Raw genomic sequence first — 53,186 nt, 5'->3', positions numbered from 1 at the left:
CTCCCTTGCCCTGGCGGCGCTTCCTGATGGCGACCTTGCCGTAGGTCAGCTGGTGCCCAGCGTCGGCCTTCTCCGCGGCAGCCTCGAGGTCGCGGTGCGCCGTCAGGATCAGGTCTGCGGGCCTGCTGATGCCTTTCGAGTCGCTGATCTGGAGCAGGGTCGGCGGCTCTTCGCTCTCGGTCACCGTGGTCTGCAGCAGGGTCATGATGGTCACACCAGTGCTGTGGGCAATCTCGGCGAGGCGCTCGCTGATGGTGTTTTTGACGTCCCAGGCGGCCTGCTGCTTGCCTGCGCTGGGCAGCGTCACGTGATTGAAGTTGTCGATCACCATCAGCGTCGCCCCCTCGCGCTTCATGCGGCGGGCAATGACTGCGATGGTGTCCACGCTCATGTCCCCGTCGTGAATCTCGAGCCCGCTCTCGTCCATCAGCCAGTCCTCGGCCTGCTCGATCTTCGCCTGGGTGGCGTCGCTGATCCGGACCCCCTCGCCGACGTTGCCGGGCGGGATGTTCGCATGCATCAGCGTCAGCGCCAGCAGGAGACGGTTGGTCCTCTCGTCGTCGTCTCCGGCGGTGTCTTTCATCTCGCCGGTCAGGTAGACCACCCCTTCCCCCCGCAGCAGCATGTTCAGCGTTATCCGCAGCGCGAGCCGGGTCTTCCCAATGTTGGTCTGCATGCCGACCAGGACGTAGCTGCCCAGCTCCATGCCGCCGCCGAGCCTGTCGTCCAGCTGGCGGAAGCCGAGCTGCAGCATCTTGATCCGGCCCTCGCTCAGTGCCTTCAGGTACCTGCTGGGCCTGTTGAACTGCTTGGCCTTCTTGGGGGTCGTGAGGCTGGTGCCGCTCTTCGCATCGGCCGCCAGCACCGCAGTGAAGACCGACTCCGGCTGCATGCCCTGCTCGAGCTGCTCGAGGCCGTGCACCAGCGCCGCGCGGGCCTCGCGGGCCGCCGCCATCCCCTGCAGGGTCTTGATGTTGCCGTACAGACTTGCGCCTTCGTCTGCGCCGTCGATCGCCTTCCAGATGGCCTTCGGCATGTCTGGCAGCGCCTTTTGGATCTCCAGCGGCGTGGGCGGCGTCCCGGTCTCGATCAGATGCACCGCCGTCGCGAAGATGCGCTGGTAGGTGGGCTCGGACATGATCGGCCTGGTGACGCTGCGAACATCCTCGAGCAGCCTCGGCAGCGCGTCCTCGCCGTAGTCGCGGGCGGCGTAGCTGAGGATCTTGAGGGTGCTGAGCTCAACTTCGGTGTTGCTGAACTTGTCGGTCATGATCAGATCTCCTCGGGGCGCTCGAAGACGATCTCCTCGCGCTGGGTAGTGATGGCGGTGCGCTCTGCAATCGCGCGGCCAGCTTCTGCGTGCTTGTCGATGTTGGGGATCAGATTGGACATCGCAGGAGCGCGATCCTTCCCGATCTCGCCCCAGTGGCCGACCCTGGGATTGTTCCCGAGTCGCGCCACCTGCTGCACCGCATAGATCCAGTCCTCCAGCAGGGCCGCAAAGTCGTGCTGCCGTGCCGCGAAGGCTGCCTGCAGTCCCTTGAGATCGGCTCCCGTCGGCAGTGCCCTCTTCGTCGCAAAGCGCTCATGCTTGTTGGCGTTCCAGATGTCCCGCAGGTTCTCCAGCTGCTCACGCGTCAGCGTCTTGCTTTCCTTCTTGTGGTTCGGCTGGGACGGGACGGTGGGGTTGCCGAAGAGGTCGGTCTCGGGCAACGGGCCCATCAAGCTGTTGTGGTTCTCTCCGACTTTCGGAACGCTAGCGATCTCCTCCGTCACCTCAGCTGCGGCACTCACGGCATCAGCATCAGTTGGAATCAGCTTCCTGGTGATCGGCGCAACTTCGGTCGCCTCAGCGGTGACTGTCACTCGTCTGCCGCCGCACTCCACCACCATCGCCCTCGGAGCCCGGCGTTCGCGCTGGGCAGCCTTAGCCTCGCGCTCCGCCGCATAGCGCGCATGCATCAGCAAAAACTCAAGCCTATCGATGACGATCGCGTCAGCTTGGTTGCGGCCTGCGTCACCGGGGATCTTGACGAAGACGGTCGGAAGGGCGGCGCAGAGGGCATTCTTCATGCCGATCACCTTGCTCTGGCCGTAGCCGGTACGCTCACGCAGGTAGCGCGTGCTCACGTGCACTTCGTCGGTCTGCCGTTCCCTGCTGATGCGCAGCACCTCGCTGCCGAGCCAGTAGACATCAGGGGCCAGGATCGCACTCATGAAATCGGGCATCTGGGTGAAGTTCCGGCCCAGACGGTCGCGGCTGATGACGATCGCTTCGCTGGCGTCGCCGGTCACAGCAGCACCACCGGGCGATCCAGCGCAACGTCATGCAACTCGAAGCCGTTGTCCGTGCGGGTGAAGTACTTGTTGCGCTGAAGCTCGCGCATCACCTTCTTGGTCTTGGCGGCCCCGAACTCATCGACCACCTCGGCGAGCGTGATACTCCCGCGAGCCCCACAGCGGGCCAGCATCCACACCATGACGCGGTGTGCTGCGTCGCTGAGGCGGTCGTCGAGGATCAGCGAGTAGCTGACCGGCGTGGCACCGAACTCGATCGGGCCGACACCCGACACCACGAATCCATCACTTTCACTCATTCCTACCCTGCTTTGACTCTTCAGCGCGTTGAGGTAGACTGCAGTTGCTACGCTGCATCTCAACTTGCTGCCCCCGTGGTCACATGGGGGTGGTCTTGCGTTGCGCGACCCTGAAGGATCGCCGCCCGGGTAGGTCTGGTGTCATTTGTCTGACCAGCACATCTGGGTCTGTGACTTGTATCTAGATGGTACGCGAACGCTACAGGCCTGTCAATACTTTTTGTCGTGCAGGATGGTGTTTTCGTGATATCAAAAGTGCTGCCGGGTATGCCTGGAGGCCGTCGTGGAGCGGAATGATTTCAAAGCGGCCGCGCAACCATGGCGCGACACCTGATCTGGTGCGAGTACAGGGTGATCTGTGGTGAGTACAGGCCTGTACTCACGGTAGACCGCCCCCTGATCTGTGGTGAATACAATAAGAAAAGTACCTTTGAAGAGAAGAAGAAGAACTATTGTCGATCTCGCTGCGCTCGATCGGTCAGAAGGCTGAGACAGGAGAGTTCTGAGGTGATCATCTCGCCATGACCGCCTCACCCGTCAAAGCCTCACTCATGCCTGGAGCTCCGAACCTCTCGCCAAGCACAGCCCCATCATGCGCCCGCGCCGGCCCGCAAGACCCGCAGGCCGTACGCCACTGGTCACCCCAGGCGCAACCCCGGCCCCCGCGCCCGGGCAACCTGCGGCTCGCCTGACCCAGCGTGCACCTTTCGGTCTTTTGGTGATGCGTCAGCGGATACAGTGAAGGCACATGGAAAACAAGCGCTACCAGGTCTTCATCAGCTCGACGTTCAAAGACCTCGCTCTAGAGCGCGAACAGGTCATCAAGCAAATCTTGACCATGGGCCACATCCCCGTCGGAATGGAAATGTTCAGTGCTGACGACGAGGAGCAATGGGGCATCATCCAACGCGAGATCGACCGAAGCGACTACTACGTCGTCATCGTGAAGCAGAGGTACGGCAGCATCATCAAGAAGGAGAACAACATCGGGTTCACGGAGAAGGAGTACGACTACGCGGGAACAGCAGGTGTGCCTCGCCTGGGATTTGTCGTTGCAGATGGTGTTGCCGTGCTGCCTGAGCACATGGAGGAAAGCCCAAGTCTCAAGCGCAAGCTCGATGCCTTCAAGAAGAAGATCATGGACAAGCCCGTGTCCTTTTTTCATAGCCCTGAGGAACTCGGCATCCAGGTACTCCAAGCCCTGACGAAGCAGATCGCTAGGGGCGGCCGACTGGGCTGGGAGCGAGCGACAGAGGACAGCCGCGAGACACTCAACAGCTTCCGGCGTCTCAGCGATGAGAATGCGGCGCTGAGGGCGGAGAACGACAGGCTACGCGCACTCGCGGCGGAGGATATCCCGGGGTTGGACTGCCAATTCGTGAATGATGATGACGAGCCCATTGGACGCTCACTTGTGTTCTCACCACCCGCCGAGATCACTCTCAAGACGGCAGCCGAGTTTAGCCTTGCCACTATCAACTCTCTTGTGGATGGGCTTGATGAAGTCCAGCGCAAGGTCGGCTACATAGGTCGATCGAAGGGGCCGTTCGGCTTGTCTTCGCTAGACGAGAAGGACTACAACTTCAGCTACAGTCGCGTTCATAGAGTCAAGCAGCTTCTGCATGCTGCTGGAGCTACGGCACCCAAGGAAGACTGGACTTTCGATGACCTCGGGGTGTCATACATAGCTTCATCAGCGGCGTTGGTGCCGGGCAACCATCATGCTCCAGACCCTGATCGTGGTGGTGATCTGGAGAAGTACAACATCTTCAGGCGGCTAGCAAATCTGCTCTGGCGTGCGGATGAGGCAGTGAAGCAGCACCACTACGCTCACAGGCATTGCGCTGTCAGGCTCCAACTCCTGAACACTAGCCGCGTCTCGGCAGAGAATCTCACGGTGAGGTTCGAGTTCGGCGAGGAGACAGAAGCTGGGCACTTCCCGCTTGATCTCGAAGAGCGCCCTAAGCCAGAACGCTACGCCAAGATCGTGCAGGAGATCGAACTCTTGCCAGCCAACGATGCCGCTGAACTTGATGAGGTGGTGGTGGGTGTTCCAGAAGGTGTGGACGGCATCACCTTCAACGTGCGCATCACCGGCCGCAACCTCCCGGAAGCGCAGATCATCCCCCTGAGCATCGTACGTGGCGAGGTGGAGCTGACCTAGGAAGGTTGTCAGTCAGCCTCATCAAGGCGCTTCCATGGCCACCCGGCAATCTTGGAATGAGCTGACCCACAACCGTGATCCACAGCTCGCCCGCGCGTCAGTCGCGGGCGCTTCCCTTGCTCGCCTCACCGCCCACCCGTCAAAGCCCTCATGCATGCTTTGGGCTCCGCACCTATCGCCACGCACAGCCCCCTTCCATGCGCCCGCCCCGGCTCAGCAAGGCGCGCTGTGGGGCCTCGAGCTAGCTTGGGGTCCTGGTGCCCTCGGGTGAGATTCGAGGTGGCTTGTCAGGCTTCCTGTGGCCCCGCGACTTGGCTGGGCTTCCGACTTCTGGAACGCCGAGCTAGAAGAGCGTCTTCATCGTCGAAGATTCCTGCTGCTTGCTGCGGCTGGTCACCTTCTTGTTGACGTGCGTGACGTTGATGCTTCCCTCGGGAACCTGGGGCTGCTTGCCCGCCAGGATGTCCTCGACCGTCATGATCTGCACCTTCGGGTATGTCTTGCCGCCATATTCGTAGACCCCGGCGAGCGTCGCTTCCTTCAGCACGCCCGCGGTGGGCTTGGCCAGGCATATGAAGATGCCCATCGCTGCTGAATGCTTCGTCATGGTGCCAACCAGGTCGCGCACCATGCCAGCCGTCAAGTTCTTGCCGCCCTTCACGCTGACGATTGCTCTCTCGACATCCTGGCCATCGGGACGCATGAAGAAGAGCTCCCCGTCAATGCCGCCGTCTCCACCCTTCTTGCCCTTCTTGCTACCGCTTGATGCCCCGTATGGTCGCGCTCCGATCTCGCCCAGAGTCCAGTACTGGAAGTCGTAGGGGTCAAGGTCGAACAAGTATTGGGCGGCCTCGATCGTGGTAGGCACGCCATCTTCGAGGAAGTCACCCTTGCCCAGCGCGAAGTCCCGCTTGAGCCGGGACTTGATCAGGCCGACCGCGAGGTGAGTGATGTCCATCCCGATCCAGTGTCGGCTGAGCGCTTCCGCCGCCACTACGGCAGTTCCACAGCCGCAGAACGGATCCATCACGATGCCGCTTTCTGGACACGAGGCCTTGATGATGCGCTCCAGCAGGGCGACTGGCTTTTGAGTTGGGTACCCCAGGCGCTCGATGTCGTGCCCGCGCAGCTGGCTGATGTCCGTCCATGTATCCGACATCACTGGGCCTTTGGACTCGTCAAGGTACTTCTTGCGCATGATGCGACCGTCCTTCGACCTCGGAAAGAGCAGCAGCCCAGCTTCATCCAGCTCTTTCATGCGCTCCATGCTGACCGCCCAGCCGTTGGGGTGCGGCTTGTAGCCCTTGTAGTCGTACGTCAAGTTGGGCCTGGGTGAAGGGCTGCGCAGGTTGTCGGTATTGAAGCGCCTCGCACCGTCCGGGATCTCCTGGGAATCTATCTCCGCCCTGGTCATGCGGCGCGTAGTGCCGTCCGGCAGCTCCAGGTAGAGGTACCACTCGCGCAGGGTCTTGACCGGGAATTCGGTGTGCTGAGGCTCGAAGTAGTATCCTTCGCGCTTCTTCGCGTAGAAGAGGATGCGATCGTTCACCGCCGCGTACCGGTATCTCGCGTCGTTGTGCGCATCGGCACCCTTCCACACGATCTCATTCATGAAGTTCGCATCGCCGAAGATGATGTCGCACATGGCCTTCAAGTAGTGGCTTGCGGTGACGTCGCAATGCAGATACATCGATCCGCTCGGCTTCAAGCTGCGGTGGATCTCAAGCAGTCGCACCGCCATCATCGTCAAGTAGGCACTCATGTCGTTTTTGCCCAGCAACTCAACTGTGAGCTTCAGCCACCGGCCGAGCTCGGGGTGCTGCGCAGGCAAGGTGGCTAGGATGCCCTCGTCATCGTCGCCCCAGTGCCAGGTGTCCTCGAATGCCTTTATCTGTGCGGCATCCTTCTCTCCCTTCTGATCTTTGAATGGGATGTTGTAGTCCTGTCCGCTGTTGAATGGCGGGTCTAGATACACGAGATCGACGCTCTCATCCTTGATCTGCTCACGCATCAGCCCGAGGTTGTCGCCGTGATATAAGCGCCTGTCATTCTTATTTTTTGGGGTAGTCACGTCAGAATTATGTACCGAATTGATATCACTGCACACGCGCTACCATCCCTGCATTGCGGGCCTTCCTTCTACTGACTGATATCAAAAACACCGTCCTGGCGCTTGAATTCAGGCTTTCCGGATGGTACAATCTAGGGCATGGAGAGGACACCTGAAAGCCGCCAGAGACGGCAAAAGCTCACAGGAGTGCCCTCATGCCGAAAGACGCAACCCTACTTGATGCCCAGACCCTGATCGGGATCGGGAGCAACCTGATCAACCTCGCCCTGGGTGAAGCTCCCTCGCTGCCTGACCTGCTCGAAGCCGAGGAGGAGCTTGAGGCCGTGCTGGACAACATCCGCGCCATGATTGAGGACGTCGCCGGTCAGCTGGACGTCAGCGAGACCGACTACCCGGGAGACCTGGAATGACCCTGCACCTGGTCAACCCCGACAGCCTGCGTGACCCCGGGGAAGTGGCTGAGCTCGCCGTGCCGCTGTCTCTGCCTGCGCCTGCCAACCGCGCACTGTACGTGCCGCCCGCCGAGGCCTTCCAGGTCGCGGCGCTGGTTGAAGCCGCGCGGAATGAGCTTGAGTGCGCGGGAGTCGCGTTGGATGAGCAAGAGTTCCGGGCCCGCCTGATCACGGGTTGGGCGCTGCTGAAGACTGCGTTGGGCGCCGCCGAGAACATGCTGCGTGAGACGGGAGATCTGCAATGATCGCGGTGATCAGGGAGCTGTTGCAACGTCTGCTGCTCATCTACGGCGTTGGCGGGGAGCAACCCACAGGCTGGTGGTTCAGTGGGGACATGGTGGTTCCCTACTGGGGGCCCCGCAGGAAGGGCGACGGGATGATGCCGGAGGTGACTGAATGACGGCTGGGACGGCAATCTACGCCCCCGCCCCGGCCCGCGATGACGTCATCGGGCAGCTTCGGGAGTTCCTGGGGGCGGCTAGCGCGGCGGAGCGGGGTGAGACGGAAGCAAAGATCCAGCGCGCCCTGGGGCTGTCTGAGTTGCGCCGGCAGCTGATCGTGCGCGGGCAGTGTGGTGATCTTGCGGCGGACTTCATCAGGATCTGCCTGGACTTGCAACCCACCGGCATCTCCAGGACGACCTACTACAAGCTCCTCGATGTCGCCCTGGCCGTCGAGTCGGGGATCGTGGTGCCGGACGATGACGATGCCAGGTGGGAGACTCTGCGCGCGGCTGGCCAGCGGCTGCGGGATCAGCAATCTGTTTTGCCAAAACAAGTGGAGCGGGCGGCGGCGGTGCAGAAAGAGGTGGATGACGGCGTGGCGCGGATTCGTGCTGCGAAGCCTCGGGAGCAGCCTGAGGGCACGGTTGCGGTGCTGCTGCCGGATGTGACCAGGGGCGTGGAGGAGGAGCTGCACCGCCGAGTCCGCACCGTCGCAGCTGCGCACCGCCTTGATGTGCCCGGCGGCGCTCCGGAGCTGCGGGCGATGCTGCTGGAGAGTCTGGCGGCGCTGCCCGACGACGTGCTGCCCGCCGCGCTGGACGGGTGGAAGGGGTGGACGGTGTTGCGCGACGATGCGTTGCAGGCGCTGCTGAAGCGCGCTGGGATGGCCTGACCATGGCGTCGGCCACTCTCCACGCGGCACTCCCCACCGAGCCACGCCTGCGCGTCCTCGCCGCCGTCAAAGCCTCCACATCACCAAGAACTGACGTGCAGCTCGCCAGCGTGACCGGGCTGCACGTCCCGGTGGTCAGGCGCGCCCTGGGGCAGCTGCGGGTGGGCTACATCAGCACGTCAGACTCGGTGCGAGAGCTGCTGCGCCCCAGGTACATTCCCCGCGCCCGTGGCTCCCGCGTGATTCCGCTGCTCAGGCACCACTGCCGGGGTGGGGAGTGGATGACCACGGCGGGGCTGGTCGAGGAGGGCGCGGGTGAGCCCGAGGCAGTGGTGCGCGAGCTGGAGGAGCTTGAGCGCGCTGGCAAAGTGCGGGTGAAGCGCGTTGGCCACCTAGCGCTCTGGAGGCCCGCATGAGCCCGGCGAAGCGCAGGAAGCCGAAGGTGACGGTGCTGTTGGAGAAGCCGGAGGGGTGGCTGACCCTTGAGGAGCTGGCTGTCAAGTTGAGAGAGAGCGAGGAGGCGGTGAAGGCCGCGGCCGCGCGCTGCAAGTTTCAGATCACCCTCTGGCGCGCGAGGGGCACCCGTAGCCGTATCCGCATCTTCCCACCAGAGGCCGCGGATGTGCTCAGGCGCGATGACCCGGTGCTGTCTCTGCCGTTTGTCGGGCCGGAGATGATCTCGCAGGCCGACCTGGCGCGGGAGCTGGGGGTTGACCCCACCACCCTCAAGAAGCGCATGAAGAAGGTGGGCATCGCGGGGCAGCGTTGCCGTGTGGTGGGCGACCCCCCGGGAATGTACTTCCCGCGCGACGTGGTGGATCTGATCACCGCAGGCGCGGATGAGTGGGTGAGGGCTGTAGATGTCGTCAGTGACACCCACTTCACTTCATGCGCCCCTTGCAGCTGGGCAAAGAGCAGAGGCCTGGAGGTGAGGCACAGGGAGATCGGGTTCGGGTTCACGAAGACGGAGAGGCTCATCACGCGGTCGGTGGGCAACGGCTGGCGCAGGAGTGTTGGTCTGGAACCACTTCAGGCTGGCGACGCAGACGATGACGAGATGCTGCCAGCGGACGATGTGGCTGAGGGGAGCGGACTGCCGCCCTACCTCGTTGCGCGATGGTGCAGGAACCATGGCTATGCGTCCGAGAGGCGCGGCAACAAAGTCTACGTGACCGCCGCCGGAGCGAGGGCGTGGCAGGATCGCGTGATTCCTGGAGTAGCCATGGTTGCCAGTAGGCCCGTGGGATGGCTGGATCGCTCCCGCGCTCAAGAGAGGCTCAGGGTCGCGCCGAATACGCTGATGTCGATGGTCAGAGGAGGAAAGATTGGCGCAGTGCTGGTCCGGGGACTACTGTATGTGAATCCAGCCGATGTGGAGGCCGTGGCGGCTGAGCGTGGCAGGCGTGCTCCGGCGGGCTACGTGGTGATCCCCAACGACACGGCGAAGGTCTGGTTCAGGCGGCGGGGAATTGAGCCGGTCGCGTTCAATGTTGAGGGCAGGAAGGGTATCAAGCGTCGCCTGCACGTCACCGAGGCTCAGTTGGCAATGTACGAGCGACGCGAGCGCGCCGCCAGGAGCCGCCCGTGATCCTCCTCCCCGCGCCCCACGGCAGCAGCGCGTACATGACCTGGCTCGCGTCGCAGCCATGCGCGGCCTGCCAGCGGCTCTACGGCGTCACCAACCACGGCGTTCAGCTGCACCACCTGCGCGTGTGGGGGTTGCCGCGCCGGACGAACAATCCGCTGCGCAACTACAGCGTGATCCCGCTTTGCCCAGCCCACCACACAGACGGCCCGGAGGCGGTGCACCGGATGGGAGAGCAGCAGTTCCTCGAGCGGCTGGGCACCAACGCCGACGACTTGCTGCTTCACTACTACGCCGCGTACGTCCCAACCCGCTACCTCCCCACCCCGCCAGCGGGAGCCGGAGCGCGGCAGATGGCGCAGTGGCTGCTGGAGCGGGAATCAGGCGTTCGACTGAATGATTAAGACTGGATTAAGACCACTTGCGTACACATCTATTGACATGTGTACGCAAGTGGATCATCATGAGGCAGAAGAAGGGAACGGAACAGAGAGCTCGCCGTGGGCACCGTGAACTTCAAGGAAGAGAAGATGGCCACCAACGCCGAGCCAATCGTGTACACCAGCCTCTACCCCGCCTACGAAAGCCTCAGGATCGGTCAGACCGTCGACGTCAACGGTCGGCTGCTTGCTGTCGCCAGCATCATCAACATTGGGCGGATCGACCAGGACCGCATCGACGACGAAGACATGTTCGAGTTCGAGGGCTGCGACGCCATCGAGGTCGGCTTCCGCGCTGCCACCGAAAGCGAGGCGAGCGCCATTGAGGACGCCAAGGCGGAAGAGCAGCGGGCCGCCGATCAAGCCGCAGCCGATCTCGCGCGCCGCCAAGCTGAGTTCGACGCCTTCAGGGCCGGGCTCGGGAACGGCGTGATGTTTGAGCATGGTCGCAAAGCTACTGTCGGTGGCACCATCTTCGTCGCTGATGGAGACCTCGATGGTGCCTGGAACACCACTGGCGACGTCTACCGCTCGGGCGTGACGATCAGCGGGAGGCCGATTGTGGTGCGCTACTACGGCAACGCTGCCATGGCCTACGGCGACGAGGAGGCCATGCGCGAGATCGTGACCAGCAATCTTCCCGCCCTGGATGATATGCCGCAGGAGCTGGCAGTAGAGCTGCTGGCTGACCTCGCTCACTTTCGCGGCGGTTCAGACAACACTGACAACTGTGATGCCGAGCTGGTCGTGTCGTCCCTTGGCGGCGAGCGGGCCCTGGCAGACCACATCAGGAAAGCTGGGGTGGTGATGGTCACTGGCCTCTGGGCCTACGGCAATAGCGTGTACTACCTTGAAAAGCGCTCGGCGCAGTTGAAGATGCTTGATGAGCTGGAAGTGCCGTACGTTGAGATGGCCAATGCTGGCGAGGCCGACTGGGATCAGTACGTGAAGCTGGCCGAGGCTGGCGTGGTGAGTGACTACTACGTGAAGAAAGGTAAGAGCGTCTATGACTGGGAATACGCAAGTCGCGAGACCCTCTACCGTGCACCCAACGGCGACATCTATATCTATGTTCATGAATTGACCGGAAGTGGCAGAAGGTACTGGCGCTGGCACAAGATTTGAACTAGAAGTCGGCAGGCCCTGGATTCATCTCTGGGGCCACTTGCAACAACAGGAGAAGACCATGACCCCAAAAGAGAAGAAAGAGAAGCAGGCTGCGGCCCCGCGCGGCGACTACCCACCCGAGCGCATGCGCGGGCTTGAGAAGGCCAGAGCGGAGGGACGTACGGCCGCAGGGCCCAACCTGAAGCCCGGCGAGGCCACTACAGTTGCCAGGGTGCGCGGAAGGAGTGAAGCCATCGAGTGGTGGAATACCCTGAGCCCACTGCAGCGCGGCGATGTGGTCAACGCTGCCCATGAGCAATCAGAGCCAGTACAAGCAGAGCGGGGCGAGCGCATCAGCAGGGCCTGAACGCGGTACTAGCCGCATAGCGCCAGGATCACGCCCTGGCGCTTCTTCTTTGCTTGAATCATGAAGATTGGACAAAGATCGATATGCGTACGCATCTATTGACATGTGTACGCATGTATACTACCCTAGAAGCACAAGGGAAGCAGCGAAGAACCACTAGACGCCGCGACACGAGAACAGCCGCTCCCCTTCAGGCCCACCAGAGGCCGAAGGAGAAGATCATGACCACCACCACCACCAAACCGAAGAGCAATCGCCCCCGCTGCATCATCGCCCGCGACGGAGTTGGGTACTACCGCCGCCGCGAGCTCGACACCCACGGCCTGGTCGGGTACCGCGCGATGAACGGCACCCGCGCGCTCCTGGAGATGGGTCAGTACCGCGCTACCCTGCGTAGCGAGCACGGTGAGCTCCTCGGCAGCTTCACTATCAACGGCACCACCTGCACCGTTGACTGCCGCCCCACCGCTGAGCCCACCGGCGCTAAGGAGCTGGAGGACGTGCGCCCCTGGTGCGACTGGGAGCCCACGGCCGAGCAGATGAGGCTGAGCGCCGATGCCGCCTCGACGGCGAGCGTGGCCGATGCAGTCGAGTTCCGGTATGGGTTTTGCGACGGGGACGTGATGGCCGAGATCTACGAAATGATCGACTGGTTTCGCAAACAGCCCGTGACCCAGGGCGAGATCGCGCGCTTCGCCTAGACACCACGTACCCGCGCCCCGGGGGTCAATCCGGGGCAAGGAGGAACATCATGACCACCAGGAAGACCGTCAAGACCACCACCACGCCTGGGCAGTTTGGGCGCTTCAACCCGGATACCAGCGGCTACATCGGCATTGACGTCAAGAAGAAGACCGTCGACGCGTACGAGTTCAGGACCACCACCACCGCCACTCCCGAGCGCCTGGACCGCGTGCTGGACATGCCGCGCTGGAAGTGGGACCAGATTGCCGCAGTCATCTCCTCCGAATTGAACTGGCAGATTGTTGACGGCGGCGGCACCACCGTGGGCCGCGTGATCAGCGGGGAGAACAAACTCTGCCTTGACAACCTCGGCAAGGAGGCCCTGGTGCTCATCTGGGCCGTTGAGGCTGCTGAGACTACTCAGGAGATCGACCACATCGCCGCCGCCTGGCGCAACCTGCACCCCGTTGAGCGCTGGTGGCTGTTCAACCAGACCGTGACCCGGTGCGGCAAGCCTCAGGACGCCGGGCACGGCTGGAGGCTGGCGCTGCGCAACGCCCTGTCGACCGGCTTCGGGCCGCAGGGGGAGGACGCATGAACACCCCACCCGTTCCCCCGAGGCCACCCAGGCCGCCCCTGCCGCCCGGCAGCCGCTACCCCTCGCCCCCGCGTCAACCTGACCGCACGGAACGCCTCGCGGCCCTCATCAAGACTCTCCGCAGCTGATCTACTCACCACACCCAGCCCCGGGGGACATGCCGGGGCAAGGAGGCCACTATGACCTACACAGACGACGAGAACGCACGCCTCGCCATCATTGCGTCCCAACCGCCAAGGAGTGAGCGCGAGGCCGCGCAGGCGCTGGCCGCGCTTACGAACGCCGACCAGGGCGAAGCTGATGTGTTCACTGCGGACATGCTGCGACGCATCGCCGCTGGCCCCTACGCCAGCAAGCTGCACGCCCAGGCGCTTGACGGCACCTGCGAGGAGTTCCTGCGCAGCCCGAGCCTGCGCAAAGCGGTTGATGCTGCCCTGCTTGAGAAGTACCGTGAGCTCGAAGTGGCGCGTGAAGGGCTGGAGAACATCAAGCGGCAGCTTGAAGTGGATCCGGAACTCAGGGGCGAGGTAGCCGATCTACTGCTGGATGCGCAGGTCAAGATCTGGAACCTGCAGGCGAACCGGATCAGGAAGTCCATCCGCAGCTGATCCCCGCACCGCCCCCGCCCGATCAATCGTGATCGGGCTTTTTCGTCGTCCAGCACAGTGATATCATTGATTTTTGTACTCCAGTCGGCTACAATATCTGACATGGATACGGAGAACACCTTCGAGATGCAGAAGCATCAGGAGTTCTCCAATGCCAAACAAGAAAGAGCCTGACGAGACGCAGGCAACCCATGAGGCCGCAGCTGACGCCGTGAAAAGCGCCGGGCGGCCTGCGCGCTATTCAAACGCGCACCTTGAGCAGATCGCGCGGGACAACCCGGACGCCAGTCTGTCTGAACTGTGCAGGATCGCGGGCGGCAGCCCCGGCGGGTCGCTCAGCGGGCGATTCAGGGAAGCAAGGGCAAGGCTGGCGTCCGGAATGGGGGCCGCGCGGGCAATTGAGCAACTGATGGGCGCGATGGGCGCGATGGGCCGGGCGGCGGGAGGCGATCCCGAGATCACGGTCACGGAGTCCGGTGTGGACTGGGGGCAGGACGAGACCGCGCGCTGGGAGAAGACTGACGGGAGGTCGAGCCTGTTCATGCGGCCCCGCAGCGAGCCCCAGGGCCCCAGCGCCGAGGATCGGATGGTGGCAGCCCTGGATGGCTTCTACGCCACCCGCCGACCGGCTCCACTTCCGCATGTCCCAGCAAAGAACGGCTACACCCTGGTGCTGATCAGCGCAGACCTGCACCTGGGCGCTCGCGCCGTCGATGGCAGCTGGGGCCCGAAGATCGCCGTTGACGCCTGGGCTCGCCACCGTGACCAGATCCTCGCCCGTGCCGCCTCCCTGACCGGTGGACGCTTCAACACTCTGTACGTGCAGGGCAACGACGGCAACCATACCGACACCGGCTACGCCACCACCAAGGGCACTCCGCAGCTCGCCACCGCCCTTCCCAGCGAAGAGGCAGATGAGGCCTGGCGCATGTTCGCCGAGACCGCCGAAGCCTGTACCACCTACGGCAGCGTGCACGTGGTGGGCGTGACCGGCAACCACGGTAGGAATGTAGAAGAGGTGTTCCTCCGCACCGTCTGCAACAGCATCCGCGCTGGGCACTGGGGTGCAGGCGTCACCGCTGAGCCTGTGGCCCCAATGGGTGCGCCGACGTTCGTGCTGGTCGGAGACGTGCTGCACATGTTCCGGCATTTTGATGGCCGGATGAGTCCAGCAAGGGCAACCGAGCTCGCCAACGAGGTGCTTCGCCACCCGCTCGCTCGGCAGGCCCGGCGCTTTGCAGTGCATGGCGGGCACTTCCATAGCTTCCAGCGCGTCGACGTTGCCGGCGTCGGCATCAACACCTACCCCACGATCAAACCACAGGACCACTACCACGCTGCCGAGGGCTACGGCGGGGTGCGCAGGATGATGGGCATCCTGTACGGGCCCGCCGGCTTTGAGATGGTCATCCTCAGTGACCCGGAGGAGGGCGCGCAATGAGTGGTGAGATTCTGAATGCTATCCGCCTGGCTGCGCGTGATCAGCTGAGCGTACCCGCCGCGCGCGCGCAGTTGAGGGCGCGCCAGGACCTGATACCCGCAGGGCCGGGGGCGGACACCTACCGGCACGCGGCCAGTGTGCGCTACCGCAGCGCGCTGCTGAAGAGCAAGCTGACCGGTGAGGACCTTACCGCGGCGCTGGACCGCGTGATCCTGGCGCTGCTGGAAGAACATCAGCGCAGCGGCGTGGTCGAGGTGGTGAGAGGGGTAGACGGCAGAGTCCGCACCGTACCCCTGAGCGCTGAGACTATCTCGCTCCGCGCACGTTTCAGTGTGCCTGAGACTCAGGAGATTCTGCGGCGACTGAGGCGGGATGGCCGGGCTGAGTGGTGCAGCGTGCGCGGCTGGAGGCTGAAGGATCAGCCCCTGACCGTGACTGTGGCGGAAGCGCTGGGGGTGGCTGAATGACCATCTACGCAATGGTTGGAGCCGCGGGCGCGGGCAAAGATGAGCTTTTCCGCCAGGCTGAGCTGCTCGCGCCGGATCGGGTGGCGCGGGTCGCCCTGGGTGATGAGATCAAGTACCAGAGCAACGGGGCCTGTCTCAGTCGCTACCAGATCAGCGCGTGGACTGAAGATCCGGACGCGAAGGCGCGCATCCGGCCCTTCCTTGAGGAGTTCGGGCGCAACCATGGCCCGCAACTCTTGCCTATGGTGATTGCGCGCGCCCTGAGGTATGAGTCCGAGGGAAAGGTAGTGTTTGTGCCCCGCGTGCAGAACGCGCGCGAGATGCGCGACTGGCTGATCATTGGGGCGCTGCCGGTGATGGTGATCCGCCCCGGCGTTGCCCCGGCTACCACTCAGGAGGCGCTGGACATCGACAGCATCGTGCGCATGCAGGTACCTATGTGCACGCTGGTAGCTGCTGACCTTGACCAGGTGCAGCGCAACGCCCGGGCGCTGCTTGGGCTTGCGGGGGTGCAACCGTGAGCCGGTCATTCGCTAGCGGGGTGAGCCGCGAAGCCCTCCGGCGCGCGGGGGTTGTTGTGGAGCAGGGTAGCGAGCTTGAACTGGCCTTCCTCGCGGCGCTGCGAGATGCCGCCATACCTGAGCCTGAGCGCGAATTGATGCTGGTCCCGGGCCGCAAGTGGCGCTCTGATTTCGCCTGGCCTGAGGCGCGCCTGATCGTCGAGGCCGAGGGGGGAACGTGGGGGCAGGGACGGCACACCCGCGGACGGGGTTTTGAGGAAGACTGCCGCAAGTACGCCCTGTTGACCCTCGCGGGGTGGCGCGTGATCCGCATCACGGGGGCGCACGTGAAGAGCGGTGAAGCGGTGCAGTGGGTCAAGCGTGCGTTGGGGTTGGAGCAGTGAGGGGTCAACGGCAGGCCGGGCCCCCGAGGCGCAGCTACCATCAGCGGCGCAAGGAAGAGCAGGCGGCGCAACTGCAACGCGAACTTGAGCGCGCGTGGCTTGAACCGCAGGTAGAGACAACCCAGCGTGAGCCCGCGCAAGAGGCCAGGCCGGCGAGGTACGCGGAGATCACCACCGAGACCGAATTGATCGCGGCGGTGGGCATGGACGGGATGAAGTTCACGCAGACGCTCAGGGAGATGATGAAATGACTGAGATAAAGGTGGGATGGCAGAAAACCGCGCACGACCAGGTCAAGCTGCACGTCATTGAGGCGGTGGCACGTGCGGTGCTTGGGGGTACGCGTGAGTACAAGCAGCGCATGAGCGTACCGCAGTTCATCCCCGCCGGACTGGGCAGCACTCAGTCGCTCAGGCAGCGCGGGGACACCGCCGGTCCAGAGATGGTTGCCCGGCTTGATGCAGCCATCGCGGCGGCCGCCGTGACCGGGAACGCGCGGGATCAGGCGCGCGCGGAGGCCTGGCGGAGACGGCTGGAGGGGCTTGACCTGTACGCCCCGCCCCGGCCCGGTGATAGGGCTGAGCGCGAACGCGTCGCCGAGGAGCTGCGCCGTCTCAGCCTTCAGGAGGCAACGGCACGCCTGCAAGAGCTGCTGCGCTATCACCGCTGGCTTGACGCCCACATGCTGACTATCCCGCCAGGTGAACAGCAACGCCTGGACGCCCGCGTGGCCGGAGCGCGGATGGCCCTGGAACTCGCGAAGGCAACGGGCCAGGGGGCGCGGATTCGCGGCGCTCGCGTGTTGCTGAAGCTGCGCGTTCAGGCTGCGGATCACCTGCGGGAGCTCACCCGACAGCACCGCAACAAAGAGGCCCGGATCGCCGACGCGAAGGCCCGCGTGACCACCGCCAAGCGCCGCCAGCCGCGCCACACCCCGCCACAGCGTAGCTTGCCCTCCCCCGTGTACGTTGTGGAGATCGCGCCCCTCATCGTGACTGGCCCGGGAATCACGCTCAGCGTCCCCGCCCAGCGCCTGCGCCTTGACGTGACCCGGGAGGTCCGGACGCCTGAGCAGGAAGAGGCTCTGCGCACCGTGTTGCAAGAGAGCGTCAACCCCGTAGCCCCTGGCCGTGAAGACCAGCTGCGCCGCGCCCCCCGGGTGAAAGACGCAACGTGGGAAGCCTGGCTCACCCTGGCCGGGATGCTGGACGTTGCCGTGAATGAGGAATTAGCGCAACGGAATTGCCGGGTTGCTTGACTTCTGTGTGCAATACCTGTATCATATCTCTACGCTGCGCAACTTGTGCATAGCGCTCGCAGGGGCCTCGGTCAAACCAGATCGGGGCCTTTGCCCTTGTTCTTGAAATCTGAATAGAGCGCATCAGGCAAAGACGCAAGCAGAGCACCCCCGGGCGATTCGCGGCCCGGGGGACTTGCTATCCAACCGCGAGCCGCCCCTCGCACCTGAGAGGCACATCATGACCACCACGCCCGACACCACGCCCGACTATGTCCGCACCACGCAGCCCAGTCTGCCTCAGCTGCTGACCATTGCAGAATTGCTCAGCAAGCGCGGCCTGAGCAACGCAGAGGCCCATGCCTTGCTGAATGACGCAATTGAGAACGGGCGCACGCCGTGGGGAAATCTCGCGGGCTTGCGCATGCACCGCCACGGGCAGCTGATTGCGCTACTCAGACGGCAGGAACGCAAGCAGAGCACGCGCCGGGGACCTCGCTGATGATCGTGGATTTCGAAATCCAGAACAAACAACCCGAGGTGAAAGCATGACCCTGTACAACAACAACCCGACCCCCGCCTCTGGTGAGCCCGAGTGGCCCACGCAGCCCGTCCAAACCCAGGAGCGCAAGCAGATCCCGACTGTGGGCCGCATCGTGCACTACGTGAGCTACGGAACGCCGGGGGGCGAGTACGCGCCGCAGCACCGGGCGGCGATCGTGACCGGGGTGCATACGGGTTCACGGGACATCATCGTGTCCCTCTGTGTGCTGAACCCGACCGGGGTGTTTTTCCCGCCGACCGTGGCGCAGGATGAGAAAGAGAAGCGACCCGGCACCTGGCACTGGCCCGAGCGGGTCTGAACAGAGCGTAGGAGGTGACCGCAATGGCACCTAGGAAAACCAAAGCGCCAGCTGCGGCCATCCCCATGACAGATGCACATCTGAGGCGCACGCCGGGCAAGCAGGGGACCACCAGGGTGAGCCGTGAGAAGCTCTCGACCTGCGGCGCGAAGAACAGGTCAGGCAAGCCATGTGCAAGGCCAGCAGGGTGGGGAACCGACCATCCAGGTGAGGGCCGCTGCAAGCTGCATGGCGGGGTTGGCCAGAAGACGAGCCTGCGCTATGCCGAAATCAACGCATCCCCGCGTCTCCGCCAACTCATTGATGACGCCATCATCGACGACGACCCCATGAACCTGCTGCCCGAGCTCGCCCTGTTGCGCGCGCTGGTGCAGGACTACGTCGAGCGCTACGACGCGATGACCGCTGCGCTGCTGGCCTGGCACGAGAGCTACCAGATCGGCGGGAGCGCAGCCAAGCCCAAGCAGATCGTGGACATCCTCCAGGCGGGCAACTTCCTGGACAAGATCGGCTCGCTAGCCAAGACGATCCAGAGCCAGCGCAAGGAAGGCATGATCCCACTCGCAGCGTTCGCCAGGATGCTGCCGAAGGTGGGGCTGGCCCTGATCGAGGCGACCAGGGAGGTGGGCATCGATGAAGCTGAGCGAGATGCTCTTCTCCGCGCCTTCGAGCGAAGGGTCGACGGAATCGAACCCGAGCCAGAGATCGCTGCTGTCGCAGGGGCTCTCGCAGGGCATACAGCAGGGGCTGGCCGGACGATCAACTAAGGTCGACCTCGGTGACGGGCCGCCTGCGCCGACCGATCCAGAGGAGTGGCTGCGCGCCCTGTGGCCTGGCACCTTCACTGCCCCGCTGGCACCGTTCCAGCTCGACTACTGGAATTGGATCTTCAAGCGTGACCCCAGCAAGGCAAGCGCTGGCGCGTTCATATGGCCGCGCGGGTACTCAAAGACGACCAACGCCAGGCGCGCCCCCGTGGCGCTTGCGACCCTGGGCTACCGCTACGTGCTGTACGTGCAAGCCAATCAGGACATGGCCGACAGCAGCGTGCAAGGGATCGGGCAGATCCTGGCCTCCACGGGCGTGCGCAGGCACTACCCCAAGCTTGCGCGTGCGAAGAAGGGTGTCCACGGCAACTCCATGGGCTGGCGTCGAAGCCGAGTGTGGACCGACTCTGGGCTGATCATCGACGCTGCGGGGCTGGACTCTGCGATTCGAGGCTTGAACCTCGACGACGCCCGCCCTGACCTGATCGTGTTCGACGACATCGACTCGCGCAAAGACAGCCTCCTGATGACAGAGAAGAAGCTCGAGACGATCCGCGCTTCGATCATCCCGGCCGGGGCTCCTGGCGCTGCGGTGATGGTCATGCAGAACCTGATCACGCCGCACGGGGTGGTGACGCGCCTGGCGGACGTGAACCCGGAGTTCCCGCGCGACTTCCTGATGAGCGCCTACGTCTCCGGACCGCATAAGGCCATCGATGGCTTCACGTACGACATGAGCGGCAGGGATCCGGAGACGCACCGACCTATCTATCGGATCACGGGCGGAATCCCGACGTGGCCAGAGGCTCGCCCCATCCCGGTGCTCGAGGATCTGCTGAACCAGATCGGCCCGGACGAGTTCATCGCAGAAGTGCAGAACGAGATCAAGGACGAGCGCGGCAGCCTGTATGCGGGCTACCAGTTCCATCCCGTGGACCGCGACGCCTTCGACTTCGAGGACGTGCAGGTGTGGTGCGACATCGCCGTGACCGCAACAGACGCGAGCGACAATCAGGCCATCGCTGCGGCAGGCAGAGCAACGACCGGGCAGGTGGTGACGCTGCATTCATGGGAAGGCAGAGAAGGCACCGCGCCGCTGATGCGCCGGGCCATCCAGGTGGCGGTGGATCTCGAGGCCAGCACGCTGGGCATCGAGACGAACCAGGGCGGGGACCTGTGGCGCGACAGCTTCAGACGCACGTGGGCCGAGATGGTGAATGACGGGACCCTGAGCCCGGACACGCCGATCCCTCGCTACGCAGAGGTGAAGGCCACGACGGCGACCGGCGGGAAGCGCGAGCGCTGGCAGTACGCCAAAGGCATGCGTGAGCGCGGCGAGCTGCTGGACGCCATCGGTACGCATGAGTCCCTCTTCCGCGCCCTGAAGCGGCTGCCTGAGAACAAGCCGTACGACCTCGCGGACGCTGACGCGTGGGCGGCGCAGATGTTGCACAGACCGAAGACGCAACGCTCGGTGGTTGTGGTCAAGAAGCCACGGAGCTACGTATGAGTCTTCTCCAACTGTGCAGGCGGATGGAGCGCGAGCTCAGGCCGCTGCTGGGGATCGGCAAGGAGTGGAGCATCCGCTGGAGCGTCCGGGACGACGACGAAGAGGACGGCAACATGGGCACCTGCGTGACCCGCGTGGACTACCGCATCGCCACCATCAACCTCTGGCCGGACCGCATCGATGACCACGCTGAGCTGGTGGACACCATCGCCCACGAGCTGTGCCACATCAGCCACTGGCCCTTCACCGCATTCGCTGAGGTGCTTGAGCAGGGCGTGGATGGGCCCGTCGCCGCGATGATCGACCGCGCGTGGACGCGAGCACAGGAAGAGTACATCAGTGCCGTGATGATGCAGAGGCCGGACATCAGGGAGGTGATCAGGAAGCATGCTGGTTCTCCACTGTGAACTGCCCTACGACCTGGACGATCCGCGCGAGCAGGGCGGCCTGATCTTCGGCACGCCTGGGCACGTCATGTCCTGCACTGGACCGCTGCCCGGCGATGACCGGGGCACGCACCACCTGACCCTGTGTGATCCAGGGCATCAGCTCGCGGCTGATCTCGCCGCCGCTTCTGGCCTGCGCTACCTGGGCTACTGGCACTCGCATCCAGCGGGGACGCCGCAGGGGCCTAGCGAGGTGGACATCGCGGACTTCCGTGAGGCGGCTGATCTACTCTTCCCGTCCCTGCCCTTCCTCGACTTTCCCATCATCACCGGCGGCGTGCTTCGCGTGTTCCGCATGAACCATCAGCTGGAGCTGGAGGAGGTGCCACATGAGCTTCGACCCTGAGAATCCAAAACCGACCGACCTCGAAGCCATCGTGGCGACCTTCAGCGACGGCAACACCCGGCGCATCGTCGACTACATGAACGGCTACCAACTGTCGCCTCAGCGCCCGCTGACCATCCTGGGCGCGGACGGCAAGGTGATCGGCGGGACGGGCGAGACCGACATCAGCTACTGGACCGGCGACCTGCTGCCGAAGACCGCGCCCGGATACCCCGCGCAGGTGCAGGCCATCCGGCGCAGCTTCACCTTCAGGAACGTGCTGCGCGAGGGCATCGAGCTGCTCGCTGACGGGATCGGTGCGGACGAGGCGGACTGGAGCTTCGTAGTCGAGCGTCCACTCGCGGACGGCGAGAGGCCCAACGAGCAGGAGCAGGCGCTGATCGACGAGATCGAGTCCGTGGCCACGGCCTGGTGGGATGAGCGCGACCTGCCGAGCTTCATCCAGACGGCGGTCATCGGAGCATTGGCTCACGGGAATCAGCCGGTGCGCCCGCGTATCCCGGCGCGCTACATCGATAGGATGGGCCGGCTGAGCAAGCGCGAGGCCGCGAAGAGCCTGGACCCGCTGCACCTTGTGATGCCTGAGCCCGGGGATGCGGGGATCTATCAAGACCCCGACACCATGGAGCGCTACGGCGTGACCCGCGTGTGGACGGGAGGCCAGGCGACGCTGAAGACCGAGTGGGAAGTGAGCAGCCTCGACGATCAGGAGCGCACCGTGGTGAGGGTGGTGGACAGCGCCGGTGGAGTGACGACCGGACAGCCGCTTGACCTTGGCGGGCTTCTCTACCTGCTGAACTTGAAGATGCCTCGCCGCATGATCACGCCTGACGCGCTGGGAGTGCAGGACGCGCGCAACGTGGGCACGACCGCGATGAGCCGCAACACCCGCTATGCCGTGTTCGAGAAGACCCTGTTCATCGGCCTGGACCCTGCGCTCGATGAGGACGGCAGGCCGCGCCCCATCAACGGTGCGGGCGCTGAGGCCTGGCTCGCTCCATCGCAAGTGACTGAGGTGGAAGACACCGGCAGGATGGGCGAGGACGGGGAGCCTGTGACCATCACGCGCACGAAGCTCTACCCCGGCGCGAGCGTGACCAAGCTCAGCCCGGATGAGCCCAAGGCTATTCAGGCCGCCATCGATCAGGCCACCGCTGACCTCTACGGCATCCTCAGGCAGCAGTTCATGCTGATTGCCGGGGACGCGACTGCGAGCGGCAGATCCCGCGAGACCAGCACCGGGCCCTACCTGCGCGCCGTGGCCAGATGCGCCACAGCCGTCGAGAGCTTCATCAGGGACATCCTGACCCTGGCCATGCGCGTGTCGGCGATCGTGCAGGGGCAGCCGAACCGCTACGACGGCCTGCGCCCGAGTGTCACCTGCCGGCAGAAGATCTTCGAGCCCAGCGCTGACACCATCAGGATCTGGCTTGAGCTCTGGAAGGCTGGCGCGATCAGCCGGCAGACCCTGCAGACCACGGCGGGCATCGCCGACCCCGACGCCGAGCAGCAGATCATCGAGAAGGAAGAGACGAGCCGACCCGAGCAGCAGACCACCACACCACCTGTGAACCAGGTGGATCAGACGGCCGATCAGTAGCGCGCTGGCGGGGGAAGTTCCGCCGTAAGACCAGCGCAAAGCCACGTCCAGCCCAGTGCGGCTGGCTTTCACCTATGCCGCGTGAATCACCGGCAGGAGGTATCACATGCAGAAGACCCCCAAGATCCACCTTCCCATCCTGAGCGCTCGCACCTGGCAGGAGTACCTCGACGCCAACGACGGGGACGCTGAGCGCGCCGGCAAGGCTGCACGTGCCGACGTGGCCGACCGCGAGAAGCAGAACGCCAGTGTGCGCCGCTTCCACCGCGTCTATGCCAAGATCATCACCGACCTGGGGCTCGAACTCGACCCCAACGACGAGGACGCTGCCGCTGACGCTGCGAAAGCCGCCATTGCCAAGCTGAAGAGCGACGCCGGAAGTTCCGACACCGTGAGCAAGCAGCTGGCGAAGGCGCAGGAAGCCCTGAAGAAGCTCGGCATTGACCCGGAGAAGCCCGAGGACGGCGTGAAGGCTGCGGAAGCGAAGTTCGCCCGCGCTGCGACCGCTGACACCCTTGAGCGTGAGAACGCGTTTGGCAAGGCTGCGGCTGCGCTGAAGTTCGATCCCGGCAAGCTGGCCAAGGTCCTGCGCGACGAGCAGGGCGTGCCTGAGCTGCGCAAGGTCAAGTCGAAGAACGACAAGGGCGAGGACGTGGAGCAGGACGTGTGGGGAATCCCTGCACGCGACGAGAAGGGCACGGAGACCGGGTTCACGCCTCTCTCTGACCACCCCGACGTCAAGGGGTTCGAGGCCGCATTGAGGATCACGGGTGAGCCTGTGACCGCAGATGCGAACGCCAGCCAGCCTGTGATCGTGCCGTCGAAGGCGAGCGCGACCCCGGCCAACGTGACCAAGGTTGAAGGGATCAACATCCCCAGCCCCGTTTTCTAAAAGGAGTAGACCATGAAGTTCACCATCAGCACCAAAGCAGACATCGACGGCAAGAGCTGGACTGGAGTTCAAATCACCGGCCTCAAGGCTGGTGAGGACCTGGAAGCCTGCACCCCCTGCACCATCAAGGCTGACGCCGCTGGCATGCGCCGCGTGTTCGCCGCCAAGGCCGGGGACGTGTTCCACGGCATCACGAGCCCCCGCAAGGCGTACGCCGGTGAGGCAATCACCGTTCTTGGCGACGGCTACCGCTTCCACGCTGACGACGCCGCCGGGCTTTCGGCCGGCGACCTGTTCGGCCTGACCGCCGTGGCGCGCGAAGCCGACACCGCCAGCACCACCCCCGTGTTCCGCGCCGTGAGCAAGCGAGACCTCCAGGTCATCGTGAGCGCCGTCAAGACCGCCTGAGCCTGAGCCCTCAACAAGGAGACATGACATGACCAAGATCTACCTTCCCAACGCCAAGCAGAGCGGCGTCTACAAAGTGGCCGAGCTGCGCGAGAACGACCAGCTGCTGAGCGAGTTCGGCTACAGCAATGCGCTGGCCGTGACCACCGCCATGCTGACCGCCACCAACCAGGCCGTGGTCCAGGGCCTCAGCGTGATCGCCGAGACCACCACCAACCTGACCGAGGCCGCCCCCATCGCCAACGCCGTGCGCATGGAAGAGGTGGACGAGTTCGGCAACGTGCGCACTCAGCGCGCCAGCAGCAGCGCGAGCCGCAGCTTCCCTATGAAGCTCCGCGCCTTCGCCACCGGCTGGACCGATCATTTCGCCCTTGTCGGCACCGTGCGCGATCTGATCCGCATGAACGAGGACGCTCAGCTGGCCTACGCCACCGCCAACCGCGAGGACATGCTGGCCGCCCTGCTGAATCCCGTGAGCAGCAACGTGCACGACATCATCCTGCTGCCTACCATCCAGCGCCGCACCCTGGACGGCGTCAAGGTTGTGCCCCTGTACAACGGCGACGACGAGGTCCCCGGCGTCAACGCCAACGGGAAGACCTTTGGCAGCGGGCACAACCACTACCTCTACAGCGCCGCGCTGAGCAATGACGCCGTGCAGGGCCAGGTCGACACCGTGGCCGAGCACAGCACGAACGCCAACATCGTGCTGCACATCAGTGAAGCTGACGCTGCCGCCTTCCGCGCGCTGCCGAACTTCGCTGCCGACACTGCGGCTGGCGTGATCGTGATGAGGGCTGATGGCGTGATCAGCACCGACACCTTGAACACTGGAAACACCGGTGACCGCAAGATCGGCTACTTCAACGCCATGTACCCCGTGTTCGTCAAGCCCTGGATGCCTGCTGGCTACAGCCTGGCCCTGGACCTGAACGCGCCCAAGGTGCTGAAGCGCCGTGTGCCTGAACAGCGCGTGCTGCAAGGCCTGCGTCTCAAGGGCCAGGAAGGAAACACCGTGCTGACGGCACGTACCTGGGAAGCCCTCTTCGGCTTCGGCGTGAGCAACCGTGGTGGCGCTTCCGTGCTGCAATTCAACAGCACGAACAGCAAATACAACGCCCCGGTCAATCAGTACGAGGAGTGATCTGAATGGCTGACCAGCGCATCACCTTCATGGTGAACGGGCGTGAAGTCTACCCTGACGGCACGCCCGTGAAGGCTGCCCCTGCCCCGAAGGCCGAAGAGGCTGACTCGGAGCAGGAGCAGCCCAAGACCGCGACGAACCGCAGAACCGCAGCGAAGTGAGGTGAGCCGTGGACCCGATCAAAACCCTGTTGCAACGGTACCGCCTGCGCCCGGGCGATCTCGGGTTCACGACTGCCGCTGAGCTTGAGGCGTGGCTCAAGCAGTTGTATGCGACCTACGACAGCGAGGACGACGTGTTCATCTATCGCTCGATGCTGGTCGAGCTCATCGGGATGGAGCTCGCCGTAGTGGCGACCCGGCCCGATGAGTTCACAGCGCCGGGACAGCTGACCGTCAGATACGACCGCGTGGGGATCATGAGGCTGCTTCTGGCAGAGCGTGGCCGGATCTCGCGCCTGCTTGAGGCGAGCACGGGGGGCGCAACCGGCACGGCTGCCATGCGCGCTTCCCGGCTAGTGTTGCCCGAGGAATACTGATCATGCACGAGTACCAGATGCTCGCGCAGCAGCTCTTGCGGGACTTCAGCGCAGAACTCTACCCGGAGACCCTGACCTGGACGCACTCAGAGAAGCTCATTGGAGACCCCAACGGCCTCAGCGTGACCACCACGAAGACCTGCCGGTGCGGGGTTGCGGCACTGCAAGACCTGCCCGCGCGCACGGTTGAGCAGCTGCGCGTCATGCCCGAGTTTGAGCGCGCTGAGGCGATCTTGCGCATTCACCCCGACGACGTGCCGACCCTGGAGGACTGGCCGCCCATTGGCAGCTGGTGCAACCATCCGCGCTTTGGCCGGGTCGAGCTGCTGGCAATCGGGAGCGAGTCCTTCTGGACGATGACAAGGGCAGGTGCGTTGACGTGGACGAAGTGATTCAGCGCCTGCTGGCCCTTGGCGTCAAGATTGTCACACCTCGCCAGGCCGATGACATCTCGCGCTTCAGCAGCAAGCTCAGACCAGGAGCCTCTGGCCTCGCGGCCTTCCTGGCTGAGAATCCGCGCGGGTTTGTGCAGCTGCAGGACCCAGACCTGACGCCCCTGGATCAGTGGTTCACAGAAGCAACGGTCCACTTCGTCTGCATCCACAGCGATGAGAGCGAAGCGTACCGACTTGCTGATCTCGCCGCCGAGGCGATGACGGGCGACCCCCTGGACCCGACCTTCCGACCGGCTGGCCGCGAGGTCATGCTCGACACCCTCGGCACCGGCATCCGCCTCTCATACCTGACCCTATACCCCCTGGAGGTACCAACATGGCAGTAGACCTTTCTACCCTGACCATCAAGAACGCCGCTACTCACCTGAGCGCGGCCAGCGTCTCCCGTGGCGTTGCGCATGCCGTCCTGTTCAAGCGCGCCGGCACGACCGAGATCATCTCGCTGGGCATCGTCACGAGCCTGACCCCTGTGCGTGATCGCCAGACCGACGACTTCAAAGTTCCCAACACCCTCGAAGGCGGCCCGCAAGTCACCTTGTTCACGGAGGTGACGAGCGTCACGCGTGGCGAAGACTTCACCACTGTGACCCGCGACCTCGACGTGCTGGGGCTGCATGCGGGCAGCACGCCTGACAAGGTTGCAGCGACCGGCGCATACAAAGACGCGCCCATCTTCGACAACGGCGCTGAAGGCGTCAACACCGGCGCGGCCCTGCGCATCACCAACAGCGGCGCGGGTTCCAAGAGCCGGGTTGTCTTCCGCCCCGGCGCTACGCTGACGGGTACCGGCGAGACCACGGACACCACCGCGCCCGGCCTCGAGTTCGAGCTGCGGGGCGCCCCGAGCGGCGTGACCTGGAAGGTTCCCGCTGCGCTGATGGGTGCGGTTGATGTTGTCTACCCCTGGGGCGTGACCTTCATCCTCAACCAGGCTGACGTCGGCCCGGCAGCGAAGATTCTCTTCGATAGCATCACCTAAAAGCCTCAGCCCCCGCCAACGTGGGGGCTGAGCTGGAATCATTTTTGGGAGACCGGGTATTTTTGCCCGAACAGTTGGAGGTGCGGGGCATGATCGTGAAGTGCAGCTTTGGCCGCGTGCCGCTCACCCCCTGGGACTGGGAGGTGCTGGAGGCCGCCGGCAACGACGTGATGGAGTTCGTCGCCACATTCGGTCAGGCGCTGTTTGATGCATCTGAGAAGGGTGGAGAGCCGGACTTCAGCGCCGTGCCATCTGAGCTGATCGCCAGGCTGGCCCGCTTCGCCACGTCGACGCCGATCCCAGACAGGCCGAACTTTCCCGACACGCTGAGGCTCGCCGATGCCCTCTGGGAGCTGAACGCCATGGATACCCTGGGAAAGTTCCTGAGCCGCTACCAGAAGATGGTGGTAGCGGCGAACACGAGGACGGTGAGCTTCGGGATTTGATCGCCGAGGCCAGCGTCGACCTACCCGAGGACACCCGCGACCTGCCTACCCGTGTGATCGGGCTGTGGGGGCCGCAGGGCTGGGAGATCATGCGACGCTGGCCGTTGAGCTGGATTGAAGCCGCGCTGGGAGAGGGCTATCTCATCTGGCAGGCCCGAGACCGTCTCAGCCGCATTGACGATCTCACTGTGACAAAAGACATCGGCACCGGCACAAAGAGCAAGAAGCCGCAGACCGAGGAGAGCGATATCAGCACCGAGCCATTCAGTGAGGAGCGGTTGCGACTACTGCGGATTGTCGACCCGGTGGGCACCGAGTTGGGCCTGCGCATTCAGGAGATCAAAAAGGCCCGTGGCTTCGACGCCGAATTGGACGCGATACCGGCGGCGCAGATCGACTGGAGCCTGGTAGAGGGGGTACAGGATGACAGTGGACGTGAGCGGAGCGCTGCGGAAGATCGCCAGGCTGGAAGCGAAGGTGACAGCGCTACAGAGCACCCTGCCGACCCTGATGGCGAATGAAGCCCAGGCAATGGGTGAGGCGAGCTTGCAGCGCAGCATCTACGGGCAGCCGCACGCGCACCCGCCGACTGGCAGGCTGCGGAGCCTCTTCGGCGCGACCCCGGCGGGCGCGGGCATCGTGCGCATCTACAGCCAGGCGCAGTATGCGTCGCTGGTTGAAGGCTTCAACCCCGGGAGCATGGGTTTCGACGGCGCTACTGGACGCGCATCAGGCCTCGGCGGCTGGCAACCTTCATCGTCTCAGCCACCGTATTTCGGCAGGACACCCGGCAACCCCGCACCCGCCCCTCATGTGAGCGCGGCAGCCCTGCGCGCGTTGTGGGTGGCGCGGCGCGAGGTGCTCAAGGCCGTCAGAAGCACCTGATAGAGGAGGTGGCACATGGCAGATATCAAGGTCACAACTGGCGTTGACCTCACCGGCTTGAGGAACGGGCTGAACCAGAGCAAGACACTCATTAACAACTTCAAGAGCGGCGTGGGCAGCCTGACGCTCAACCTGCGCCTGAACTACCACGGCCCGACCACGGCGCAGCTCAACGCCATCACGGCCGCGATTCAGGCCATGAGCCACGCCGCGGGCTCTGTGGCCCCGATCAACTTCGGATTCGCTGGGATGGCTAACCCGCTGGCCGCATTCGCTGGCGTCGGAGCCGCCGCTACCGGTCTGTACGAGGCCGCCAAGGCCGCCGACTCCGCACGCGTGAGCCATGAGCTGTTTGGCAAGCAGCTCGCTCGCAACCGAATCGAGATGGATGCTGGCGGGGCCGCTGCCACCGATCTCGCCAAGAGCCTCAATATCAGCCAGCAGCAGGCCGAAGACGCCATCGCCACCTTCGTCAAACAGGGGGCAAGCCTTGAACAGGCCACCCTCTTCGCGAAAGCAGGCGCAGCCAGTGCACTTAACATGGGCAGGGACGCCGCGGCTGGCGTGGACGCTATCGCCAAGACCCTCGCAACCGGCCAATCCGACCTACTGGACGGCATCGGCATCTCTGAGAACTTCAGCAAGTCGCTGGAGAAAGTCGCCAAAAGCGCCGGCAAGACCACTGGCGAGCTGAACAAGCTCGAACAGAACAAGGCCATGGCAGACCTGCTCAACACCGCTGTGATCGCAAGTGGCGAGATGGACGGCCTGGCGGCGATGACCGGCGGGCTGGCAGGCCAGGCTGGCAAGCTGAAGACGGCCTGGGATGACGCCAAGAAGGCGCTCGGGGCCGAATTCGTAGGCGACTTCACCAAGGGCCTGAACATCGCCGCCACCGCGCTGACCGCCTTTGCGAAGGTCATCGGCACCGTGGTGAGCTACGCGAAGGCCATCGTGCCGCCGATCCTGCTGGCTGCTGGCGCATACGGCGTGTATGCCGCACAGGCCACCATCGCCGCCGCCGCCTCGGGTCTGTTCGTCGCAGCACAGGCCAAGATTGCCGCCATGGGGGCCGTGCTGATTGCCAACCCGTGGGTCGCCGCCGTCGCTGCTATCGGTCTCGCGCTGAATCTTGCGACGCGCTACTACGACAAGATCGCAGAGGAGAACGAGAAGAAGAACGCCGAGTTCGACCGCCGCCTGGCCGAAGCCGAGCAGGGCACCGCTGGCACGCAGTACGACGGCAAGGCGCGCCAGTTCACCCTCGCCATCATGGGCACCGAGGACGCCCTGGAGCGCGCCAAACAGCGGGTCATCGAGCTGCAGAAGCAAGCCGCTCAAGGTATGATCGACCAGAAGCAGGTCAGGGACGCTCAGGGCCAGGTCGACCTGCTCGGGGTGAGGCTCGAGCAGCTCAAGGGTCGCCTGTCACACCTGCAAGACGTTGCCCAGGACGCGCAGAACTGGCCTGACTTCGCCAAGCAGCTTCAGGGCTTGCAGGCCGGGATCAGAAACGACGGGCTGACCGGCCTGGAGAAGTCGCTGGACAAGGTCAAAACCCAGTATGACGGGCTCAGGAAGAGCGCCAATGAGACCTTCAAGACCTCAGAGATGCGCGCCAAGGCCGCCAGAGACATCGAGAACCTGCGCGCCCAGGCCATCGCGCAAGTGAAAGCCGACCTGGGGGCCGACCTGACCAAAGCGCTGGCTGACAGGGCGCGTGCCGCTGAGAAAGAGCGCATCACCGCCATGGAAGACGGCATGAAGAAGCGCAACGCCATGCGGGACGCCGAGATTGCCGAAGTGGAGCGCAAGGGCCAGGAGGAGCTGAAGAAGTACAAAGGCCTTGGGCGTGAAGCCGAGATCAAAGAGGCAACCCGCAAAGAGGTGGCCGCCGTCCGCGCCAAATGGGCCCAGGACGACGCCGACTTCACCCAGAAGCAGGTCACAGAGGCGAGGAAGCGCAGCGAGGCCATCAGAGCCGCCGAGCTGAAGGGCTACCAGGACGCGGCAGAAGCCCGCGTGCAGGCCGCCGAATTCGCCTACGACCGTGAACTCAAAGCTGCTGAGGGCAACGCCGCGAAGATCTTGCAGGTCGAGACTGCCAATGCGCAGAAGATCGCCAGGGCCAAGCAGGACGCGCTGAACGCCAAGTACGCCGCCGACAGCCAGAAGCTGACATCAGACCTCAACGCCAAGCTGGGCGACAAGACCCTCAGCCAGTCAGACCGCAGCGCCTGGACCAAGCAGTACCAGGCCGACATGCGCACCCTCACCGTGACCACGCGGCAGGAGATGACGGCCATCCAGGCGGAGGCCAGCGACAGGATCGCCGCCGCCGTCAAGGAAGCCAGAGCCGCCAGCGAAGCCCTGGCGCAGAGCCAGCGCGACACCGCTCGCGCAGCCGCTGAATACGGCGTGCAGACCGCCCAGAGCGCCGATCAGGCCGTCTCAGCCCAGATGCGGGTCATCGGCGCGCTACGGGAGGAGCTGAAAGCCAGGCAAGACCTGCTGACCGCGAGCAGTGCTGAGACGCCGGAACAGCAGGAGCAGCGCAAGCGTGACGTGATGACCGCTCAGCTGGCCGTCATGCAGGCTCAGCGTGACTTGCGTGAACAGGTGCTGCGGCAGGGCGAAGAGCTGATCAGCCAGGCTCAGGAGCAGAACAGCCTGCTGGCAGAGATCACCGTCTCGGAGCACGTGCGCGAGCAGGTATCCGCCCAGCAGCGCGAGAACCTGGCAGCGACGGCTGACTTCTACGACCGCTCCGCCGCCTACGCGCGCTCGCAAGGGGCTGGACTGGAAGAGGTCAACGGGCTGCTGGCGAAACGTGACGACCTGCAGCGCCAGATCGTGCGCAGCATGGAGCAGAGCCGCCAGGCCGCCATCGCCGAGTCGCGTGCTCACCTGGACAACGCGACCAACATGGCCCGCGCCGCTGTTCAGGACGCGCAGAGCCTGGCAGATCGCACCGCCGCACGTCAGGCGCTCTACGTCCAGCTTCAGCAGGAGCAGGCGCTGAACGAGGGCCTGATCACGCTGTACGCGCAACAGGGGCGTTCACAGGCTGTCATCAACCCGCTGCTGGACAAGCGGGTGCAACTCAACCGTGACCTGAACGGGCTGAGTCGCGAACAGGCCGACGACATCAAGCGCGCCCAGGAGGCTCAGCGCAGCCTGACTGACGCCGTCTCAGACTTCAACGCGAAGATGCGGGAAGCCTCCGATGCCTCGTTTGCCAATCAGTTCGAGCGGGCCGTGCAGGACGCCGACGCCGCCATGAAGCGCGCCACCGAGAGCGGGGACGCGCTCAGCCGCACGCTCAGAGGCACCGCGCAGGGCGGAGACATCGCCGAGAACAGCGTTTCTGACGTCACAGCCGCCATGCAGCGTGCAGCCGGCGACACCAGCAAGGCCGCCGAGGCTGTGGGCAAGCTGAGGAGCATGTATGACGCGCTCAAGAGCAGCGCAGACCAGCTCGCAGGTAGCCTCGGTGATCTCGCCTCCCGCGCAGGCGACCAGAGCGTGTTCAGCCAGCTCGAAGACCGTGCGAAAGCCAATCAGGACACCGCCCAGAGCAACCTGAAAGAGACCATCAGCCAGTACGGGGCCGACTCGAAAGAGGCGGCTGACGCCATGCGCGCCGTGGTGGACGCAAACAAAACCTACGGGGACGCGATCAACGCAGGCATTGAGAACCAGGTCAAGAGCCTGGAGGAGCAGAAATCTGCCATTGAGCGCGCGTTTCGGGGCCTCTCAGACACCGCCGCGCGTGATGCTAGCGTCAAAGCCGTTGATGACAAGATCGCCGAGCTCCGGAAGTCCGGCGAGGACCGCATCCGCAGCTCAGCGCAGGACGTCGAACGCAGTCTCTCGGGGGCCATGGCCACCGTGCGCGCCCTCGACTTGGCGGCGAGCAAGGCGCTCACACAGAGCCAGCAGTTCGCCAAGCAGGTGCAGCAGGTCGCCAAGCAGCAGGTGGTGATCGATCTCAAGATCAACCCCGCCAGCGTGACCCCGATCGGAAAGCTGATCGGCGATGCCTTCGTGCAGCGCGTGAGCCCGGCTATACAGCAGCTGCTGACCCTGGAGAGGCGGGCGACCGTGGCCGGGGCAGGCACCAGCAAGGTGCAGAGCGCGAACGGCGTGACCTACAGCGGAAACGTGACGTACAACATCAACGTGGCCGGCATGACGCCGAACGCGAAGCAACTTGCACAGCAGCTTTCTGCGGAGATCTCCGCCGGGCAGCGCGCGAGGACCGCGACCAGGGGGTGAGACATGGCAGACATGATTGTCAACGGGCGCACCTGGGCCTTCAAGCCCGTGATGAAGCTCATCGGCGGCAGCAACGGCAAGCAGGTCCGCAGACTGTGGGCTGGCGGCTTTGTCGCCGTGGATACCACAAGCGTGGACCCGCTAGTCATCGAGTGCAGCGCGGATGAGAAGGTTGTAGTTGACGCAACGGACGCACGTCAGATCTGGGACCTCTGGAAGGCGGGGACTGAGTTCCCCGCGACCTTCCCCGGGGTGCTGGCTGACGGCACGGCGCTGATCGTGACCCGGGCAATCGTGCTTGAAGCGCCCAGCTTCAAGTTCATCCTTGGGCGCGGCGGGACCTACAGGGTTGCGAGCTACAGCTTCAGGATCACCGTGCTGGACGACATCTAAGGAGGTGCAGTGTGTTGAGAAGCAAGAACAACCAGAGCCTGCCCCTCTATTCCGTGCAACTCTCGGCCGACGACGCCGGCAACCCCATCACCGGCACGCTTGAACTGGCGGATGACGGGCGCAGCTTCCGCAACATGACCGGGCTGAGCCTGGGAATCGGAACGGCAAGCTACGGCCCGTTGCGTGGCATCGGCGAGTACAACTTTGACCCCAACGCCAAAACCACCACCCTGCCCGTGGTGCAGCAGAACACCATCAACTGGGGGGATAGCGGCGCGGCGGGGCTGAGTGGCAAGGTCACCTTTGGCCAGCTGCTGAACTGGCTTGATCCGAACCTGGCTCAGGGCAGCGTCTGGTGGCTGAGCGACATGTGGGTACACCCGCCCTTCCTTGAGCAGCTCAAGCCGGGCCGGGACACCGCGTTGCAACTGCTGCAACCCCTGGGCTACCGCATCGTGCAGGACGACCCCGATGAATCAGCGCACGGCGTGATCACCCCCGCCTTCGCGGTCGAGGACATTGTCTTTGACGCGCCGCATGAGTTCGCGTCCGAAAGCATGGTCACCCCTAGCGTGCCGCGACTGATCAGGATCACGGGGGCGCAGGTCGACCCGCTCAGGGAAGCCATTGATACCGGCATTCAGGGCGTCAACGATGGCGACCCGATGCCGGACACCCCAGAGACGAAGGCGGCAGTGGCGGAGGCGATGGTCAACCCCAACATTCTCGCGCCGACGGTGAGGTGGATTGAGGCCGGTGAGCCCGCACCCGACCCCAAGAATCCGGGGCTTTTTATCCCCACTGAACCCTTCGCCCGGATGCAGATCATCTATCACGGCCTGCCGGACACCCGCGCAACTGAGCTTCAGGTGATGAGGCCGAGCCAGGCGCAGGTGGAAGATATGCGTCTGGGGCTGCTCACGCCCGCAGCGGCACCCGATGGAAGCTGGGAATCCCTGAGCCAGGCGAAGCCGGGAGAGCTCAAGGTGGCCTACATCAGCAACGCAGGGCCGGGCACCTACTGGTTCCGCGTTGTACCAGTGAACTACGTCACAGTCCGCAACGAGAAGACCGGCACGCCGCACCTGGAATTGCGCTACGGGATGGGCGGCGCGATTGCTGCGCTACTCTCTCCGCTGACCAGCAACATTGGGCTCAAGGCAACCGCCTTCGACGGCCGCGTGGCTTTGACGTGGATGTCACAGAGCGATAGTAAGTATCTCTTCACTGCTACCCAGGTGGAGGTTCCCGGGCAGGATATGTCTCCCCAGCCCAACCCGAAGCCTCAGGAGTTTGAGGGGTACGGCGCTGCGTGGTTGGAGAATCTAGACCCAGATACCCGCTGGACCATCACAGTTGAGCGCGTATTTGACACCCCGCCGATTGACCCCAACGCCGCGCCGCCGACTGAGAGCGTGACCGTGGACATACCGTATCTTGGGGCCAAGGCCGATAGCCTCAGTGTCACAGCCTCCAGCTCAGGCGCTACGCTCAGCTGGGAAGAGGGCGGCGTGGACTACGTGGTTGAGATCACCCGCAACGGCAAGCGCGTTGTCTGGGAAGAGCTCGCGCTAGACAGCAAGAAGACTAAGATTGTAGATCACAAGCACTACATGACCATCGGCGGGCTACTGGCGCAGACGGAGTACACCATCAGCATGTGGCCAAAGGCGGGCAAGGGATGGGATGACCGCTATGTGACAAGCAGGCAGTTCATCACCACCGCCGTGCCCGAGCCAGAAGATAAGACCGCTGAGGACATCTTCGCGGAGGGCAATGACGGCACCTATACCTCAACCGCAACAGCTGACGGCCAGGTCACCACGACCACGCTGAGTAAGAGCGGCAACACCATCACCAGCACGACCGAGACGCGCGGCAAGTCTGCAACGGGCTTCACGCGGCGCAACGCGGACGGCACCTATACCACCACGGTTCAGGAGGTATTAGACGCGCTACTGAGCAGCTCAACCACCACAACGGTGCTTGACGCAGCGCAGCGCGAGTTGAGCGTCACAAAGACCACGATCAGCTATGACAACGTAGGCAACGGCATGGTGAAGGTGAAGGAGACCACCGGCGAGGTAGTCAACACCTGGTCATCAGATGGGCACCTGACCCTCATCAGCAACACCGAGACCACGATGCAGCGCGGACCTGACGGTGCCTTCTATCTGAGCGACGAGAAGAAGACCACGGAGAGTTGGGCGCGGGTGAACGACGCGGGGATCTGGAGCCGCACCGTGAGCGGCTGGCACACCGTCAAGGTCCCGCTTATTGAGACAGTGGACGGCAAGCCAAAGACCACGGGATGGAGGACGGAGCGCTCGCCTATCAGCGAGAGCGCAATCGGCACCGACACCCCGCGCCGTGTCAAAGACAAGAACGTGTCAGAGCTTGTGGAAGAGTACCTGGAGGACCCGTTGCCCAAAGAGCGGCAGATTCCTACCTGGAGCCAGCTGTCGCTGAGAGAAGAGAAAAGCGACATCATAAAGGCCCAGGAGGCGGCCGAGAAAGAGGCGGCCGAGGAAGAGGAGAAGAAGCGCGAGGAGACCGGCGCGAACACCGCGCACGGCGGCACGGGCGCGGGCTTCACCTACTTCTATGAGCTGAACACTGGCGGGCACGGTGATCCCGTGGACGTTGCGGTGGCGTGGGCGTGGAATGCCCTCGACCTGGAGACCATCGCGCAGAACCTGCTACTCAACTACCGCCCGACCATCACCCGCGTGCGCCACTACTTCACGCCTGTCGGCGCGAGGCGGAACGCGGCAGTCCGGAGCGTCGAGATCACGGATGGGCCGGACGGCTTCATTGAGAGCGTCACGACCCGGAGCCTGACCTGAGGGGGTGGCAGATGTGGAGATCATGAGCGCAACCGTGATCAGGAACCTTGACGAGGGGCAGGTGCGCGTGGAGCTGGAAGACGGCCAGATCGTCATAGCCCTCTGCCCCATCTGGCTTCGCCCCCGCAGCCTTATCCAGGTGCGCAAAGAGGCGGGCATCACGTGGCGAGTCTGCGGCAGGTGAGAGCATGAATGACCCCCGTAAGCTCATGCAGATGCTCTGCGGCAAGCCCTCAGACCCGCAGAGCGTGGTCAACTCCAGGGGCGCAAGGCCCAGGGCTCAGACGCCAGCCGCGCAACAGACCCGGCAAGTTCCCGAGCCCCGCAGCGAGAAGCGAGGCCAGAAGGTACTGACCAGTGAACTGCTCACGCGGGGCAGGCACACGCCATATGAGGTTGGCGTCGCGGCTTCGCCTTTCTTCTTCCTGGTAGATGAACCTTCCGGCGGGCCCTTCAAGTCTTCCGGTCCGGGGAACCTCTTTGCGCCAGGGACGAGGATCGCGGGCAGTTTGCTACGCGCTCATACCGCCGGCTACACCCTTGACGGGGAGGCATACCTGACCACCACCAGCAACAACGCCAACTGGATATACGTCAATGCCTCCGGACAGGTGGCGGCGAACCTGCTTGTGCCGTCCATCGCGGCGGCTCGCTGCACCTGGAGCAAGGGCGGCACGGAAGCGACCATCACCTACTGGAGCATGGGCAGCTACACAAGGAACGCTAGCGGCCAGATCACGGGTGGGACCGCGACTCAAGTCGAGGGCGTGATTGGCGCGAACCTACCGTGGGCCCCGCGCATCGTCGGCACCGCGCCTTTCACTGGCAACCCCTCTACCGCCGCGACGCAACTCGCGGGCGCTGGGTGGACGAGCTGGGACGCCGTGGACTGGCAGAGCGGCGCGAAGGCTGGGCCCGTCGAGACCATCGCCGTCCCGATCTCAGGCATGATCAAGATCGGGGAAAGCGGCAGCGAGTGGTACCACGCCGAACTCGCGGGCACCACCGGGCGACCAGCCATCGCCGCGACCAGCAATCAAAACTTGGTAGACAAGGTGAGTGGGCAACCGCTATGGAGGGGCCTGAATGAGCTTTGGAGCACCGCGCCCATCAGCGGTCAGATCGACATGATCGCGCCAATCACGCCCTACATCTACACCCCGTCGGGCCCGGAAATCCGCTACTTCACCCAACCGAACGGCTACGGGTCATTCCCGCTGGCGCTGGGCAACAAAGCGGACGCGGAGAAGCGGCTCACAGGGGAGATCAGCACGGACTCCGGCGCGACATGGCTTCCCTACCGCCCTGTGGAAGCCCCGTTCAACCCGGACGGCGAAGAGGCGCTCAAGCTGCCCGCGCTGTTGCGGTTCAGCATCCCCGCAGGCTACACCAGGGGCATGCTCGCACTGGGGGATGGGTCCGTGTGGGTGGACACCGTGAGCGATGAAGCACTCTTCAACCCGTACAACACCAACTCGGTCAACAGCAACTACGCCCCGACTGGCGTTCCATACGGCCCGGCGGACGTTGATCCGGTGGGCGGGACCATCACCTTCACCATCACCAGCGGAGACCAGCCCGGCAACCCGCTGGGAGCAACCCTCTACCTCTGGAGGTAGCAATGATTGAACTCAAAGACAACGCCCCGATTCAGCTCAGCATGACGGTGAGGCGCGGGGACACAATGTTGTGGTTTTTGGACTTCGGCGGCGATGGCGGCAGTCCGCTCACCCCCGAGAAGCTTTCTGAGTATCAGAACAGCACGTGGACCTGGCAAGTGCGAGGCAACAAGCCCGACGGCGCGCTGTTGGGAGAGATCACGGTGAAGGGCGCGCCCCACGGAACCGGCTACCGCCTGAGCTGCCACCTGCCGCCAGCGACATCGGCGGCGCTGATGGCTGACCCCCGCGTGAACTACTCAGACCTTCAACGCAGCTACGTGCTCGACGGGCTCGACATGGTGGACACCGTCGCGGACATGCCCATCATCGCCAGCGCAGACGCCACCAAGACCATCACGATAGGAGCCGCAAAATGAGCGAAGTCACCCTGCAATATCAAGACAACGAGCCGATCACCATCAAAGTGCAGGTTGTGCCCGCGCCTGCTGGCCCGGTCAACGGCGGCGAGGTCATCACCGGACCCACCGGCCCTCAGGGTCCCGTCGGTCCTCAGGGTGAGCCTGGCCCCGTCGGCCCTCAGGGTCCCACCGGCCCCCAGGGTGAACCCGGCACCGTCGGCCCTCAGGGTCCCGCTGGCCCTCAGGGTGAACCCGGCCCCGTCGGCCCTCAGGGTCCTGCTGGCCCTCAAGGCGAACCCGGCACCCCGGCAGACATGACCGCCGTCACGGCTCTGGACGCCCGTGTCGACGCCCTCGAAGGCGAGGTTCCCCACCTGGCTCAGATCAGCACCGTCGCCGCTCTGGACGCCCGCGTGACCACCTTGGAGAACGCAACGCCTGACCTGAGCGCCTACTACACCCGCACCGAGACCGACGACCTTCTGGGCGGCAAGGCCAACGCTCAGACGGTGGCAAGCTTGACCGCAGAGCACAACGCCCTGGAGGCTAGGGTGGACGGGCTGGGTGCAACCTACGCAACCCATGGCGACGTGGACACCCGGATCACCGCCGTGGTCGGAGCTGCTCCAGAGGCCCTGGATACCCTTCAAGAGATCGCCGCAGCGCTCGCCGAAGACGACAGCGTGGTTGCGGCGCTCACGAACACCGTGAGCGGGGTCGGCACCCGCGTTGATGCGTTGGAGGCGAGACCCGAGCCCGATCTCACCCCCTACGCAAAGACCACGGATCTGGCTGCGCTTGACGGTCGCGTCGATGCGCTGGAAGCCGTCCCAGCCCCAGACCTCACCCCATACGCAAAGACCGCGGACATCTCCGCGCAACTGCTCCCCGCGGGTGGCACCGTCGGCCAGGCCCTGATCAAGACCAGCGACGCAGACTTCGCCGCCCAGTGGGGCACCCCTGCAGCTGGCGGCGGGTCGATGCCTGCCGGAGGAACCGACCGGCAGGCGCTGATGACGCAGCCGGACGGCTCGAGCGCATGGGAGAACGTCAGCCTGGGGAATGTGAACTTCATGTCCGCAAGTACGCAGCCCGGCGCTAACGTGATCACCAACGGTCGAATCCCGACGGCCGGCAGGGTGATTGGCAGCCGCGCCCTGATCCTCAAGAACACCGTGGTCAACACTATGGAGATCATGATCCCGGCTCAGACGCTGACCGTGGGGGCGGTTGGGGTTGCCGTCAAGGTCAACGGCACGACCGGCGCGCCAACCTCAGCGCCGATCTTTAGCACAAACACCCCCACCGATGCCACTTCGGGATTCCTGCGATTCACCTTCAGCGACATCTCCCTCGCCGCCAATGAGAACTGGCTCTTTGGCATCTACAACGACACCGGCAGCAACAGCGTGATCAACGCCTACACCTACAGCATCCCGTCCAGTGGCTACCTGTCTGGTCCGATGCGCTGGGGCGGGTACGTGAAGTACGTTATATCCACGTCATCCGTGGAGTCCAACTGGACCACTCAGGCGCTGGTGACCAGGGTCGGATTCGCATCCGCTGGGCGCGGCAACGTGACAGGGGTGGCCGGGGCGGAGAGCATCAGCGGCACGGCAACAGCCGTCGCTGGGCACGTCCTCAGCGCGGACGGCTTTGGTGGTATGAGCTGGCGGCCCATCAACGAGGTCCCCGCGCCGAGCACGTCCGGACTGGTCCTCGTCTCGGGCTCCGGCACCCCTCCGGCCCTGTTGTGGTCGGAGGCGATCAACGGCTCCACGGCAGGCAACAGTATGGTGTCTGTCAACGGATCCAGCGCCGCGTCCCCAACTGTCTTCTCCCTGTCGATTTCGAAGACTAAGTGCTTTGTTGTGTCTGGGATTGGCATCTCCAACACCGGAGTGACCGGCAGGGCGTGGGTCAGGTTCTACAACAACAACTCATATGCCGCCAGTGATTGGACCAGGGCGTACGGCACTGCCCCGTCCTCTCCTAGCTACGCGCCGCTCGCCGAGGTGCTGATGGACACGGCCGTTGCCCGCTGGCTATCCCCGGGTATTGCCGTCCCAAGCCAGACCGGCATGACCACGATGTACATCACCACAAAGCTGCTGGACATGTCGGCATTCTCCGGCAGTGTTCTGAGCATCAGTGGCAACTCCCTGTGAGGTGAAACATGCTCATATCAACCCTGGCTGCGCTGGTCATCTCAGCGCAGCCCGCCCCGGTCCGTTGTCGCCCGGCCCTGGAGATCACGGGGCGGGCGGTCCTGGGCCCCAGCGGCTCAGACCTCTCTCAGCAGCGTCTCACCCTCACCGCGCGTCCCAACTGCCCTATGCAGCTTGTGCGCGTCAAGACCCGCAGCGGCGCGGTCATCCCGCCTCTGGGGTACTGGCGCATTGGCGGAGGCTATCCCCTGCGCATCAGCTACTGGGTGATCCGGGGAGCGACCGCTGAGTGGCGAGTGGCCCCGAATGTGTGGGTCCCGATTCCGCTGGGGGTGGCAAAGTGAATCCGGCACTTCTCGCCGTCTGGCGCTACTTCACCGGCTACCACCTCATCGCACGCAACCAGGTACAGACCGCATACGTCATGCTCGCCTTGGGTATCTTCCTGGTCTACCCGTCAGTGAAGCCGAGTCTCTGGATCCTTGACTACTGGGGCGGCCTGGAGATCCCGTTGTGGGTGTGGGGGACTGTCTTCATCGGCGTTGGCGCGAGCCTGCTGATGGCGCGCAGGCCGAGCGTGGCGTACGTGCTGCTGATGATATCGGCCGTGCTACTCGGCACGATTGGGGCCGCTGGCTACCTGACCATGGGGATGAATGCCGGGAGCGTGGTCATCGCCACCTTCACCGCATACACCATTGGAACTGCGGCATATCTAAAAAGGATGGTGGGGCATGACCGCAGCTGATATCAGTCTCGCCACCATCACCGGCCTCCTGGGATTGTTCGTGCCAGTCGTCACGACCTGGATCAGCAACAGCGGGAAGAACAAGGAGACCGAACGCGAGCGCCTCGAGAAACGCGTCGATGAGCTCGAAGCGGGTAAGGCAAAACTTGAGGAGCGCGTTGATGCCGTTGAGAGCGAGCTGGACGAGGTCAAGCACGACCTGCGCAACTTGACCGATTTCCTTCAGGAGATCATCAGCGGCCTGTATGACCTGCCGTGGATCCAGAAAAAAGCCCAGAACCTGATAGACCGCATGAAGAAGTAGGACGCGAGCGCACTCGCCCAGCCCCCTCCCCCTGTGATCCAGGGGGGTTTTCATTGCGAGGAGACAACATGGGATTTGACTTCAACGCCGCCATCCGCGCCCGGCCAGGTGGCATGACCCGGGCCGACCTGGTCAACTTCTACGGAGACCCCCTGGCGGGCAGCACCCCCGGCAGCAGGCGCGGCACTTTTGAGCCGGGCGCGGCATTCCGGCAGAACATCGTCTCCATTCCGATTTCCGAACTGCCCGGCTTCCCCGCCTACGCCGACCCGAGCGTCAAGGTCACCCGCATCACGCTGCACCGCAAAATCGAGCCGATCTTCCGCGCAACCTGGGCTGTGCTGCATGACGCGGGCCTGGCCGACCGACTGCGGACATACGACGGCGCGACCACCTACCGGCACATGCTTTGGAATCCCAGCAACCCGATCTCGCTCCATGCCTACGGCGCTGCAATCGACTTCGACGCGCGCTGGAATGGCTACGGCATCAGCAGATCACAGATGCAGATCGACCGCGAGGTGATTGAGGTGTTCGAGCGCTGCGGCTGGACCTGGGGCGGACGCTGGAATCCCAGCGACGGCATGCACCTTCAGTGGACAGACCCGGTCGGCGGTGAGCGCTCGCCCGTGCAGGACGCTCTGGCGAAAGAGGTGCCCCAGAAGCCCACACCCGCCCCCGCGTCTGCCACGCCCATGCTGCTGGTGCCTGACGGCAAAGGCGGCTGGGTGAACATGGCGGGCAAGAAAGTGGAAGGCCAATTCAGCGTGATCAACGCAACCGACCCCCTGCGGGTCTGGGCGAGGTGAACTGTGGACGGATTTGATCTGGGCTGGCTGCTGGGCATGAGCAAGAACCCGGTCGCGCTGGGGCTGCTGATCTTCGGATTGGTGCAGACCGTCAAGCGCCAGGCCGAGGCCCGCAAGCCCCCCATCCTGTGGAACCCGTGGCGGTGGCGCGGCATTGCGGCGGCCTTTGGGCTGCTGTGCGCGGCCCTGCTGCACCTGTGGACGGGCAACGCCATGCTCGGGGCGCCGGGTTGGCCTGGCGTGCTGATCTTCGGGCTGGTGGCGGCCGTGGTGTCCGTCGCCGGGCGTGACGGCCTGAAAACGGTGCTGGAGTGGGTCAGCAGCAGCGGGCAGGTGACGCAGACGACCACCCAGGCCACCACTCCGGACGGGGCAAGCGTGGCCACCACCACGACGACGGCACCTGTGGGCGCCGTGACCCCTGACGTTTTGCCGGGAACTTTGCAGGATGGCCCGCCGCCTGCGGCCTTCGAGCAGGCCTCGGTACGCCCCCTGGCGAGTCTCGCTGCACTGCCAGAGCAGGAATTCCTGGAACAACCCATGACTCACCCGGCCTTCAACCCGGCCCTTCAATAGGAGCACTCCATGACTGACGTGACCCGCATCCCCGCCCTGCCCCCAAAAGACCCCCGCATCGAAGACGCCCTCAGAGCAGCCAAGGGGCGCGCCGAGCTCCGCGGTCAACGCGAAACTGCCGCTGTGCTGGCCGAGGCGATCAAAAGCCTGCCGGACGCGCAGGATCACGTGGCACGCATGCGCCAGCAGCGCACTGAGGCCCCCAGTGCCCCTGGTCCCACGCCGGATGAGCAGGCCGACGCCGCCACCGTCTGGCTCAACGCCACGCTGACCCGGTGGAGGTTTGAATTCGAACACGTCCTGGCCGACAAAAAAGTGAGCGTGGGCGAGGTACTGGCCCTTCTCCCGGTCATCGCAAAATCCGTCGCTGAGGGCGCACCCCTGCTGCGCGGTGAGACGGCCCGGGCGCTCGTGATCGCCACCTTCAGCTACTTCTGGAACACAGAGGTGGTGAAGCGCTTGCCGCCTCTCAAGGTCGGCCCCATCAGCATCCCCGCCGCCCTGTACGCCCCGGTTGCGTACCGACTCGCGGTCCAGGGGCTCGAGACGGCCTACCAGCGCCTGATCAAACGCTGAGCCTGCCCCCCGCCCCGCCCACGCCCTCACCGGCGCTGGCGGGGCCTTTCTTTTTGTCTTTCAACCTGTCTAGACACCAGCGGACTGATATCACGCTCTACGGTATGCTGGTCATCCTTTCGCGGTACGTTCAGCCGCTGGAGTCTCATGTCCGCATTGCATACCCACCATACTCTCGTATGCCGCCAGCACGTTCAGCGTGCGGTGAGGGGGGCGTCGCGATGTCAAAGTCGCGCCGTATGGGACTCCCATGCAGAAAAAAGCAGACAGCAAGACCGTCAGCCCCGCAGCTAAAGCCCTCTCTCCTGTCATCAATCGCGAAGTCGACATCTCGACACCGGGAGGTCGCAGCAAGGTAGAACGCCTCCTGTACCTGATCTCGGAGCTGCCGGACGTGCAGATCTGCCACGACAGAGACGAGGACACCTACGAGGTCGACGGATGCTCCGTCCTGGTGAAGTACAGCGACCACGGCAACTGGATCAGGATGCCCGACGAGGCTTCGATCTACATCGACCTCGAGTCCATCGAGATCGGGGAAGATGAGATCAAGGAAGCCCTAGGCATCTACTGACCTGCCCTCCCAGCCCCCGCCTATAGCCTCCGCCCTCGCCGGCGGGGGCCTTTTCTTTTACAGTGAGACCCCCGGCATCGCGTCCGGGGGCCTTTCTTTTTGTGCTGAATCTGACTGAATTCTGATCAGGCTTCAGACGCCAGCAGCAGGAGGCGCTTCTCAAGCCAGTGCGGATCATCCTCCAGGACGGCGGCCAGCGTCAAAGACTCACCCGCAAAAGTAGCGAAGAACTGCTCATCGTCAACGCCTACCTCAATCTGCTCGTACATCACGCCAATCATCATCGACACCGCATCAATCGGCGACAGCTCAAGAGGCAACCCGAACCGCCGAATCGCGCGCAATAGCCCCAGGTGGCCACACCGCGCTTCAAAAAGACCGTCGACGACCTCCAGATCCGTCACGCCCGCAGCCCGACAGACTGCACCTCCCGCCACACCGCCCGTGCGAACGGCTCCTGAGGCGGCGCACTCCAACCCCCCGACGCGCAGAGCAGCAGCAGCGGCTCGGGACGGGTCAGCAGATGCCTGACTGGGACGCTGCGGATGAGCTGGGGATCACACTTGCAGATGCTCGTCACCTCGCCCAGCGCGTCATGCAACCATGGCACCACCTGCCCGTCAGCGCCGAGCATGTGCACCCAGCTCCAGCCGGGCGGCACCTGGGCGAGGTCCGGGACGATCTGCTCTGCGCCGACGCTGTGAACGCGCACCCCGACCGAGGAGATCATCTCAAGCAGCCTACGGAGCCTTCTCTCCTCGTCGGTCATGCCGTTGCCCCCTTCCGGGCGTGCTGCACCAGGAGGGCCATGAGCGGATGATCCGGCACGCCGGGGTTGTCCCGCAGTTCACAGAGCAGGATTGCCGGCGACGGGTGATTCAGCACCGCGGCGAGGTCGAGCTCGGCGGCAAGGGAAGGGTCGGCACGAAGGGCTCCCGTGATTCCTTCGACGACCCGCTGCACCTCAGGATCAGCGCCAGCGGGCTGCACCCAGCACCATGCCGTGAGCTCGCCTGCGTCCCTGCCGTCATGCCGCAGCTTGATCATGCCCTTGAGTCGGGCAGTGACGTGCACGCCGATGCTCTCCAGCTCGCGGGCCAACTCGACGAAGCTCTCTCTTGTATCGTCCTTGACTTCATTCATGCCCCACATCTGTGCTCGGGCGCATTCCTACAGCCGATCAGCCGGACTAGCGCGCAGGTGCACCCGCTGGAGGTCGTCCGGAAGTAGCTTGACGTACTTCCTTGTCATCTCAAGCGTGGTGTGGCCCATCATCTGCTGAAGCTCAAACAAGTTCGCCCCACCGCGCAGCATCCCCACCGCGAACGCGCGCCTCCAGGCGTGTGGGGCCACATGCGAGCGCGGGACGCCGATGCCTTTCGCCACCTTGACCATCAGGTGATGTATCCCGCCAGCGGTCATGGGCTCTCCGCTGCGATTCAGGAAGAGCTCGCCAACGTGCGGGAACACCGGATCACGCTCCCGCCGCTCGTAGGCCGCCACTGCGCGCGACGCTTTGATCCCGATCGGAACGCGCCGCTCCTTTTCACGCTTCGCCGTCTCTGCCCGCACCGTGACCATCCCCGCGGCCAGATCGACATCCTCAACCCGCAGCTGGATGATCTCACCCATCCGCAGCCCGCAGTCCAACATCACCAGCAGTAGGGCGCGGTTCCTGAGCGGCTGATCCATGGCAGCGACCAGCTTCAGCGCCGCCCTGATCTCCTCGGGCTGCACGGTCGGCGGACGCTCCTGCGGCAGCGCTGGCATGCGCAACTTCCTGGTGGGATCAACGGTGATCAGCTCCTCTTCGATCGCCCAGCGGAATGCCCCACGGATTGCACGCAGGATGGCGTGCTCGCCACCCGGCGACAGGCCGCGCTCCCGTAGGGCCAGCTGCAACTCCTGGAGCGTCAGGCGGCTCACGTGATCCGTGTCCGGCGGCGTTCCCTGCGAGTCGAGATAGCGGGTCAGGGCGAGCATGCCCTGCTCGTAGAACTCGACAGTCCTGGGGCTGCGACGCATGGACAGCAGGTGTCGGCGGTGTATCTGGTGCAGCTCTTCAAGCTTCATCTGGCCTCCTGCTGCACGCCTGAGCGTCACCCGATTCGTGCCGGTCGTGGCTCGATCCGGCCCCTGCTCGGGCCTGAGGCAAAAGCCAAAAACCCCGCTTGCGCAGGGTCTTAGCTACATCCGTTGGTGCCGGTGACCAGAGTCGAACTGGCACATCTTGCGATGTCCGATTTTGAGTCGGGTGCGTCTACCAATTCCGCCACACCGGCCCACGGGTGAAGGGCGAAAGGAATGGTAGCGCCTGCGTCGGCTGCGGTCAATCGTGCAGGCCGAGGCGAAAGCCGATGTCCCGGCGCAGTTGCGCTCCGGGGAACCCCACCTGGCTGGCGAGGTGATAGGCCTTCGCGCGGGCGGCCGGGAGGGTGTCGGCCAGAGCGGTGACGGCCAGGACGCGTCCGCCACTGCTGACCAGGCGGCCTTCCTGGATGGTGGTGCCGGCGTGGTAGATGCGTTCCTGGTCGCCCGTAGCGGGCAGCTGCAGGGGAATGCCTTTTTGCGGGTCGGCCGGGTAGTTGGGGGCGGCCATGATGACCACGGCGCTGGCCCCCTCGCGGAAGTGCACGGCCGCAGGGTCGAGATTACCCTGAGCGGCGTCCAGGGCGTGCTGGGCCAGGTCGCTTTGCAGCAGTGGCAGGATGGCCTCGGCTTCCGGGTCGCCAAAGCGGGCGTTGAATTCCACGACCTGCGGCCCGGCGGGCGTAAGCATCAGGCCGGCGTACAGCACGCCCCTGAAAGGCAGGCCTTCCTCACGCATGCCGGCCAGGGTGCGCTCGATGATCTCACGGCGAATCACCCCCAGTTGCGCGTCCGACAGCGGAAAGGGGCAGATGACGCCCATGCCGCCGGTCATGGGGCCGGTGTCGCCTTCAAAGATGGTCTTGTGATCCTGGCTGGGGGGCGTCAGGGCGTAGCGTTCGCCGTCGCACAGCGCCAGGATGCTGACCTCCTGCCCGGTCATGAAGTCCTCGATCACGACTTTCGCGCCGGGGTCGCTGAAGATGTCCTCCAGCGCCGCCTGCGCGAAACTGTGCGTCTGGGCGATGGTGACGCCCTTGCCGGCTTTCAGCGCCGCGTCCTTGACCACGATGGGCGGGGTGCGGGTCTGCACGTACCGCTGCGCGTCTTCCAGCGTCTCGAAGGCGCGGTGCTGGGCGGTGGGCACGCCGTGGCGCACCATGAAGGCCTTGCTCCAGGCCTTGTCGCCTTCCAGGCGGCTCGCGGCCTGCGTGGGGCCGAAGGCGGGAATGCCACGGGCGGCGCAGGCGTCCACCACCCCGGCGGCCAGGTAGGCTTCCGGGCCGACAATCACGATGTCCACCCCCTCGGCCTGCGCCAGGCTGGCCAGGCTCTCGGCGTCCTGGGCGCAGGTGACCACGCGGGCCAGTTCGGCGATGCCGGGGTTGCCGGGGGTGCAGATGACCTCGTGGCCGCAGCGCTGGCAGGCGTCCACGATGGCGTGCTCGCGCCCGCCGCTGCCGATGACCAGCACCTTCATGCCTGTCCTCCCTGGATGGCGCTGCGGGCGGCCTGGCGCGTCCAGTAGCGCATCAGCCCCTGCACGCTCATCCACGGGGGGCAGGCAAATTCGTACAGCTCCGGCAGCGCAGCGTCCTCGTCGGCCAGCTCAGCCAGCAGCGTTTCCGTGAACTGCTCCTTGATGTAGGCAAAGTCCCGGCCCTGCTGCATGGGTTCGCGCACGCGCTCGGCATCCAGTTGCATGGTCTGAAGCAGGCCGTCCCAGTGCGCCTGACTTTGCGGGTAACGGCCGAAGTGCGCCAGGTGCAGGGTGCGGGCGTCCAGCTGCCGCAGCCGCTCGATGCTTTCCCGCCACAATGCCAGGTTGATGTCGGGCGGCGGCGTGGGGGCGCGGGGCGTCTGCCGCTCCAGCAGGCGAATACCGCCCACGTCTCCGGTGAACAGGTCGTCCCCGCTGTGGTAGGCCAGGTGGTGCACCGCGTGACCGGGCGTGTACAGCGCGTGAATGTCGGCGTGGCCGAGCTTGAGGCCCTCGCCGCCCGTCAGTGCGGTCACGCGATCGGCGTCCATGGGTTTCATCTCGCCCCACAGCGTGTCCATCTGGTCGCCGTAAATCTGCGTGGCGCTGGCCAGCAGCTTTTCCGGGTTGACCAGGTGCGGCGCGCCCTTCTCGTGAACGTACACCCGCGCCTTGCGGGATTTTTCCAGAATGCTGCCGGCCGCCCCAGCGTGATCGAAGTGAATGTGGGTCAGCAGCAGGTGCCGCACGTCCCCCAGGCCCGCGCCCAACTTGCCGAGTCCCTCTTCCAGCACGCCCAGGGTAGAGGTCGGCCCGGTGTCCACCACCGCCAGCCCGTCCCCGGTATCGAAGACGAACGCGGCGATGACGCCCGGCGTCTCCTGAAACATCAGATCAATCGTGTGCACTTCACTCATTCATACGCCTCCCGTCAGACCTTCCCCAGCCATTTGGCTCCCAGCAGCACCACCACGGCGGCGTACTGCAGGGCGGCCAGCCCCTGCAACACCCGCACATTCGACGTCGTTTTCAGTGGCCCCAGCGTCGCCCACAGGATCATGGAAGCACTCAGGAACACGAAAAAGGCAAACAGCCATACCATGCCGGCAGCATAGCGTCTGGCCCGTGCTCTGGGCAGGCGCCGCGCCGGACAGGCCGTCAGGGGTGGGGGGGGAGGGGCAGGCTCTCCAGCCAGGCCAACGCGTCCGCTGGCGCCAGCAGCCGCGCCCCACGTTCCGCGGGAAACCAGTCCAGCAGGGCCTGGGCATCCTCCAGAGGGCCAAAGACGACTTTATGGTCGCCGTCCTGCAAGTGCAGCAGCCCCGAGGGCGTGGCCTGCACCAGCGTGCCCACGGGGCGCGGTTCGCCCAGCCACACGGCGTCCACCTCGGCGTGGTCGGCGGGGTTCCAGAGGGCCGGCAGGCAGCCGTAATTCACGGGGGCGGGCCGCGCTTCGGTGCGGTAAGGTTCGGTGCGTCCGCCGCGCCAGATGAAGCGCTGCGCCGTGCCGGCCGTCCACTCGACGACGCCCTGATAGGTGGGGCAGGTGGAGGTGGGGGAGGTGCTCAAGGCTCGACCTCGTACAGTTCGACCTGCCGCAGCAGCGCCCCGCCGAAGGTGAGGGTGGCGCGGTAGGCGGCCTGCTGCGGCGCGGTCAGCCGGAAGGTCACGTCGCGCTGGGCGGTATCGAGGTAAACGCTGTCCTGCCCGATGGGTCTGGAGTTGTCGAACCAGTTGACGGTCAGGTAACCGGGGTCGAACTTGCCGTCGATTCTGGCCTTCAGCACCAGTTCGGTCTTCTCACGGGTCAGGCTGGCCTCCACGATGCGCACGGGCAGCTTGAAGTCCACCGGACGGGGAATCAGGGGCACGAAGTTGTAACGGCACCCGCCAAGCAGCGGCGCGGCGCAGCACAGCAGGGCCAGGAGAGCGCGGGAGTTCATCCGCTACAGTGTAGGCGCACTGTATGAGCTTCCCTCCCCCACGCCTGAAATTCACCGTTCTCTCGACCAGCCTCGACCCGGAAAGCCGCAGCGCCTGGCTGTGTACCCTGGCCGCCCGTCAACTGGCCGCCGCCGGTCACGCGGTGACGCTGCTCGACCTGCGAATCACCCCCCTGCCGCCGTTCGATAATGTTCAGGGGCAGACCGTGCAGGGCGGCGACGGCTGCTACGAACACCCGGCGTTCGCGGCTTATCACCGGGCCATTCAGGAAGCGGACGGGGTGTTCATGGGCGTGCCGGTGTACAACTGGGGGGTGGGCAGCGGCGCCAAGGCCCTGGTGGAACTCACCGGCAGCAGCGACGACGGGCGCGGCCTGCACGGCGCGTGGTTCGACCGGCCCGTGACGTTCCTGGTGTCGGGCGGCCTGGATCACGGCTATCTGAGTCACGGGGCCTTCGCGCTGGGCCTGATGTTCGACTTCAAGTGCGTCGTCAACCCGCACTTCGTGTACGCCACCTCGGCCCACTGGGACGCCCCCGAGGTACCGGGCGAGTGGCTGGCCGGGCGCCTGCACCGCACCGTGGAACGCGGCGTCGACCTGGCCGCCCGCCTGAAAGACCGCCCGTATCAGAGCGTCTGGGAAATCTAGTGAAGTCAGGCCTTCCCCTATCCGAAAAGTGCAGGAGAAAGGAATTTCTCGTGACGCACCGACGGCCCGACGCTGCCCTGATGTCGCTGATGCCCGGGAATCCCCGGTGAGCCGTGATGCTCTTCTGCCGCCGGCAGAGAAACCGCGCGTCATCGTGGAACACCCGGATTTCTACGTGGTTCACAAACCGGCGCTGTGGCTGACGCACCCGGTGAAGGGGCGGGTGGACGTGCCGGACTTGCTGACGTTTATGCGGGCCGAAACGGGCGAGGCCGACCTGGCCCCGCCGCACCGCCTGGATAGGGAAACCAGCGGAGCGCAGCTGCTGACGCGTGACAGCGACGCCGCCCGCCGGTTCTACACGCTGTTCAAAACGCACCTGGTCGGGAAAACGTACCTGGCCATCGTTCACGGCTCGCCCGAGTGGGAACGCCGCACGCTGGACGCTCCACTGGGGGAACTGGGCCTGGGCGGCGCGAACAGGGTGGTCATCCGGCAGGCGGTGGTGCCGGATGGGCGGCCCGCCGTGACCGACTTCCGGGTGGCCGGGCGGCGCGGGCAGCACACGCTGATCGAGGCTTATCCGCGCAGTGGCCGGCTGCACCAGATCCGGGCGCACCTGTCGCACCTGGGCCTGCCGATGGTCGGCGACAAGATTTATGGCCTTGACCCCAATGTGTTTCTGGAATTCATGGAAACCGGGCAGACGCCGCAGCTGACCGCGCGGCTGGGGCTGGCGCGCCAGGCGCTGCACGCCGCCCGCCTGGCTTTTCCGTGGGAGGGCGCTCAGTTCGTGGCCGAAGTGCCGCTGGCTCCGGATTTGCAGGCGTACTGGGAGGGGATCGGGGATGAGGAAGGGGTCAGTGGAGAAGCCCGCCAGGAAGGCCTATAGCGTCGGCTCCTGCACCCTGCTTACCCCTTCCGTCAAAGCCTCTTCTGTCAGAACCAGATGTTCCAGGGCCGCCGCGATCTGCCGGGCGCCCTCGACCAGGCGCGGGCCGGGGCGGCCTAGACCACTTTCCAGCACCGGGATGACCGGCACCGGCAGGCCCCGCGCCGCAATTACCTCGGGGCGCAGTTTCTTCGCGCCGCACCACGAGCACACGATCAGGTCGGGCCGGGCGTCCACCACCTCGGGCCAGTGCATGGGGGCGCTGCGGCCCGGTCTGTCCGCGAAGGCGTTCTCGGCCCCCAGGTCGGCCAGCAGGTCCGTGACCCAGGAGTCCTGCGTGGCGTTGATCACGGGGCGCGGCCACCACTCGACCACCACGCGCGGCGGGCGCGGGTAAGCGCGGCGCAGGCGCTGCATCTCGGCCTGCCAGCCCTGCACCACCTGCTCGGCCCTGGCGTCCAGGCCCAGTGCCCGCCCGATGCGGCGCACGTCCTCCTGCGCGTCCGCGACACTGATCGGGTCAAGCACCAGCAGCGGCAAGCCGGCCTTTTGCACGCCGTCCACGACCTGCTCCAGACCCGGCACGCTGAGGCTGGCCAGCACCAGATCCGGCTTCGTTGCCACCAGCGCCGGGATGTCGATGTTCAAGTCCGGGCCGACCCGGCGGGCCTGCTCCAGACCGGGCGCGTCACTGTGGTGGTCGGCGGCCACCACCCACGAAGTCACCCCCAACGCGGCGAGAATGTCACTGTTGCTGGACACCAGGGAAGCGAGACGCAGGGGCGGCATACCCTCAGTCTGGCATGCGGTCTGCCCGGCGCTCGGGCGCCAAGGATGCTTCCATGTCTGCCCCCTAAAACTTTTCTCTCTAGGGTACAAAAGTTTGGGGTAGACGAAGAAAGTCGGCTCCTGTACGGTTTTTTCTGCGATGAAAGACCGACGAAGCCGACATCCTCAGTATGACCTGTTTGCCACGCTCCAAGCTCACTTCGAGATTGACCCCCGCAGACTGGTCGTTCTATGCGCCCTGATTCTGGGCATGATTCAAACCCGCAGTATCGTGCTGTGGCGTCTTGTCCCCGTCGTCCAACTTGGTGAAAACGAGAACAGCGTCTACAAGAGACTCAAGCGTTTCATGCAGTATCCGCTGTCCCAGACCATGATTGCCAGATTTGTCCTTTCATTCTTGCGTCAGGAGCAGCAAGTGCTGCTCCTGCTGGATCGTACAAACTGGAAGTGGGGTCAGCAGGACATCAACTTCTTGATTTTGAGCGTCTCCTGGCGCACGTTCTCCTTCCCCCTCGCTTGGACACTCATTCCACACCGTGCCAACAGCACCTCTGAGCAGCGGATCGAACTTCTGGAAGCGGTGATGCCGCTCCTGGCGGGGAAAACGGTTTATCTGCTGGCTGACCGGGAATTCATAGGGAAGAAGTGGTTCCAAGCCCTGAAACGTCTCCATGTTTTGCCTTGCATCCGCTTAAAGGCGAATTCCAGAGTGAACGGGATTCCTGTCTGGGCGTTGTTGTGCAAGCTGGAACCGGGGGAAATGCGCTACTGGTATAAGTCCATGTGCATTTACGGTGTTCAGTTGCGTCAATGGTTCGTGCAGTTTTGAGGTCACAAAGAAAGACCCACCGAAAATGGGGCTGTGAACACACCGCTTCCAATGGGTCTAATGGCTATCCTACAGTACGTTCTCAGCGCGGTCCCGCTGCGCAAGA

General features: G+C 64.6%; 69 protein-coding genes and 1 tRNA gene (1 of these 70 running past the window's edge). 55 read left to right on the top strand and 15 right to left on the bottom strand.

Translation table 11 applies throughout. From position 1 onward, the window contains the following. The 3 genes in view from E5Z01_RS00325 to E5Z01_RS00315 are tightly spaced (at most 2 nt apart) and all read right to left on the bottom strand, a layout consistent with a single transcriptional unit that may run on beyond the window. A protein-coding gene (locus tag E5Z01_RS00325) for a DnaB-like helicase C-terminal domain-containing protein (RefSeq protein ID WP_135227561.1) crosses the window boundary here: on the bottom strand, positions 1–1,270 show its 5' portion. The gene continues 83 nt to the left of window position 1, outside the view; the window shows 1,270 of its 1,353 coding nt (coding positions 1–1,270); its start codon is at positions 1,268–1,270; the stop codon falls past the left edge of the window. A gap of 2 nt (positions 1,271–1,272) precedes the next feature. Beyond that, positions 1,273–2,295: a hypothetical protein gene (locus E5Z01_RS00320; RefSeq protein ID WP_135227560.1), complete on the bottom strand. Its 1,023-nt coding sequence runs from the start codon at positions 2,293–2,295 to the stop codon at positions 1,273–1,275. Beyond that, positions 2,292–2,597: a hypothetical protein gene (locus E5Z01_RS00315; protein ID WP_135227559.1), complete on the bottom strand. Its 306-nt coding sequence runs from the start codon at positions 2,595–2,597 to the stop codon at positions 2,292–2,294. The genes E5Z01_RS00320 and E5Z01_RS00315 overlap by 4 nt, the downstream gene beginning before the upstream one ends. A gap of 748 nt (positions 2,598–3,345) precedes the next feature. On the opposite strand from E5Z01_RS00315, the gene E5Z01_RS00310 reads away from it, so the two are divergent. Then, positions 3,346–4,761 (top strand): DUF4062 domain-containing protein, encoded by a 1,416-nt coding sequence (locus E5Z01_RS00310; RefSeq protein ID WP_135227558.1) that lies wholly within the window; start codon positions 3,346–3,348, stop codon positions 4,759–4,761. Positions 4,762–5,104: 343 nt separating this feature from the next. On the opposite strand, the gene E5Z01_RS00305 is transcribed toward E5Z01_RS00310, so the two are convergent. Beyond that, positions 5,105–6,832 carry a site-specific DNA-methyltransferase gene (locus E5Z01_RS00305; protein ID WP_135227557.1) on the bottom strand — a complete coding sequence of 576 codons (1,728 nt, stop codon included), beginning with the start codon at positions 6,830–6,832 and terminating at the stop codon, positions 5,105–5,107. Positions 6,833–7,026: 194 nt separating this feature from the next. Between E5Z01_RS00305 and E5Z01_RS00300 the strand changes: the two genes are divergently transcribed. The 51 genes from E5Z01_RS00300 to E5Z01_RS00070 all read left to right on the top strand — a co-directional run bounded on the left by E5Z01_RS00300 (position 7,027) and on the right by E5Z01_RS00070 (position 44,409). Then, entirely contained in the window at positions 7,027–7,242 is a 216-nt protein-coding gene (locus E5Z01_RS00300; protein ID WP_135227556.1) for a hypothetical protein, read from the top strand. Further along, positions 7,239–7,529 (top strand): hypothetical protein, encoded by a 291-nt coding sequence (locus tag E5Z01_RS00295; RefSeq protein ID WP_135227555.1) that lies wholly within the window; start codon positions 7,239–7,241, stop codon positions 7,527–7,529. Before E5Z01_RS00300 ends, E5Z01_RS00295 begins: the two co-directional genes overlap by 4 nt. After that, positions 7,526–7,684, top strand: a complete 159-nt coding sequence (locus E5Z01_RS19340) for a hypothetical protein (protein ID WP_167757694.1) — start codon at positions 7,526–7,528, stop codon at positions 7,682–7,684. The genes E5Z01_RS00295 and E5Z01_RS19340 overlap by 4 nt, the downstream gene beginning before the upstream one ends. Then, positions 7,681–8,400 carry a hypothetical protein gene (locus E5Z01_RS00290; RefSeq protein WP_135227554.1) on the top strand — a complete coding sequence of 240 codons (720 nt, stop codon included), beginning with the start codon at positions 7,681–7,683 and terminating at the stop codon, positions 8,398–8,400. Before E5Z01_RS19340 ends, E5Z01_RS00290 begins: the two co-directional genes overlap by 4 nt. 2 nt (positions 8,401–8,402) lie before the next feature. Continuing rightward, entirely contained in the window at positions 8,403–8,816 is a 414-nt protein-coding gene (locus tag E5Z01_RS00285; RefSeq protein WP_135227553.1) for a hypothetical protein, read from the top strand. Next, positions 8,813–9,988 (top strand): helix-turn-helix domain-containing protein, encoded by a 1,176-nt coding sequence (locus E5Z01_RS00280; protein WP_135227552.1) that lies wholly within the window; start codon positions 8,813–8,815, stop codon positions 9,986–9,988. Before E5Z01_RS00285 ends, E5Z01_RS00280 begins: the two co-directional genes overlap by 4 nt. Next, positions 9,985–10,389 carry a hypothetical protein gene (locus E5Z01_RS00275; RefSeq protein ID WP_135227551.1) on the top strand — a complete coding sequence of 135 codons (405 nt, stop codon included), beginning with the start codon at positions 9,985–9,987 and terminating at the stop codon, positions 10,387–10,389. The genes E5Z01_RS00280 and E5Z01_RS00275 overlap by 4 nt, the downstream gene beginning before the upstream one ends. A 96-nt stretch (positions 10,390–10,485) precedes the next feature. Continuing rightward, entirely contained in the window at positions 10,486–11,550 is a 1,065-nt protein-coding gene (locus E5Z01_RS00270; RefSeq protein WP_135227550.1) for a hypothetical protein, read from the top strand. Between the two features lie 61 nt (positions 11,551–11,611). Further along, on the top strand, positions 11,612–11,899 hold the full coding sequence (locus tag E5Z01_RS00265; RefSeq protein WP_135227549.1) for a hypothetical protein: 288 nt from the start codon (positions 11,612–11,614) through the stop codon (positions 11,897–11,899). 221 nt (positions 11,900–12,120) lie between these two features. Continuing rightward, entirely contained in the window at positions 12,121–12,600 is a 480-nt protein-coding gene (locus E5Z01_RS00260; RefSeq protein ID WP_135227548.1) for a hypothetical protein, read from the top strand. Between the two features lie 50 nt (positions 12,601–12,650). Continuing rightward, positions 12,651–13,181: a DUF3780 domain-containing protein gene (locus E5Z01_RS00255; protein ID WP_135227547.1), complete on the top strand. Its 531-nt coding sequence runs from the start codon at positions 12,651–12,653 to the stop codon at positions 13,179–13,181. Continuing rightward, complete coding sequence (locus E5Z01_RS20155) at positions 13,178–13,309, top strand: hypothetical protein (RefSeq protein WP_276321221.1); 132 nt, start codon at positions 13,178–13,180, stop codon at positions 13,307–13,309. Before E5Z01_RS00255 ends, E5Z01_RS20155 begins: the two co-directional genes overlap by 4 nt. 51 nt (positions 13,310–13,360) lie before the next feature. Beyond that, a complete protein-coding gene (locus E5Z01_RS00250) occupies positions 13,361–13,789 on the top strand; it encodes a hypothetical protein (protein ID WP_135227546.1) in 429 nt (142 codons plus the stop codon). A 151-nt stretch (positions 13,790–13,940) separates the two neighbouring features. Beyond that, positions 13,941–15,230: a hypothetical protein gene (locus E5Z01_RS00245; protein WP_135227545.1), complete on the top strand. Its 1,290-nt coding sequence runs from the start codon at positions 13,941–13,943 to the stop codon at positions 15,228–15,230. Continuing rightward, entirely contained in the window at positions 15,227–15,697 is a 471-nt protein-coding gene (locus tag E5Z01_RS00240) for a hypothetical protein (RefSeq protein WP_135227544.1), read from the top strand. Before E5Z01_RS00245 ends, E5Z01_RS00240 begins: the two co-directional genes overlap by 4 nt. Beyond that, positions 15,694–16,218, top strand: a complete 525-nt coding sequence (locus E5Z01_RS00235) for a hypothetical protein (protein WP_135227543.1) — start codon at positions 15,694–15,696, stop codon at positions 16,216–16,218. Before E5Z01_RS00240 ends, E5Z01_RS00235 begins: the two co-directional genes overlap by 4 nt. A gap of 56 nt (positions 16,219–16,274) precedes the next feature. Then, positions 16,275–16,601 (top strand): PDDEXK family nuclease, encoded by a 327-nt coding sequence (locus tag E5Z01_RS00230; RefSeq protein WP_205750456.1) that lies wholly within the window; start codon positions 16,275–16,277, stop codon positions 16,599–16,601. Beyond that, positions 16,598–16,852: a hypothetical protein gene (locus tag E5Z01_RS00225; protein ID WP_135227542.1), complete on the top strand. Its 255-nt coding sequence runs from the start codon at positions 16,598–16,600 to the stop codon at positions 16,850–16,852. The genes E5Z01_RS00230 and E5Z01_RS00225 overlap by 4 nt, the downstream gene beginning before the upstream one ends. Continuing rightward, positions 16,849–17,859, top strand: a complete 1,011-nt coding sequence (locus E5Z01_RS00220; RefSeq protein ID WP_135227541.1) for a hypothetical protein — start codon at positions 16,849–16,851, stop codon at positions 17,857–17,859. The genes E5Z01_RS00225 and E5Z01_RS00220 overlap by 4 nt, the downstream gene beginning before the upstream one ends. 220 nt (positions 17,860–18,079) lie before the next feature. Further along, positions 18,080–18,340 (top strand): hypothetical protein, encoded by a 261-nt coding sequence (locus E5Z01_RS00215; RefSeq protein WP_135227540.1) that lies wholly within the window; start codon positions 18,080–18,082, stop codon positions 18,338–18,340. Positions 18,341–18,386: 46 nt separating this feature from the next. Beyond that, positions 18,387–18,701 carry a hypothetical protein gene (locus tag E5Z01_RS00210; RefSeq protein WP_205750455.1) on the top strand — a complete coding sequence of 105 codons (315 nt, stop codon included), beginning with the start codon at positions 18,387–18,389 and terminating at the stop codon, positions 18,699–18,701. 116 nt (positions 18,702–18,817) lie between these two features. Continuing rightward, on the top strand, positions 18,818–19,468 hold the full coding sequence (locus E5Z01_RS19865; RefSeq protein ID WP_240738103.1) for an HGGxSTG domain-containing protein: 651 nt from the start codon (positions 18,818–18,820) through the stop codon (positions 19,466–19,468). Beyond that, positions 19,350–20,978: a hypothetical protein gene (locus E5Z01_RS00200; RefSeq protein WP_135227713.1), complete on the top strand. Its 1,629-nt coding sequence runs from the start codon at positions 19,350–19,352 to the stop codon at positions 20,976–20,978. The genes E5Z01_RS19865 and E5Z01_RS00200 overlap by 119 nt, the downstream gene beginning before the upstream one ends. Continuing rightward, positions 20,975–21,385 carry a M48 family metalloprotease gene (locus tag E5Z01_RS00195; RefSeq protein WP_135227538.1) on the top strand — a complete coding sequence of 137 codons (411 nt, stop codon included), beginning with the start codon at positions 20,975–20,977 and terminating at the stop codon, positions 21,383–21,385. Before E5Z01_RS00200 ends, E5Z01_RS00195 begins: the two co-directional genes overlap by 4 nt. Then, positions 21,366–21,770 (top strand): Mov34/MPN/PAD-1 family protein, encoded by a 405-nt coding sequence (locus tag E5Z01_RS00190; RefSeq protein ID WP_135227537.1) that lies wholly within the window; start codon positions 21,366–21,368, stop codon positions 21,768–21,770. The genes E5Z01_RS00195 and E5Z01_RS00190 overlap by 20 nt, the downstream gene beginning before the upstream one ends. Further along, complete coding sequence (locus E5Z01_RS00185) at positions 21,754–23,370, top strand: hypothetical protein (RefSeq protein WP_135227536.1); 1,617 nt, start codon at positions 21,754–21,756, stop codon at positions 23,368–23,370. The genes E5Z01_RS00190 and E5Z01_RS00185 overlap by 17 nt, the downstream gene beginning before the upstream one ends. A gap of 106 nt (positions 23,371–23,476) precedes the next feature. Continuing rightward, complete coding sequence (locus E5Z01_RS00180) at positions 23,477–24,262, top strand: hypothetical protein (protein ID WP_135227535.1); 786 nt, start codon at positions 23,477–23,479, stop codon at positions 24,260–24,262. 12 nt (positions 24,263–24,274) lie between these two features. Further along, complete coding sequence (locus tag E5Z01_RS00175) at positions 24,275–24,670, top strand: hypothetical protein (protein WP_135227534.1); 396 nt, start codon at positions 24,275–24,277, stop codon at positions 24,668–24,670. 28 nt (positions 24,671–24,698) lie between these two features. After that, entirely contained in the window at positions 24,699–25,814 is a 1,116-nt protein-coding gene (locus E5Z01_RS00170) for a hypothetical protein (RefSeq protein WP_135227533.1), read from the top strand. 5 nt (positions 25,815–25,819) lie between these two features. Beyond that, positions 25,820–25,975: a hypothetical protein gene (locus E5Z01_RS19335; protein ID WP_167757692.1), complete on the top strand. Its 156-nt coding sequence runs from the start codon at positions 25,820–25,822 to the stop codon at positions 25,973–25,975. Between the two features lie 8 nt (positions 25,976–25,983). Further along, positions 25,984–26,352, top strand: coding sequence for a hypothetical protein (locus E5Z01_RS00165; RefSeq protein WP_135227532.1), 369 nt, complete (start codon positions 25,984–25,986; stop codon positions 26,350–26,352). 2 nt (positions 26,353–26,354) lie between these two features. Further along, positions 26,355–26,744, top strand: a complete 390-nt coding sequence (locus E5Z01_RS00160; protein WP_135227531.1) for a hypothetical protein — start codon at positions 26,355–26,357, stop codon at positions 26,742–26,744. After that, the gene (locus tag E5Z01_RS00155) at positions 26,732–27,133 is read left to right on the top strand and encodes a hypothetical protein (protein WP_135227530.1); all 402 of its coding nucleotides are present in this window, start codon (positions 26,732–26,734) and stop codon (positions 27,131–27,133) included. The genes E5Z01_RS00160 and E5Z01_RS00155 overlap by 13 nt, the downstream gene beginning before the upstream one ends. After that, entirely contained in the window at positions 27,124–27,786 is a 663-nt protein-coding gene (locus E5Z01_RS00150; protein WP_135227529.1) for a hypothetical protein, read from the top strand. Before E5Z01_RS00155 ends, E5Z01_RS00150 begins: the two co-directional genes overlap by 10 nt. 89 nt (positions 27,787–27,875) lie before the next feature. Next, positions 27,876–28,232 carry a hypothetical protein gene (locus E5Z01_RS00145; RefSeq protein ID WP_135227528.1) on the top strand — a complete coding sequence of 119 codons (357 nt, stop codon included), beginning with the start codon at positions 27,876–27,878 and terminating at the stop codon, positions 28,230–28,232. Next, on the top strand, positions 28,229–28,753 hold the full coding sequence (locus E5Z01_RS00140) for a hypothetical protein (protein ID WP_135227527.1): 525 nt from the start codon (positions 28,229–28,231) through the stop codon (positions 28,751–28,753). The genes E5Z01_RS00145 and E5Z01_RS00140 overlap by 4 nt, the downstream gene beginning before the upstream one ends. Next, complete coding sequence (locus tag E5Z01_RS00135; RefSeq protein ID WP_135227526.1) at positions 28,710–29,117, top strand: hypothetical protein; 408 nt, start codon at positions 28,710–28,712, stop codon at positions 29,115–29,117. Before E5Z01_RS00140 ends, E5Z01_RS00135 begins: the two co-directional genes overlap by 44 nt. Positions 29,118–29,132: 15 nt before the next feature. Next, positions 29,133–33,395 (top strand): hypothetical protein, encoded by a 4,263-nt coding sequence (locus E5Z01_RS00130; RefSeq protein WP_135227525.1) that lies wholly within the window; start codon positions 29,133–29,135, stop codon positions 33,393–33,395. Between the two features lie 3 nt (positions 33,396–33,398). Continuing rightward, positions 33,399–33,788 (top strand): hypothetical protein, encoded by a 390-nt coding sequence (locus E5Z01_RS00125; RefSeq protein WP_135227524.1) that lies wholly within the window; start codon positions 33,399–33,401, stop codon positions 33,786–33,788. An 11-nt stretch (positions 33,789–33,799) separates the two neighbouring features. Continuing rightward, positions 33,800–36,634 carry a hypothetical protein gene (locus tag E5Z01_RS00120; protein ID WP_135227523.1) on the top strand — a complete coding sequence of 945 codons (2,835 nt, stop codon included), beginning with the start codon at positions 33,800–33,802 and terminating at the stop codon, positions 36,632–36,634. Between the two features lie 22 nt (positions 36,635–36,656). Then, the gene (locus tag E5Z01_RS19330) at positions 36,657–36,818 is read left to right on the top strand and encodes a hypothetical protein (protein ID WP_167757691.1); all 162 of its coding nucleotides are present in this window, start codon (positions 36,657–36,659) and stop codon (positions 36,816–36,818) included. Positions 36,819–36,822: 4 nt separating this feature from the next. Continuing rightward, entirely contained in the window at positions 36,823–38,253 is a 1,431-nt protein-coding gene (locus tag E5Z01_RS00115) for a hypothetical protein (RefSeq protein ID WP_135227522.1), read from the top strand. Positions 38,254–38,255: 2 nt separating this feature from the next. Beyond that, the gene (locus E5Z01_RS00110) at positions 38,256–38,672 is read left to right on the top strand and encodes a hypothetical protein (protein ID WP_135227521.1); all 417 of its coding nucleotides are present in this window, start codon (positions 38,256–38,258) and stop codon (positions 38,670–38,672) included. A 296-nt stretch (positions 38,673–38,968) separates the two neighbouring features. Beyond that, a complete protein-coding gene (locus E5Z01_RS19325) occupies positions 38,969–40,822 on the top strand; it encodes a hypothetical protein (RefSeq protein WP_240738124.1) in 1,854 nt (617 codons plus the stop codon). An 8-nt stretch (positions 40,823–40,830) separates the two neighbouring features. Continuing rightward, a complete protein-coding gene (locus E5Z01_RS00100) occupies positions 40,831–41,166 on the top strand; it encodes a hypothetical protein (RefSeq protein ID WP_135227520.1) in 336 nt (111 codons plus the stop codon). Next, a complete protein-coding gene (locus tag E5Z01_RS00095; RefSeq protein ID WP_135227519.1) occupies positions 41,163–41,570 on the top strand; it encodes a hypothetical protein in 408 nt (135 codons plus the stop codon). Before E5Z01_RS00100 ends, E5Z01_RS00095 begins: the two co-directional genes overlap by 4 nt. Then, on the top strand, positions 41,557–41,874 hold the full coding sequence (locus tag E5Z01_RS00090) for a short coiled-coil protein (protein ID WP_135227518.1): 318 nt from the start codon (positions 41,557–41,559) through the stop codon (positions 41,872–41,874). Before E5Z01_RS00095 ends, E5Z01_RS00090 begins: the two co-directional genes overlap by 14 nt. Positions 41,875–41,942: 68 nt before the next feature. After that, positions 41,943–42,683, top strand: coding sequence for a M15 family metallopeptidase (locus E5Z01_RS00085; protein ID WP_135227517.1), 741 nt, complete (start codon positions 41,943–41,945; stop codon positions 42,681–42,683). A 3-nt stretch (positions 42,684–42,686) separates the two neighbouring features. Beyond that, a complete protein-coding gene (locus E5Z01_RS00080; protein ID WP_135227516.1) occupies positions 42,687–43,259 on the top strand; it encodes a hypothetical protein in 573 nt (190 codons plus the stop codon). A 9-nt stretch (positions 43,260–43,268) separates the two neighbouring features. Then, entirely contained in the window at positions 43,269–43,835 is a 567-nt protein-coding gene (locus E5Z01_RS00075; protein WP_135227515.1) for a hypothetical protein, read from the top strand. 250 nt (positions 43,836–44,085) lie between these two features. After that, positions 44,086–44,409 carry a hypothetical protein gene (locus E5Z01_RS00070; protein WP_135227514.1) on the top strand — a complete coding sequence of 108 codons (324 nt, stop codon included), beginning with the start codon at positions 44,086–44,088 and terminating at the stop codon, positions 44,407–44,409. Positions 44,410–44,534: 125 nt separating this feature from the next. Here E5Z01_RS00070 and E5Z01_RS00065 read toward each other — a convergent pair whose 3' ends face one another. The 10 genes from E5Z01_RS00065 to E5Z01_RS00025 all read right to left on the bottom strand — a co-directional run bounded on the left by E5Z01_RS00065 (position 44,535) and on the right by E5Z01_RS00025 (position 49,920). Further along, on the bottom strand, positions 44,535–44,813 hold the full coding sequence (locus E5Z01_RS00065) for a hypothetical protein (RefSeq protein ID WP_135227513.1): 279 nt from the start codon (positions 44,811–44,813) through the stop codon (positions 44,535–44,537). Further along, positions 44,810–45,178 (bottom strand): hypothetical protein, encoded by a 369-nt coding sequence (locus E5Z01_RS00060; RefSeq protein ID WP_135227512.1) that lies wholly within the window; start codon positions 45,176–45,178, stop codon positions 44,810–44,812. The genes E5Z01_RS00065 and E5Z01_RS00060 overlap by 4 nt, the downstream gene beginning before the upstream one ends. After that, complete coding sequence (locus E5Z01_RS00055) at positions 45,175–45,552, bottom strand: hypothetical protein (RefSeq protein ID WP_135227511.1); 378 nt, start codon at positions 45,550–45,552, stop codon at positions 45,175–45,177. The genes E5Z01_RS00060 and E5Z01_RS00055 overlap by 4 nt, the downstream gene beginning before the upstream one ends. Before the next feature lie 27 nt (positions 45,553–45,579). Beyond that, a complete protein-coding gene (locus E5Z01_RS00050) occupies positions 45,580–46,482 on the bottom strand; it encodes a tyrosine-type recombinase/integrase (protein WP_135227510.1) in 903 nt (300 codons plus the stop codon). Between the two features lie 124 nt (positions 46,483–46,606). Further along, a tRNA-Leu gene (locus tag E5Z01_RS00045) sits at positions 46,607–46,691 on the bottom strand. Between the two features lie 47 nt (positions 46,692–46,738). Then, positions 46,739–47,977 carry a phosphoribosylamine--glycine ligase gene (purD, locus tag E5Z01_RS00040; RefSeq protein ID WP_135227509.1) on the bottom strand — a complete coding sequence of 413 codons (1,239 nt, stop codon included), beginning with the start codon at positions 47,975–47,977 and terminating at the stop codon, positions 46,739–46,741. Continuing rightward, positions 47,974–48,894 (bottom strand): MBL fold metallo-hydrolase, encoded by a 921-nt coding sequence (locus E5Z01_RS00035; protein ID WP_135227508.1) that lies wholly within the window; start codon positions 48,892–48,894, stop codon positions 47,974–47,976. The genes purD and E5Z01_RS00035 overlap by 4 nt, the downstream gene beginning before the upstream one ends. 14 nt (positions 48,895–48,908) lie before the next feature. Further along, positions 48,909–49,079: a hypothetical protein gene (locus tag E5Z01_RS19320; protein ID WP_167757689.1), complete on the bottom strand. Its 171-nt coding sequence runs from the start codon at positions 49,077–49,079 to the stop codon at positions 48,909–48,911. Between the two features lie 56 nt (positions 49,080–49,135). Beyond that, on the bottom strand, positions 49,136–49,546 hold the full coding sequence (locus E5Z01_RS00030; protein WP_135227507.1) for an inorganic diphosphatase: 411 nt from the start codon (positions 49,544–49,546) through the stop codon (positions 49,136–49,138). Beyond that, positions 49,543–49,920, bottom strand: coding sequence for a hypothetical protein (locus E5Z01_RS00025; RefSeq protein WP_119766209.1), 378 nt, complete (start codon positions 49,918–49,920; stop codon positions 49,543–49,545). Before E5Z01_RS00025 ends, E5Z01_RS00030 begins: the two co-directional genes overlap by 4 nt. A 23-nt stretch (positions 49,921–49,943) precedes the next feature. Here E5Z01_RS00025 and E5Z01_RS00020 point away from each other — a divergent pair, with 23 nt between their 5' ends. Together E5Z01_RS00020 and E5Z01_RS00015 are read left to right on the top strand one after the other, a co-directional pair. Further along, the gene (locus E5Z01_RS00020) at positions 49,944–50,570 is read left to right on the top strand and encodes an NADPH-dependent FMN reductase (RefSeq protein WP_135227506.1); all 627 of its coding nucleotides are present in this window, start codon (positions 49,944–49,946) and stop codon (positions 50,568–50,570) included. 106 nt (positions 50,571–50,676) lie between these two features. Beyond that, positions 50,677–51,462 carry an RluA family pseudouridine synthase gene (locus tag E5Z01_RS00015; protein WP_135227505.1) on the top strand — a complete coding sequence of 262 codons (786 nt, stop codon included), beginning with the start codon at positions 50,677–50,679 and terminating at the stop codon, positions 51,460–51,462. Here the strand turns inward: E5Z01_RS00015 and E5Z01_RS00010 are convergent. Next, positions 51,457–52,251: a helical backbone metal receptor gene (locus E5Z01_RS00010; protein WP_135227504.1), complete on the bottom strand. Its 795-nt coding sequence runs from the start codon at positions 52,249–52,251 to the stop codon at positions 51,457–51,459. The genes E5Z01_RS00015 and E5Z01_RS00010 overlap by 6 nt on opposite strands. Before the next feature lie 250 nt (positions 52,252–52,501). On the opposite strand from E5Z01_RS00010, the gene E5Z01_RS00005 reads away from it, so the two are divergent. After that, a complete protein-coding gene (locus E5Z01_RS00005) occupies positions 52,502–53,080 on the top strand; it encodes a transposase (protein WP_135227503.1) in 579 nt (192 codons plus the stop codon). The last annotated feature ends 106 nt before the right edge of the window (positions 53,081–53,186 follow it).

The organism is Deinococcus fonticola, assembly GCF_004634215.1.
Taxonomy (GTDB): domain Bacteria; phylum Deinococcota; class Deinococci; order Deinococcales; family Deinococcaceae; genus Deinococcus; species Deinococcus fonticola.
The sequence above is the reverse complement of the archived record's forward strand: the minus strand, read 5'-3'. Positions and strand labels throughout refer to the sequence as shown.

Excerpts from the sequence above, each read along its gene's own strand:
- E5Z01_RS00315 (WP_135227559.1), bottom strand. The coding sequence starts at position 2,597 with ATGAGTGAAAGTGATGGATTCGTGGTGTCGGGTGTCGGCCCGATCGAG.
- E5Z01_RS00310 (WP_135227558.1), top strand. The coding sequence starts at position 3,346 with ATGGAAAACAAGCGCTACCAGGTCTTCATCAGCTCGACGTTCAAAGAC.
- E5Z01_RS00300 (WP_135227556.1), top strand. The coding sequence starts at position 7,027 with ATGCCGAAAGACGCAACCCTACTTGATGCCCAGACCCTGATCGGGATC.
- E5Z01_RS00295 (WP_135227555.1), top strand. The coding sequence starts at position 7,239 with ATGACCCTGCACCTGGTCAACCCCGACAGCCTGCGTGACCCCGGGGAA.
- E5Z01_RS19340 (WP_167757694.1), top strand. The coding sequence starts at position 7,526 with ATGATCGCGGTGATCAGGGAGCTGTTGCAACGTCTGCTGCTCATCTAC.
- E5Z01_RS00290 (WP_135227554.1), top strand. The coding sequence starts at position 7,681 with ATGACGGCTGGGACGGCAATCTACGCCCCCGCCCCGGCCCGCGATGAC.
- E5Z01_RS00285 (WP_135227553.1), top strand. The coding sequence starts at position 8,403 with ATGGCGTCGGCCACTCTCCACGCGGCACTCCCCACCGAGCCACGCCTG.
- E5Z01_RS00280 (WP_135227552.1), top strand. The coding sequence starts at position 8,813 with ATGAGCCCGGCGAAGCGCAGGAAGCCGAAGGTGACGGTGCTGTTGGAG.
- E5Z01_RS00265 (WP_135227549.1), top strand. The coding sequence starts at position 11,612 with ATGACCCCAAAAGAGAAGAAAGAGAAGCAGGCTGCGGCCCCGCGCGGC.
- E5Z01_RS00260 (WP_135227548.1), top strand. The coding sequence starts at position 12,121 with ATGACCACCACCACCACCAAACCGAAGAGCAATCGCCCCCGCTGCATC.
- E5Z01_RS00255 (WP_135227547.1), top strand. The coding sequence starts at position 12,651 with ATGACCACCAGGAAGACCGTCAAGACCACCACCACGCCTGGGCAGTTT.
- E5Z01_RS20155 (WP_276321221.1), top strand. The coding sequence starts at position 13,178 with ATGAACACCCCACCCGTTCCCCCGAGGCCACCCAGGCCGCCCCTGCCG.
- E5Z01_RS00250 (WP_135227546.1), top strand. The coding sequence starts at position 13,361 with ATGACCTACACAGACGACGAGAACGCACGCCTCGCCATCATTGCGTCC.
- E5Z01_RS00245 (WP_135227545.1), top strand. The coding sequence starts at position 13,941 with ATGCCAAACAAGAAAGAGCCTGACGAGACGCAGGCAACCCATGAGGCC.
- E5Z01_RS00240 (WP_135227544.1), top strand. The coding sequence starts at position 15,227 with ATGAGTGGTGAGATTCTGAATGCTATCCGCCTGGCTGCGCGTGATCAG.
- E5Z01_RS00235 (WP_135227543.1), top strand. The coding sequence starts at position 15,694 with ATGACCATCTACGCAATGGTTGGAGCCGCGGGCGCGGGCAAAGATGAG.
- E5Z01_RS00220 (WP_135227541.1), top strand. The coding sequence starts at position 16,849 with ATGACTGAGATAAAGGTGGGATGGCAGAAAACCGCGCACGACCAGGTC.
- E5Z01_RS00215 (WP_135227540.1), top strand. The coding sequence starts at position 18,080 with ATGACCACCACGCCCGACACCACGCCCGACTATGTCCGCACCACGCAG.
- E5Z01_RS00210 (WP_205750455.1), top strand. The coding sequence starts at position 18,387 with ATGACCCTGTACAACAACAACCCGACCCCCGCCTCTGGTGAGCCCGAG.
- E5Z01_RS00200 (WP_135227713.1), top strand. The coding sequence starts at position 19,350 with ATGCTCTTCTCCGCGCCTTCGAGCGAAGGGTCGACGGAATCGAACCCG.
- E5Z01_RS00195 (WP_135227538.1), top strand. The coding sequence starts at position 20,975 with ATGAGTCTTCTCCAACTGTGCAGGCGGATGGAGCGCGAGCTCAGGCCG.
- E5Z01_RS00190 (WP_135227537.1), top strand. The coding sequence starts at position 21,366 with ATGCTGGTTCTCCACTGTGAACTGCCCTACGACCTGGACGATCCGCGC.
- E5Z01_RS00185 (WP_135227536.1), top strand. The coding sequence starts at position 21,754 with ATGAGCTTCGACCCTGAGAATCCAAAACCGACCGACCTCGAAGCCATC.
- E5Z01_RS00180 (WP_135227535.1), top strand. The coding sequence starts at position 23,477 with ATGCAGAAGACCCCCAAGATCCACCTTCCCATCCTGAGCGCTCGCACC.
- E5Z01_RS00175 (WP_135227534.1), top strand. The coding sequence starts at position 24,275 with ATGAAGTTCACCATCAGCACCAAAGCAGACATCGACGGCAAGAGCTGG.
- E5Z01_RS00170 (WP_135227533.1), top strand. The coding sequence starts at position 24,699 with ATGACCAAGATCTACCTTCCCAACGCCAAGCAGAGCGGCGTCTACAAA.
- E5Z01_RS19335 (WP_167757692.1), top strand. The coding sequence starts at position 25,820 with ATGGCTGACCAGCGCATCACCTTCATGGTGAACGGGCGTGAAGTCTAC.
- E5Z01_RS00160 (WP_135227531.1), top strand. The coding sequence starts at position 26,355 with ATGCACGAGTACCAGATGCTCGCGCAGCAGCTCTTGCGGGACTTCAGC.
- E5Z01_RS00150 (WP_135227529.1), top strand. The coding sequence starts at position 27,124 with ATGGCAGTAGACCTTTCTACCCTGACCATCAAGAACGCCGCTACTCAC.
- E5Z01_RS00145 (WP_135227528.1), top strand. The coding sequence starts at position 27,876 with ATGATCGTGAAGTGCAGCTTTGGCCGCGTGCCGCTCACCCCCTGGGAC.
- E5Z01_RS00130 (WP_135227525.1), top strand. The coding sequence starts at position 29,133 with ATGGCAGATATCAAGGTCACAACTGGCGTTGACCTCACCGGCTTGAGG.
- E5Z01_RS00125 (WP_135227524.1), top strand. The coding sequence starts at position 33,399 with ATGGCAGACATGATTGTCAACGGGCGCACCTGGGCCTTCAAGCCCGTG.
- E5Z01_RS19330 (WP_167757691.1), top strand. The coding sequence starts at position 36,657 with ATGAGCGCAACCGTGATCAGGAACCTTGACGAGGGGCAGGTGCGCGTG.
- E5Z01_RS00115 (WP_135227522.1), top strand. The coding sequence starts at position 36,823 with ATGAATGACCCCCGTAAGCTCATGCAGATGCTCTGCGGCAAGCCCTCA.
- E5Z01_RS00110 (WP_135227521.1), top strand. The coding sequence starts at position 38,256 with ATGATTGAACTCAAAGACAACGCCCCGATTCAGCTCAGCATGACGGTG.
- E5Z01_RS19325 (WP_240738124.1), top strand. The coding sequence starts at position 38,969 with ATGACCGCCGTCACGGCTCTGGACGCCCGTGTCGACGCCCTCGAAGGC.
- E5Z01_RS00100 (WP_135227520.1), top strand. The coding sequence starts at position 40,831 with ATGCTCATATCAACCCTGGCTGCGCTGGTCATCTCAGCGCAGCCCGCC.
- E5Z01_RS00090 (WP_135227518.1), top strand. The coding sequence starts at position 41,557 with ATGACCGCAGCTGATATCAGTCTCGCCACCATCACCGGCCTCCTGGGA.
- E5Z01_RS00085 (WP_135227517.1), top strand. The coding sequence starts at position 41,943 with ATGGGATTTGACTTCAACGCCGCCATCCGCGCCCGGCCAGGTGGCATG.
- E5Z01_RS00075 (WP_135227515.1), top strand. The coding sequence starts at position 43,269 with ATGACTGACGTGACCCGCATCCCCGCCCTGCCCCCAAAAGACCCCCGC.
- E5Z01_RS00070 (WP_135227514.1), top strand. The coding sequence starts at position 44,086 with ATGCAGAAAAAAGCAGACAGCAAGACCGTCAGCCCCGCAGCTAAAGCC.
- E5Z01_RS00060 (WP_135227512.1), bottom strand. The coding sequence starts at position 45,178 with ATGACCGACGAGGAGAGAAGGCTCCGTAGGCTGCTTGAGATGATCTCC.
- E5Z01_RS00055 (WP_135227511.1), bottom strand. The coding sequence starts at position 45,552 with ATGAATGAAGTCAAGGACGATACAAGAGAGAGCTTCGTCGAGTTGGCC.
- E5Z01_RS00050 (WP_135227510.1), bottom strand. The coding sequence starts at position 46,482 with ATGAAGCTTGAAGAGCTGCACCAGATACACCGCCGACACCTGCTGTCC.
- purD (WP_135227509.1), bottom strand. The coding sequence starts at position 47,977 with ATGAAGGTGCTGGTCATCGGCAGCGGCGGGCGCGAGCACGCCATCGTG.
- E5Z01_RS00035 (WP_135227508.1), bottom strand. The coding sequence starts at position 48,894 with ATGAGTGAAGTGCACACGATTGATCTGATGTTTCAGGAGACGCCGGGC.
- E5Z01_RS19320 (WP_167757689.1), bottom strand. The coding sequence starts at position 49,079 with ATGGTATGGCTGTTTGCCTTTTTCGTGTTCCTGAGTGCTTCCATGATC.
- E5Z01_RS00025 (WP_119766209.1), bottom strand. The coding sequence starts at position 49,920 with ATGAACTCCCGCGCTCTCCTGGCCCTGCTGTGCTGCGCCGCGCCGCTG.
- E5Z01_RS00020 (WP_135227506.1), top strand. The coding sequence starts at position 49,944 with ATGAGCTTCCCTCCCCCACGCCTGAAATTCACCGTTCTCTCGACCAGC.
- E5Z01_RS00010 (WP_135227504.1), bottom strand. The coding sequence starts at position 52,251 with ATGCCGCCCCTGCGTCTCGCTTCCCTGGTGTCCAGCAACAGTGACATT.
- E5Z01_RS00005 (WP_135227503.1), top strand. The coding sequence starts at position 52,502 with ATGATTCAAACCCGCAGTATCGTGCTGTGGCGTCTTGTCCCCGTCGTC.